Origin of the sequence: Lentzea xinjiangensis, from assembly GCF_900110955.1 — a bacterium.
GTDB lineage: Bacteria > Actinomycetota > Actinomycetes > Mycobacteriales > Pseudonocardiaceae > Lentzea > Lentzea xinjiangensis.
Genome location: NZ_FOFR01000033.1, coordinates 1 through 57671, shown reverse-complemented (window position 1 = coordinate 57671; position 57671 = coordinate 1). Strand labels below are relative to the sequence as shown.

The 57671-nt window shown below is 68.9% G+C and carries 27 protein-coding genes and 5 pseudogenes (1 of these 32 running past the window's edge); 19 read left to right on the top strand and 13 right to left on the bottom strand.

Translation table 11 applies throughout. The annotated features are described in order from the left end of the window. A protein-coding gene (locus tag BMW88_RS39025; protein ID WP_089961692.1) for a thioesterase II family protein crosses the window boundary here: on the top strand, nt 1-79 show its end. The gene continues 692 nt to the left of window position 1, outside the view; 79 of the gene's 771 nt are visible here — the last part of the coding sequence; the start codon falls outside the window, past its left edge; it ends in the stop codon at nt 77-79. A 283-nt stretch (nt 80-362) separates the two neighbouring features. On the opposite strand, the gene BMW88_RS39020 is transcribed toward BMW88_RS39025, so the two are convergent. After that, nucleotides 363-563: a hypothetical protein gene (locus BMW88_RS39020; protein WP_089961690.1), complete on the bottom strand. Its 201-nt coding sequence runs from the start codon at nt 561-563 to the stop codon at nt 363-365. A gap of 41 nt (nt 564-604) precedes the next feature. On the opposite strand from BMW88_RS39020, the pseudogene BMW88_RS39015 reads away from it, so the two are divergent. Beyond that, nucleotides 605-1187, top strand: a pseudogene (locus tag BMW88_RS39015) (XdhC family protein); the annotation flags it as partial. Between the two features lie 478 nt (nt 1188-1665). Here BMW88_RS39015 and BMW88_RS39010 read toward each other — a convergent pair. Further along, nucleotides 1666-9147 carry a type I polyketide synthase gene (locus tag BMW88_RS39010; RefSeq protein ID WP_143116475.1) on the bottom strand — a complete coding sequence of 2494 codons (7482 nt, stop codon included), beginning with the start codon at nt 9145-9147 and terminating at the stop codon, nt 1666-1668. Nucleotides 9148-9520: 373 nt separating this feature from the next. Between BMW88_RS39010 and BMW88_RS39005 the strand changes: the two genes are divergently transcribed. The 3 genes and pseudogenes from BMW88_RS39005 (at nt 9521) to BMW88_RS38995 (ending at nt 20846) form a co-directional block, all read left to right on the top strand. Beyond that, nucleotides 9521-14671 carry a type I polyketide synthase gene (locus tag BMW88_RS39005; protein ID WP_089961682.1) on the top strand — a complete coding sequence of 1717 codons (5151 nt, stop codon included), beginning with the start codon at nt 9521-9523 and terminating at the stop codon, nt 14669-14671. An 89-nt stretch (nt 14672-14760) separates the two neighbouring features. Next, nucleotides 14761-19932: pseudogene (locus tag BMW88_RS39000) on the top strand (SDR family NAD(P)-dependent oxidoreductase); the annotation flags it as partial. Further along, a complete protein-coding gene (locus BMW88_RS38995) occupies nt 19929-20846 on the top strand; it encodes an ACP S-malonyltransferase (protein WP_089961677.1) in 918 nt (305 codons plus the stop codon). The pseudogene BMW88_RS39000 and the gene BMW88_RS38995, both read left to right, overlap by 4 nt. A 10-nt stretch (nt 20847-20856) precedes the next feature. Here the strand turns inward: BMW88_RS38995 and BMW88_RS38990 are convergent, their stop codons facing one another. The 5 genes from BMW88_RS38990 to BMW88_RS38975 form a co-directional block, all read right to left on the bottom strand. Next, nucleotides 20857-21636: an IclR family transcriptional regulator gene (locus tag BMW88_RS38990; RefSeq protein WP_281249517.1), complete on the bottom strand. Its 780-nt coding sequence runs from the start codon at nt 21634-21636 to the stop codon at nt 20857-20859. A gap of 125 nt (nt 21637-21761) precedes the next feature. Continuing rightward, entirely contained in the window at nt 21762-22460 is a 699-nt protein-coding gene (locus BMW88_RS38985) for a helix-turn-helix domain-containing protein (RefSeq protein WP_177221644.1), read from the bottom strand. 129 nt (nt 22461-22589) lie between these two features. Next, on the bottom strand, nt 22590-25487 hold the full coding sequence (locus tag BMW88_RS38980; RefSeq protein ID WP_089961670.1) for a helix-turn-helix transcriptional regulator: 2898 nt from the start codon (nt 25485-25487) through the stop codon (nt 22590-22592). A 596-nt stretch (nt 25488-26083) separates the two neighbouring features. Further along, nucleotides 26084-26248, bottom strand: coding sequence for a hypothetical protein (locus BMW88_RS42555; RefSeq protein WP_177221642.1), 165 nt, complete (start codon nt 26246-26248; stop codon nt 26084-26086). A gap of 571 nt (nt 26249-26819) precedes the next feature. Continuing rightward, nucleotides 26820-29714 (bottom strand): helix-turn-helix transcriptional regulator, encoded by a 2895-nt coding sequence (locus BMW88_RS38975; protein WP_089961667.1) that lies wholly within the window; start codon nt 29712-29714, stop codon nt 26820-26822. Nucleotides 29715-31135: 1421 nt separating this feature from the next. Here BMW88_RS38975 and BMW88_RS38970 point away from each other — a divergent pair. Further along, a complete protein-coding gene (locus BMW88_RS38970) occupies nt 31136-36340 on the top strand; it encodes a type I polyketide synthase (RefSeq protein ID WP_089961664.1) in 5205 nt (1734 codons plus the stop codon). Between the two features lie 265 nt (nt 36341-36605). Here BMW88_RS38970 and BMW88_RS44590 read toward each other — a convergent pair. The 3 pseudogenes from BMW88_RS44590 to BMW88_RS43850 all read right to left on the bottom strand — a co-directional run. Continuing rightward, nucleotides 36606-36764 (bottom strand): annotated as a pseudogene (locus BMW88_RS44590) (aldo/keto reductase); the annotation flags it as partial. Between the two features lie 13 nt (nt 36765-36777). Then, nucleotides 36778-37095, bottom strand: a pseudogene (locus BMW88_RS44585) (aromatic amino acid lyase); the annotation flags it as partial. A 263-nt stretch (nt 37096-37358) separates the two neighbouring features. After that, nucleotides 37359-37652, bottom strand: a pseudogene (locus BMW88_RS43850) (aromatic amino acid lyase); the annotation flags it as partial. 985 nt (nt 37653-38637) lie between these two features. Here BMW88_RS43850 and BMW88_RS38955 point away from each other — a divergent pair. From BMW88_RS38955 to BMW88_RS38920, 9 genes are all read left to right on the top strand, one after another. Further along, nucleotides 38638-40149, top strand: a complete 1512-nt coding sequence (locus BMW88_RS38955; protein ID WP_177221640.1) for an HAL/PAL/TAL family ammonia-lyase — start codon at nt 38638-38640, stop codon at nt 40147-40149. Then, on the top strand, nt 40146-40913 hold the full coding sequence (locus BMW88_RS38950) for an L-tyrosine 3-hydroxylase (RefSeq protein ID WP_089961661.1): 768 nt from the start codon (nt 40146-40148) through the stop codon (nt 40911-40913). Before BMW88_RS38955 ends, BMW88_RS38950 begins: the two co-directional genes overlap by 4 nt. Next, the gene (locus tag BMW88_RS38945) at nt 40910-41596 is read left to right on the top strand and encodes an O-methyltransferase (RefSeq protein ID WP_089961659.1); all 687 of its coding nucleotides are present in this window, start codon (nt 40910-40912) and stop codon (nt 41594-41596) included. Before BMW88_RS38950 ends, BMW88_RS38945 begins: the two co-directional genes overlap by 4 nt. Continuing rightward, the gene (locus tag BMW88_RS44245) at nt 41593-41718 is read left to right on the top strand and encodes a hypothetical protein (protein ID WP_281249516.1); all 126 of its coding nucleotides are present in this window, start codon (nt 41593-41595) and stop codon (nt 41716-41718) included. Before BMW88_RS38945 ends, BMW88_RS44245 begins: the two co-directional genes overlap by 4 nt. Beyond that, complete coding sequence (locus BMW88_RS38940; RefSeq protein WP_089961656.1) at nt 41715-43976, top strand: SDR family NAD(P)-dependent oxidoreductase; 2262 nt, start codon at nt 41715-41717, stop codon at nt 43974-43976. Before BMW88_RS44245 ends, BMW88_RS38940 begins: the two co-directional genes overlap by 4 nt. Next, complete coding sequence (locus BMW88_RS38935; protein WP_089961653.1) at nt 43973-45007, top strand: alcohol dehydrogenase catalytic domain-containing protein; 1035 nt, start codon at nt 43973-43975, stop codon at nt 45005-45007. The genes BMW88_RS38940 and BMW88_RS38935 overlap by 4 nt, the downstream gene beginning before the upstream one ends. A 112-nt stretch (nt 45008-45119) precedes the next feature. Further along, nucleotides 45120-46022, top strand: coding sequence for a nuclear transport factor 2 family protein (locus BMW88_RS38930; RefSeq protein WP_177221639.1), 903 nt, complete (start codon nt 45120-45122; stop codon nt 46020-46022). A 258-nt stretch (nt 46023-46280) separates the two neighbouring features. Beyond that, a complete protein-coding gene (locus tag BMW88_RS41480; protein ID WP_143116474.1) occupies nt 46281-46700 on the top strand; it encodes a hypothetical protein in 420 nt (139 codons plus the stop codon). Next, nucleotides 46609-48090 (top strand): multicopper oxidase family protein, encoded by a 1482-nt coding sequence (locus BMW88_RS38920; protein ID WP_177221638.1) that lies wholly within the window; start codon nt 46609-46611, stop codon nt 48088-48090. The genes BMW88_RS41480 and BMW88_RS38920 overlap by 92 nt, the downstream gene beginning before the upstream one ends. 633 nt (nt 48091-48723) lie before the next feature. Here the strand turns inward: BMW88_RS38920 and BMW88_RS38910 are convergent. The 3 genes from BMW88_RS38910 to BMW88_RS38900 form a co-directional block, all read right to left on the bottom strand. Continuing rightward, nucleotides 48724-49908, bottom strand: a complete 1185-nt coding sequence (locus tag BMW88_RS38910) for a hypothetical protein (RefSeq protein WP_089961640.1) — start codon at nt 49906-49908, stop codon at nt 48724-48726. A gap of 109 nt (nt 49909-50017) precedes the next feature. Further along, nucleotides 50018-51358: a glycosyltransferase gene (locus BMW88_RS38905; protein WP_143116472.1), complete on the bottom strand. Its 1341-nt coding sequence runs from the start codon at nt 51356-51358 to the stop codon at nt 50018-50020. A gap of 340 nt (nt 51359-51698) precedes the next feature. Then, nucleotides 51699-52010: a hypothetical protein gene (locus BMW88_RS38900; RefSeq protein WP_089961633.1), complete on the bottom strand. Its 312-nt coding sequence runs from the start codon at nt 52008-52010 to the stop codon at nt 51699-51701. A gap of 1199 nt (nt 52011-53209) precedes the next feature. On the opposite strand from BMW88_RS38900, the gene BMW88_RS38890 reads away from it, so the two are divergent. The 4 genes from BMW88_RS38890 (at nt 53210) to BMW88_RS38875 (ending at nt 57311) form a co-directional block, all read left to right on the top strand. Continuing rightward, complete coding sequence (locus tag BMW88_RS38890) at nt 53210-54043, top strand: IclR family transcriptional regulator (protein ID WP_089961627.1); 834 nt, start codon at nt 53210-53212, stop codon at nt 54041-54043. A gap of 756 nt (nt 54044-54799) precedes the next feature. Beyond that, nucleotides 54800-55648: a polysaccharide deacetylase family protein gene (locus BMW88_RS38885; RefSeq protein WP_245778364.1), complete on the top strand. Its 849-nt coding sequence runs from the start codon at nt 54800-54802 to the stop codon at nt 55646-55648. Continuing rightward, the gene (locus BMW88_RS38880) at nt 55645-56298 is read left to right on the top strand and encodes a GNAT family protein (RefSeq protein ID WP_143116471.1); all 654 of its coding nucleotides are present in this window, start codon (nt 55645-55647) and stop codon (nt 56296-56298) included. Before BMW88_RS38885 ends, BMW88_RS38880 begins: the two co-directional genes overlap by 4 nt. Further along, on the top strand, nt 56295-57311 hold the full coding sequence (locus BMW88_RS38875; RefSeq protein WP_089961619.1) for an LLM class F420-dependent oxidoreductase: 1017 nt from the start codon (nt 56295-56297) through the stop codon (nt 57309-57311). Before BMW88_RS38880 ends, BMW88_RS38875 begins: the two co-directional genes overlap by 4 nt. The last annotated feature ends 360 nt before the right edge of the window (nt 57312-57671 follow it).

Sequence of the window (57671 nt, the reverse complement as noted above, 5' to 3'; positions counted from 1 at the left end):
CCAGTGGGGGACGGTCGCGGACCTCGTGCGGCGCGAACTCCGCGGCAGCGCCGGGCTTCGCCGCGCCCGAGACCGCTGACCGGCCGATCCGCGGTGGCGGCTGAGCGCCGGTCTACCCCCGGATCGGTTCGAGGCGACCTCGTCGATGCGGTTCTGCGCGCTGAAGAGCTGACCGTCCCTGGCCAGCCGAGCACCTGCCGTGACCATGAACAGCCGAAGACCCAGGTACGCGTGCACCTCGCTCTTCCACAGCGCCGAACCGGCGATGCAGTCACGTCCGTCCTCGAGCTCGAACCCGTACGCGCGTGAGTTGATGTCCGCGTACACCAGCAGCTGTTCGTCGGTCGTCACCCGCTCGAACGTCAGCTCCGGGTGAGAAGGCTCCGGGATCGGCAGCAGGTCTCCCGCCATTCCGGTACCGGGAAACGCGTACTCGAACCCGCCGCGGCGGCCAGCAGATCGAAGTCGGCACCCTCCACCAGGTCCTCGAACACCCACAGGAAACAGGCGTTCTTCTTCGTGCGCATGACGTCCGCGGCTTCGGCGAAGCGCCGCTCTCGCATGCCGTGGCACGGACGTGATCCGCTGAATCGACTGTCTCACCGGCGAGCCTGTGGAAGTGCTGGTCGAGGTGACCTCCCCGGCACCCCGAATGCTGATCTTCGGCGCGCTCGACTTCGCCGCAGCACTCAGCGAGGTGGGAAGATTCCTCGGCTACCGGGTCACCGTCTGCGACCCGAGGCCCGCCTTCGCCACCCGAAAACGGTTCCCGTCCGCGGAGGTGGTCGTCGACTGGCCGCACCGCTACTTGGAGGGCACTGAAACGGACGAACGTACAGTCGTGCGTTCTGACCCACGACCCCGAATTCGACATTCCAGTGCTGACCCTTGCCCGGCGGATGCCGCTGGCGTACGTCGGGGCAATGGGTTCGCGTCGCATCCATGCGGAGCGCATCTTGTTGTTGCGCGACGCCGGCGTCACACCTGATCAACTCGATCGGTTGCGGTCACCCCTCGGACTCGACCTGGGCGCACACACGCCGGAGGAGACGGCGTCGTCCATCGCTGCTGAAGTCACGGCTCACCACACTTCCGCGACGGGACGCCCGCTGACCGAACTCAGCGGCTCTGTTCATGCCCGTTCTGCGAACGGATCACGAGAAGTGTGCGTGAGTCCGAACGCATGAGCAGCTCCGGGCTCAGTAGGTACGTTGGACAGATGCCACGGCGTCACCAGCGGCCTGTGGTGCGGCGCGATCTGTCGCAACAACGGTTCGTGCTCCGGCCGAGCCCTGGCGGCGCCAAAACGAAAGCTGTGCCGCCCGGGAAGTTATCGCTGCTCTGAGCGGTGAGGTTCTCCCATCCGCGAGCATGCCTGGGTGATCGGTTCACCGGTGTGCACCAGGGCCGCGACCAGCTACCGCCAGACGTTCGAGAACCCCAGATCGGCGCATGATCTTGACGGCTCCGGCTGTCGACCCGCCCGCAAGCGGATCCCAGGTGGGATGATCAGCGAGTGCCGATATGCAGCTTGACCTGCAGTGATGACTTTTCGAGCGGTACAGGTGATTGTCCGGCCGAACACGACTGGGCGTGCAGGCAAGGCCTGCATGCCCAGTCGTGTCCGTAGTTCGCGAACAGTCAGGCCCCGTCGCGAGGAGGTGGTCACAGACCACCGGGCTCCTCTTCGGACACTCGGCCGTTCGCGGAGGAGTCGAACCGCAGCTCACCGTCGATGAGGTCGAAGAGCTCCTCATCGGTGGCGCCGTCGAGTTCGATGCCCGGCGAGGCGGGCTCCCGCCCGCCGAGACGGGCGAGCAACCCCTGCAGGTGCTCGATCACATCCGGCAGCAGATCGGGATCGGCGGTCATCGCCGGCTCGAGCCGGTTCAGGACAGCCAGGACGTCCTCGTCCTCACCGCGCAGTTCCTCGTGCAGGTGACGGGCGAGCGCCTCGGCGTTCGGGTGCTCGAACACGAGAGTCCTGGACAGCGTCAGGCCGGTCGCCGCGGCGAGCCTGGTGCGCAGCTCGACCGACATGAGCGAGTCGAAGCCGAGATCGCGCAGCGCCTGGTCGGACGGGATCGCCTGTGGGTCGTTCTGACCCCGGACGGCCGCGGCCTCGCTCTTCACCAGATCCAGCAGGCGACCGCGGCGCTTGTCCGCGGGCAGGGCCGCCAGTTCTTGTCGCAGAGTCACATCACCGGCGGAGTCCACTTCGGACGTGACCACGAACTCGTCGAAGAGGCGGCGTTCGCGCGCGGAGGAGAACAGCGACGCGAACTTGTCGCGGTCGAGGTCCGCGACGGTCAACGCCGACTCATCGGCGGAGAGCGCCTCGTGCAAGGCTTGCAGCGCCAGTTCCGGTGCCAGCGCGCGCATGCCGGAACGGCCGAGCTTGGTCGCGAGCGTGTCGTCCGCGCCCATGCCGTCGCCGGCCCACATGCCCCATGCGACCGAGGTCGCACGATGTCCCTGCGAGCGCAGGCGATCGGCCAGTGCGTCGAGACAGGCGTTGGCCGCGGCGTACGCGCCCTGGCCGTTGCCGCCCCACACTCCCGCGGCGGAGGAGAACAGGACCGCCTCCTCGATCTGACCGGTGACGAGCAGGTCCTCCACCACCTGAGCGCCGGCGACCTTGGCAGCGAGCACGGTGGCGAGGTCCGACTCGGACGTCTCGGTCAGCGGCTGGGTCACGTTCACCCCGGCCGCGTGCACCACGGTGCGCACCGGGTGTCCTTCAGCCGCGAGTGAGAAGATCAGCTCCTTGACCGCGGTGCTGTCGGTGACGTCGCACGCTGCGGACGTCAGACGGACGCCCTGCGCGGCGAGGTCCGCGTGCAACGCTTCCTGCGCCGCACCTCGCCTGCTGGCCAGCACGACGTGCTCGGCACCTTCAGCCGCCAGCCAACGGGTCAGGTGTGCGCCGAGAGCACCGGTGCCGCCGGTGATGAGGACGGTGCCTTCTGGACGCCACCGGCGGGCGGGATCCTGGCGCAGCTGCGGAGCGGGAACGACCCGTCGTACCAGTACGTCCGCATCGCGCACCGCGAACTGGTCCTCGCCGGCCGGTCCGGCCAGCACGGCGAGCAGGCGGTCGACCGCACCGGCACCGGGGGTGGCGGGCAGGTCTACGAGACCGCCCCAGGACTCGGGCTGTTCCAGCGCCGCCACCTGGCCCAGGCCCCACACCTGTGCCTGCACGGGGTTGCGCACCGGGTCGTCTGCCGAGGTGCCCATCGCCTGCTCGGTGAGGAGCCAGAGAGGAGCGTGCAGGTCGCCGACCGCGTTGAGGAGCGTCAACGTCGAGCTGAGGCCGGTGGAGACACCCGACTCCTGGTGCTCGGCCAGGCCGAGCAGGGAGATGGTCCCGTCGACGCGACCGATCGCACGCAGCCGTGCGGCGAGGTCGTGGTGGTCGTCGACGAGCAGTTGGTGGACCCTCGCGCCGCAGGCGATCAACCCGGCGGCCAGCGCGCGCACCCAGGCCTGGCCGTGGCCGAGGTGAGCCACGAGCAGCCAGGTACCCGCGGGCCGGGCGGGGGAGACGGCGGGAAGGGAGTTCCAGGCGACCCGGTAGCGCCAGTCCCGCGTGGCAGGAACGGCAGCGCTCTGCTGGACCGCCTCCGCCCAGTAGCGCTCGCGCTGGAAGGGATACGTCGGCAAGTCGATCGACGGCGTCCGCGCAACGCCGCACACGCGCGCCCAGTCCACTTCGAGCCCGCGAACGTGAGCGACGGCGAGCGCTGCGACGACCGTGCGGGCTTCCGGGCGTCCGCGGCGCAGCAGTGGCGCGAACAGGCACTCGTCCGCCGACGCCAGGCCTGCGGAGCCGAGCGCGGTGAGCACCGCGTCAGGGCCCAGCTCCAGGAACGTGCGAACGCCCTCGGCGGCCAGAGTCGTGACGGCGTCGTGGAAGCGCACCGCGTTCGCGGCGTGCCGCACCCAGTACTCCGCCGAGCGCAGATCGTCCTCGGTGATCAGTTGACCGGTCACCGTGGACACGATCGGGACGCGTGCGGGGGAGTAGGTCAGTTCGCTTGCGACGCGCCGGAACTCGTCGAGCATCGGCGTCATCAGCGGGGAGTGGAACGCGTGGCTCACGGCAAGGCGCTTCGTCGAACCGAAGTGCCGCGCCACGGCGAGAACCGCGTCCTCGGCGCCGGACAGCACCAGGGACTCGGGGCCGTTGATCGCCGCGATCGCCACGTCGCCGTCGAGCAGGGGAGCGACGTCCGCCTCCGCGGCTCGCACCGCGACCATGACGCCGCCGGTGGGTAGCGCCTGCATGAGCCGGCCGCGTGCGGTGACCAGACGACAGGCGTCCGGCAGGGACAGCACTCCGGCGACGTGCGCCACCGCGATCTCACCGATCGAGTGGCCGGCGAGGAAGTCGGGGGTCACGCCCCAGTCGTCCAGCAGGCGGTGGAGCGCGACTTCGACGGCGAACAGGGCCGGCTGTGCGAACTCCGTCTGGTTCAACCGGTCCGGGTCCTCCGCGATGATCCGCGGCAGTTCCGGGTCGAGGTGCGCGAAGCACTCCTTCAGCGCATCGGCGAACACCGGGTACGCCTCGGCCAGTGCGACGCCCATGCCGATCCGCTGACTTCCCTGTCCGGAGAACAGGAACGCGGTGCTACCGGTGGTGGTGTGACCGCGCACCACGTCGTCGGCCGGCTGGCCGGAGCCGAGCGCGGTCAGCGCCGACAGGAGCTCGGTCGTGCCCTCGCCCAGAACGACAGCGCGTTCCCGCAGGGCCGTCCTGTTGTGTGCGAGCGCCGCGCCGATGACGGCGGGGGAGAGGTCGGTCCGGCGGCTCGCGAACTCGTGCAGCTGTGTCGCCTGGGCCTGCAGCGCGGCCGGGGTCGCGGCCGACACCGGCCAGGCGGTGATCGCCGGAGCGTCCACAACGGACACCGCGGGTGCGGCGTCTGCTTCTTCGATGATGACGTGGGCGTTGGTGCCGCTGATGCCGAACGCCGAAACAGCCGCACGGCGCGGCGATGCGCCAGCGGGCCACGACTTCGCCTCGTCGAGGAGTCGCAGGGCACCGGAGGACCAGTCGACGTGTCCCGTCGATTCCGATGCGTGCAGCGTCTGGGGAAGCACGCCGTTCCGCATGGCCAGCACCATCTTGATCATGCCCGCGACACCGGCCGCCGCCTGGGCGTGGCCGATGTTCGACTTCAGCGACCCCAGCCACACCGGGTTCTCGGCCGACCGGGCACCGCCGTAGGTCTCCAGCAACGCCTGCGCCTCGATGGGGTCGCCCAGCACCGTGCCGGTGCCGTGGGCCTCCACCACGTCGACGTCGCTCGCGGAGAGCCCGGCAGCGGACAGCGCCTCCCGGACGACCTCGACCTGCGCGCGGCCGTTGGGCGCGGTGAGACCGTTGCTGGCGCCGTCGGAGTTGATGGCGCTACCGCGGAGCACGGCGAGCACCGGGTGCCCGTTGCGTCGCGCCTCAGAGAGCCGCTCCAACAGCAGCAGGCCGGCACCTTCACCCCACGCGGTGCCGTCGGCGTTCGCGGAGAACGGCTTGCAACGGCCGTCCGGGGCGAGTCCACCCTGCTTCTCGAACTCCACGAACATGCCGGGGGTGGCCATGACCGTCGCACCACCGGCGAGGGCGAGTGTGCACTCGCCGGCCTGGATCGACCGCGCGGCCGTGTGCACGGCCACCAGCGAGGAGGAGCACGCGGTGTCCAGGGTGATGGCAGGACCTCTTAGCCCGAAGGTGTAGGAGATGCGGCCCGAGGCCACGCTCGCGGCGCCACCGGTCAGCAGGTGACCGGCCAGCTCCTCGGACGGGGCGTGCATGCGCGGCCCGTAGTCCTGCGCCATCATCCCGGCGAAGACGCCGGTCCGGCTGCCGCGCAACGACGACGCGTCGAGGCCGGCCCGTTCGAAGACCTCCCACGCCAGTTCCAGCAGCAGTCGCTGCTGGGGATCCATCGCGGTGGCCTCACGGGGCGAGATGCCGAACAGCTCGGCGTCGAAGTTGCCCGCACCGTGCAGAAAACCGCCGCGGGCCGTGGCGATCCGCACCGGGTGGTCCAGGTTCCAGCCGCGGTCGTCCGGGAGCTCGCTCGTCAGGTCGGCTCCCTCGATCAGCAGCTGCCACAGCTGTTCCGGGGAGTCGGCACCGGGTAGCCGGCAGGCCATCGCGACGATGGCGACCGGGTCGTCGTCCTGGGCCTTCGCGGTGACGGGTGCCGTCGTGGCGGGAGCGCTGTCGCCGCTCAGCCGGACGCGCAGGGCGTCGGCCAGCTGGGACGGACTCGGGTGGTCGTAGACCGCTCCGGAAGGCAGCTTCGCGCCGGTGGCGTCGTTGAGCCGGCCGCGGAGTTCGACGGCCATGCGCGAGTCCAGACCCATTTCCTTGAAGGTCAGGTCCGGGTCGACGGCGGCGGCGTCCGCATGGCCGAGAACGATCGCGGTATGCGCCTGGACGAGCCTGAGCAGCTGTCGTCCGTTCGTCGAGGGCTTCTCGGGAACGACCTCGTCGTGCTCCACCATGACCGTCGCGGGTGCTGACGGCGCCGGGCGGTCACCGGAGTTCTGGAGCCAGAACGGACGTCGCTGGAACGGGTAGGTGGGCAACCGAAGCCTGGCCCCCGAGGGGAGTGCCTGCTGCCAGTCGACCGCGATTCCGTTGGTGTGCAACGAAGCTGCGGAGCTGAGCACGCGCACCCAGCCCCCGTCGTCGCGGCGGAGGGTCTCGGCGACGACCGGCTCGGCGCCGACCGCCTCTGCTGTCTCCGCCACCGCACCGGTGAGGACCGGGTGCGGGCTGATCTCCACGAAGACCGAGTGGCCTTCGTCGAGCAAGGTCGCGACGGTGGGAGCCAGCAGAACGGGCCGGCGCAGGTTGTCGTACCAGTAGCCGGCGTCCAGCGCACGCGAGACCAGCTCCCCGGTGACGGTGGAGTAGAACGCGATCCGCGGTTCGCGAGCAGTGATGTCACTCAGGTCGTGCAGCAGCTGCTCCCGCACTGCTTCCACTGCGGCGCAGTGAGATGCGTAGTCGACGTCGATCCGGCGCGCCCGGTCGCCTTCGTGACGGCACGCCGCCACGAAGGCCTCGACGTCCTCGATGGGGCCGCACACGACGGTGGAGGTCGGGCTGTTGAGCGCGGCGACCTCGAGCCGTTCGGTGAGTCGTGAGCGGACCTCAGCCTCGGGCAGCGCCACCACGGCCATCGTGCCGGTACCGGCGAGCACCGTGAGAGCGTGGGACCGCAGAGCGACGATCTTCGCCGCGTCCTCGAGTGTCAGAGCACCCGCCACGCAGGCAGCGGCGATCTCGCCCTGGGAGTGGCCCACGACCGCGTCGGGACACACGCCGAGGGACTGCCAGAGTGCGGCGAGCGACACCATGACCGCGAAGAGCGCCGGTTGGACCACGTCGACGCGGTCGAGTCCTTCTCCGTCCCGCAGGACGTCGTGCAGCGACCAGTCCGTGAACGGCGCCAGCGCCCGCGCGCACTCGTCGATCCTGGCGCGGAACACGGGCGAGGACTCCAGGAGTGCGGCCGCCATGCCGCCCCACTGGGACCCCTGGCCGGGGAAGACGAAGACCGTCCTGCCGGGCGTGCGGGCCTGTCCCTCGACCGTCCGCCCGTCGGGCAGCCCGTCCGCGACCGAGTGCAGCGACCGCAGCAGGTCCTCACGGGTGGCGGCGATCGTGACGGCGCGGTTCCGGAAGGACGTGCGGGTGGTGGCGGCGGCGCGGGCGATGTCGGCGAGGCTGACGTCCGGCGTGGCGTCGAGGAAGGAGGCGAGCTGGGAGGCCTGGACGCGCAGGGCTTGCTCCGTCCGGCCCGACAGCAGGACCGGGACGGCGTCGATCTGCTCGTCGGACTGTCCGGGCGGAGCGGGCGTGGGGGCCGAGGCGAGAACGACGTGGCAGTTCGTCCCGCCCATGCCGAACGAGCTGACGCCGGCGAGGCGTGCGTCGGCTTCCGGCCAGAGTTCCGTGGTGGTGACCACCCGCAGGCCGAGTTCGGTGAGCGGGATGGCCGGGTTGGGGCGGTCGTGGTTGAGGCTGGGCGGGATCACCCCGTGCTCCAGGCTCAGCGCGGTCTTGATGAGACCGAGGATGCCGCCGGCGCCTTCGAGGTGACCGATGTTGGTCTTGACGGAGCCGACGAGCAGAGGTTCGGCCCCGGCGCGGACCGCGCCCAGCGCCGTCGCCTCCAGCGGGTCACCGACCGGGGTGCCCGAGCCGTGCAGCTCGACGTACTGGAGGCCGGTGGGCGCCACGCCGGCGTCGGCACAGGCCGCGCGCACGACCTCGGCCTGGGCTTCGGCACTGGGCACCGTGAGGCCGTCGGTGGAGCCGTCGTTGTTGACCGCGCCGCCCAAGAGCACGCAGTGCACCAGGTCGCCGTCCGCGAGCGCACGCTCCAGCGGCTTCAGCACCACCACACCAGCGCCCTCACCACGCACGAAGCCGTTGGCGCGTTCATCGAAGGTGAAGCACCGTCCGTCGTCGGACAGCCCGCCGAACCGCGACGCGGTGACGGCACCGGCGCGCAGCAGGTTCAGGTTCACCCCGGCGGCGATGGCGAGTTCGGACTCTCCGGCGCGCACGCTGGTGGCGGCCAGGTGCACCGCGACCAGGGAGGAGGACTGGGCGGTGTCGACCGTCATGCTGGGACCGCGCAGGCCCAGCGTGTAGGAGACGCGGTTGGCGATGACGGCGCGCTGGGTTCCGGTCATGGTGGTGCCGGAAATGGTGCTCTCGTCAGTGTGGCTGAGGATCGCGTAGTCGTCCCGGAGCGCGCCGACGAACACACCGACGTTCCTGCCGGCCAGCGTCGCGGGCACGATGCCCGCGTCCTCCAGCGCCGTCCAGGAGAGCTCGAGGACCAAGCGCTGCTGGGGATCCATCGCGGCGGCCTCACGCGGCGAGATGCCGAAGAACTCGGCGTCGAAACCCGCGACGTCGTCCACGAAGCCGCCGAACCGCGCGTTCTGCGGCGCGGTTCCGGTGTCCCAGCGATCTGACGGCACGGCGGAGATGGCGTCCTCACCGGACCGGAGCAGCCGCCAGAAGTCCTGGAGATCGCGAGCGCCGGGTGCTCGGCACGCCATCCCCACAACGGCGATGGGTTCGCGCGGGTAGAGCTGACCGGCGTTCATCAATTGACCCCCGTGGATCTGTGGGCAGCGGTGTGAATCGATGAAAGACCACAGTGCGCCGCAATGGCGAACGACTGTTCCGGTTTTCGGAACTTCTGCGTCACTCGGCTGCTGAACTGAGATTCCGCTGTGTCGGGCGTCTCACCGCAGGTGTACCGGAAAACGGAACGCGCGCTTCGGGCGGAGAGCTTGGAGCTTCTAACTTCCTTGAGGCACACCCCTGCCGAGTCACTGCGGAATGTGATGCCGCTCAAATCGATCGGAAGCGCCCCTCGCGAGCGCAGCCGCAGTGACGCCGGGACCGCGGACCTCGTCCTCTCGGACCCGTTCGGGTTTGACGAAGCGCAGTTCGAGCAGAAGAAAGTGACATCCGATGACCGACGAGAACAAGCTCCGCGAGTACCTCAAGCGAGCGACGACCAACCTCCGGCAGGCGCGCGAACAGCTCAAGGCCGCCGAGGACCGCAACCACGAGCCCATCGCGATCATCGGCATGGCCTGCCGCTACCCCGGTGACGTCGCGAGCCCGGAGGCCCTGTGGGACCTCGTGCGCGAGGGCCGTGACGCGATCAGCGAGTTCCCCTCCGACCGCGGGTGGGACGTCGGCTACGACCCGGACGGCCAGACGCCCGGCACGACCAGCACCCGCAGCGGTGGCTTCCTGGCCGACGCGGCCGGCTTCGACGCCGACTTCTTCGGCATCAGCCCCCGCGAGGCCCTCGGGATGGACCCCCAGCAGAGGCTGCTGGTCGAGGTCACCTGGGAGGCGCTCGAACGGTCGGGACTCGTTCCCCAGGAGCTGCGCGGCAGCGAGACCGGCGTGTTCGTGGGCGCGGTGCACAACGACTACGAGTCGCTGCTCCGAGGGGTGCAGGAGACCGAGGGGTATCTGCTCACCGGCAACGCCACCAGCGTCGCGTCCGGTCGCATCGCCTACACGCTCGGCCTGCGCGGTCCGGCCCTCACGATCGACACCGCCTGTTCCTCGTCCCTGGTCGCCATCCACGAGGCCGCGAACTCCCTGCGCTCCGGTGAGTGCGGGCTCGCACTGGCCGGTGGCGCCACGGTGATCTCCACGCCGGGCACCTTCGTCGAGTTCAGCCGGCAGCGCGGCCTCGCGGCCGACGGCCGGTGCAAGTCCTTCGCCGCAGCCGCCGACGGCACCGGGTGGAGCGAGGGCGTCGGAGTCGTGGTGCTGGAGCGGCTCAGCGACGCCATCGCCAACGGCCACTTCGTGCACGCGGTCGTCCGCGGTTCCGCGATCAACTCCGACGGCGCCAGCAACGGTCTCACCGCGCCCAGCGGTCCCGCCCAGGAAGCGGTGATCCGCCAGGCGTGCGCGAACGCCAGGCTGACCACGGCGGACGTGGACGTGGTGGAAGCGCACGGCACGGGCACCACGCTCGGTGACCCGATCGAGGCGCGCGCCCTCGCAGCCACCTACGGCAAGCGCCGCGAGCATCCGCTGTGGCTGGGCTCGCTCAAGTCCAACATCGGCCACTCGCAGGCCGCCGCGGGCGTCGGTGGCGTCATCAAGATGGTGCAGGCACTGCGCAACAGCGAGCTTCCCCGCACGCTGCACGTCGACCGGCCGACGCCGGACGTCGACTGGTCGGGGGTCTCGTTGCTGACCGGCAACGTGTCCTGGCCCCGGACGGACCAGCCCCGGCGCGCAGGCGTGTCGTCCTTCGGCATCAGCGGCACCAACGCCCACCTGATCCTCGAAGAGGCGCCCGAGCAGACGCCGTCCACCACGGAGACGACGCTTCCCGCCGTGCCGTTCGTCCTGTCGGCCAAGACCGACGAAGCGCTCCGGGCGCAGGCGGACGAGCTGCGCGCGTTCCTGACCGGCCACCCCGAGACCGGGCTCACCGACATCGCCGCCGCGCTGGCCACCACGCGAACGCACTTCGCCCGCCGGGCAGGCTTCGCGGCCGCAACCAGCGAGGAGGCCGTGGACAAACTGGCACGCCTCGTGCCGGCCGGCCGTGACGGCAAGCTCGCGTTCCTGTTCTCCGGACAGGGTTCTCAGCGCCTGGGCATGGGCGCCGGCCTCTACGAGAGGTTCCCCGTCTTCGCCAAGGCGCTCGACGAGGTCTGCGGGCAGCTCGACGTCGACGTCAAGGCCGTGATGTTCGGCGACGACGCCGAAATGCTGAACCGGACCGGCTTCACCCAGCCCGCGCTCTTCGCGTTCGAGACCGCCCTCCACCGGCTGCTCGAAGACTTCGGCGTGGTCCCCGACCACGTCATGGGCCACTCGATCGGCGAGATCACCGCTGCCCACGTGGCCGGCGTGCTGTCGCTGACCGACGCCTGCAAGCTCGTATCCGCTCGTGCGCGGCTCATGCAGGCCCTGCCCACCGGCGGTGCGATGCTCGCCGTGCAGGCCGGCGAGGACGACATCGATCTGACCGGTCTGGAGGACCAGGTCTCGATCGCCGCGATCAACGGTGAGCGCTCGGTCGTGCTCTCCGGTGCCGAGGACGCGGTGGCACGCCTGGAGGAGAAGTACCGCGCCGACGGCCGCCGGATGACCCGGCTGAAGGTCAGTCATGCCTTCCACTCGCCGCTGATGGACCCGGTGCTCGACGAGTTCGCGAACGTCGTGCGCTCCATCGAGCACTCCGCTCCGGTCATCCCGCTGGTCTCGAACGTCACCGGCCGTCCCGTCACGGCCGCGGACCTGGCGGACCCGCGCTACTGGGTCGGCCACGCCCGCGGCGCCGTGCGGTTCCACGACGGCGTCCGGCAGCTCGCCGACGACGGTGTCACGACCTTCGTGGAGATCGGTCCGAGCGCCGTGCTGATGCCGCTTGCCGCAGCCGCCACGGGCGGCACCGTCATCGCCACCGGCATGCCGGGGCACACCGAGGACGTCAGCGTGATCGCGGCGCTGGCCCAGATCCACGCGAACGGCCACGACGTGGCGTGGGACCGGCTCTTCCCGGCGCGTTCCGCAGCGCCGCAGGGCCTTCCCGTCTACCAGTTCCAGCACCAGCGCTTCTGGCCCGCCGCGCAGGCACCCGCCGGTGCGGCCACCACCTTCGGCCAGGACGCGTCCGACCACCCGCTGGTGCGCAGCATCGTCGAGCTGCCGGACGGCACGACCGTGTTCACCGGTGTGCTGGCCATCGACATCCCGAACTGGTTGCCGGACCACTGCGTGCACGGCAAGCCGATCCTGCCCGGCACCACGTTCGTCGACATGACCCTGTGGGCCGCGCGTCAGCTCGGGTACAACCGCATCGACGAGATCAACCACCACGTGTTCGTCTCCGGCGAGCCGGGCCGCGTCCGCCAGCTGCGGCTGGTGGTCGAGCCCGCCGACGAGGCCGGTCTGCGCGCCTTCACCGTCCACTCCCGGTTCACCGACGAAGCGCACGGTGAGTGGATCCACCACGCCACGGGTGCTCTCGCGGCCGACGCCGCGACCCCGAGGCCGATCGACGTGGAGTGGCCGCCGACCGCCGCCGAGGTCATCCCGATCGAGGGCTTCTACGAGCGGCTGGCCGAGGCCGGACTCGGGTACGGGCCGTACTTCACCGGCATCAGGGCCGGCTGGCAGGGCGATGGCGTCCGGTACGCCGAGGTCTCCCTGCACGACGGCGCCGACCTGAGCACCTACGGCATCCACCCCGCGTTGCTCGACGCCACGCTGCAGCTCGCCGCGGTCGGCTCCGAGCCGGGCTCCGAGCACCAGGTGCGCGTTCCGTTCGCCTGGTCCGGCGTCACGCTGCACACCACTGGCGTCAACTCGGTGCGCGTCCGGCTGACCCAGCAGGGCACGGACACCATGGCCATCGACATCACCGATCCCGAGGGCAACCCGGTCGCGACGGTCGACTCGATCACCCTGCGCCCAGTGTCGTCGGAGCAGCTTCGGGCGTCCACCTCCACCCGAGGCGGCCTGCTGCACCAGCTCGACTGGCAGCCCGTGCCGACCGGCACCGCCGGTGACGTCCCGCCGGTGGTGCGGATCAGCACGACGGGCACCGATCCCGTCGCTGAGACGCACGAGGTGCTGCACCACGCACTGCGCACCGTGCAGGAGACAGACGGCTCAATCGTCCTGCACACCACCGATGCGGTGTTCTCCGAGCAGATCGACGTCGCGGCGGCTTCGGTGTGGGGCCTGATCAGGTCCGCCCAGTCGGAGCACCCCGGCCGCTTCGTGCTGGTCGACGGTGCCGACGACGAGGCGTTCCAGCGGGTGCTTCCCGCCGCGGTCGCCACCGGCGAGCCGCAGCTGGCGGTGCGCGACGGACGAGTTCACGTGCCCCGGCTGACCAACGCCCACCCCGGTACCGGCCGGACGGTCCTCGACCCCGAGGGCACCGTCCTCATCACCGGTGGCTCCGGCGGCCTCGGGCGTCTGCTGGCCCGCCACCTCGTGGTGCGGCACGACGCCCGGCACCTGCTCCTGCTGAGCAGGCGCGGCGAGGCCGCGGACGGTGCGGCCGAGCTGAAGGCCCAGCTCGCCGAACTCGGTGCCACCGCGACCTTCGCGGCCTGCGACGCCGCCGACCGTGACGCGCTGGCCGGTGTGCTGGCCGCGATCCCGGCGGAACACCCGCTCACCGCGGTAGTGCACGCGGCGGGCGTCGTCGACGACGGTGTCGTCAGCGACCTGACGCCCGAGCGCGTCGACGCCGTGCTGCGTCCCAAGGTCGACGCCGCCTGGCACCTGCACGAGCTGACCAAGGGCAGCGACCTGCGCTCGTTCGTGCTGTTCTCCTCGGCGTCCGGCCTGCTCGGCCTGCCGGGACAGGCGGCGTACGCGGCGGCGAACACGTTCCTCGACGCGTTGGCGCACCTGCGTCACGGGGCAGGACTGCCCGCGACGTCGTTGGCCTGGGGACCGTGGGCCGGCACGGAGCAGGACGGCGGCATGGCCGCCCGGCTGAGCGACGTCGACCGGAACCGGTTGCTGCGCCTCGGTGTCGTGCCGATCAGCGGCGAGGAAGGGCTGGGGCTGTTCGACGACGCCGTCGCCTCGGACGCCGCGGTCCTGGTGCCGGCCCGGTTCTCGGTGCCGCAGGACGGAACGGCGGCCCCGGTGCTGCGCGGCTTCGTCCGCACCAGGCCGGCGAAGGCGGCCAAGCCGGTGGCGGTTGACCGCGCCGATCTGGCCGCGACCCTGGCAGCGGCTCCCGCCGAGGACCGCGTCGACATCGTGCTGGCGGTGGTTCGCGAGCACGTCAGTGCCGTGCTCGGCCACACGACGCCGGGCTCGGTGGAACCGCAGCGCGGCTTCATGGAGATCGGGTTCGACTCGCTCACCGCGCTGGAACTGCGCAACCGCCTCAACTCCGCGACGAAGCTGAAGCTGCCCGCCACGGCCCTCTTCGACTACTCGTCGCCGAAGGCGCTGGCGGAGCACCTGGTCGGCACGCTGTGCGCCGACCTCACCGAGCCGGTCGTGGAAGAAGCGGCCGCGGCGAGTTCCCTGGCCGACGACCTCGAGTCGTCCACCGACGACGAACTGCTGGCATTCCTCGACCGCGAATTCGGAGTCTCCTGATGAGCAACGACGACAAGCTCCGGTCCGCGGTCAAGAAGCTGGCCGTCGACCTGTTCGAGACGAGGGAGGAACTCCGCGCGGTCAAGAACCGTGCGGAGGAACCGATCGCCATCGTCGGCATGGCGTGCCGCTACGCCGGTGGCGTCCGGTCTCCCGAGGACCTCTGGCAGGCCCTCATGGACGAGCGCGACGCCACCAGCGAGTTCCCCGAGGACCGCGGCTGGGACCTCGAGTCGCTGTACGACCCGGATCCCTCTAAGTCCGGTCACAGCTACACCCGGCGAGGTGGCTTCCTCGACGGCGTCGCCGACTTCGACGCACCGTTCTTCGGCATCGCGCCGAAGGAGGCGCTGGCGATGGATCCCCAGCAGCGGCTGCTGCTGGAGACCTCCTGGGAGGCGCTGGAGCACGGCGGCCTGGACCCGCGTGCGTTGCGCGGCAGTGAGGTCGGCGTGTTCGTGGGCGAGATGTACCACGACTACGGGCCGCCGTCGCACCTCGCGCCGTCCAACGTCGAAGGTCAGCTCACGATCGGCATCGCGGGCAGCGTCGCCTCCGGGCGCATCTCCTACCTGCTCGGCTTCGAGGGGCCGACGTTCACCGTCGACACCGCGTGCTCGTCCTCGCTCGTGACGCTGCACCTGGCCGCCAAGGCGTTGCGGTCGGGCGAGTGCTCGATGGCGCTCGCCGGTGGCGTGACCGTGATGGCCACGCCGGGCTCGTTCACCGAGTTCAGCCGGCAGCGCGCGCTGTCACCGGATGGCCGCTGCAAGCCGTTCTCGGCTGACGCGGACGGTGTGGCGTGGGGCGAAGGTGCGGGAATGCTCCTGCTCGAACGACTCTCCGACGCGCAGGCGAACGGGCACCCGGTGCTCGCGGTGGTCCGCGGTTCCGCGATGAACTCCGACGGCGCCAGCAGCGGGCTCACCGCACCGAGCGGTCCCGCCCAGCAGCGGGTCATCCGGTCGGCCCTGGCGTCCGCCGGGCTGACCAGCGACCAGATCGACGCGGTGGAGGCGCACGGCACCGGCACGCCGCTGGGCGACTCCATCGAGGTCCAGGCGCTCGACGCGGTGTACGGAGGCGACCGGGACAGGCCGATGTGGCTCGGGTCGCTGAAGTCCAACTTCGGCCACACCCAGGCCGCGGCCGGGGTGGCAGGCGTGATCAAGACGGTGCAGGCCATGCGCCACGGCGTGCTGCCCCGCACCCTGCACATCAGCAAGCCCACCCCGCTCATCGACTGGTCCACCAGTCCGGTGCGCCTGGTCACCGAGGCGACCGCGTGGCCGCGCGGCGACGAACCCCGCCGCGCCGGTGTGTCGGCGTTCGCGATCAGCGGCGCCAACGCACACGTCGTGTTGGAGGAGGCACCGGCTGCCGATCCGGTGCCGCCGTTCGAGCGCGTGTCGACACCCTGGGTCCTGTCCGCGGAAACCGCTGAGGCACTCCGACTTCAGGCCGCGCGTCTGCGCGAACACCTGATGCGCCATCCCGAGCTGCACCCAGGCGATGTGGCCGTGTCGCTGGCGAGGCGAACGCGGTTCAAGCACCGTGCGCTCGTGCGGGGCGGGCAGCTCGCCGGCCTGGACGCCGTCGCGGCGGGGGAGGAGGCCGGGGTCACCACTGGCGTCGCCGGATCCGCTCCGCTGCAGTTCTCCTTCTCCGGCGAGGCGCCTTCCGTGATCGGACGCGACCTCTACGACGCGCATCCTGTGTTCGCGCAGGTGTTCGACGAGGTCTGCCAGGCGTTCGGTCGGCCGCGGGAGGAGCTCCTGCGGGCGACCGGACCCGCCGGGCTGTTCGCGTTGCAGGTGGCGCAGTTCCGGCTGGTCCGCTCCTGGGGAGTGAAGCCGGACATGGTGCACGGCGAAGGCGCCGGCGAGCTCGTCGCCGCGCACGTGGCCGGTCTCCTGTCCCTGCCGGACGCCGTGCGGCACGTCACCGCCCTGAGCAAGGGCGAGAGCCTGTCCTACGAGCGGCCTCGGTTCCCACTGGCGCGCGATGTCACCAGCGCCGCGGGGTGGACGGCCACAGCCGAGGACCCGGCCGCCACCCGGTTGGAACTCGGAGCGGCCTGCTCCACCCGCGAAAGCCTGATCTCGGCTCTGGGGGCGCTCGTCGTGGCGGGTGCCGAAGTCGACCTGGTCGCTGCGTTCGCCGGCTCGGGAACCACGGTTCCGTTGCCCACCTACGCTTTCCAGCGGCGCCGCTACTGGATCGACAGCAGCGCGGCCACCAACGCCGCGTCCCAGACCTCGATCGTCGACCTCGCGACCGGTGGCACCGTGCACACCAGTCACGTGTCGCCCGCGCGCCAGGGCTGGCTCGCCGACCACGAGGTGGGCGGTGAGGTCGTGGTGCCCGGCACCGCGTTGCTGGACATGGTCCTGCGGACGGGAGCCGAGCGGATCGAGGAGATCGTCTTCACCGCTCCCGTCGTCGCACCGGCAGAGGTGCAGATGCACCTGTCCACAGTGGACGATCGCGGCGAGAGCTCTGTCGTGCTGTTCGCGCGGGCTTCCGAGAAGTCGCCGTGGACCGAGCACGCCCGCGCCAGGGTGACGACGCCAGCCGAGGCTCCCACCACGCTGGCCGAATGGCCCCCTGCCGGTGCCGAGCCGGTCGAGATCGCGGAGCTGCACGACCGGCTGGCCGATCGCGGCCTGGTCTACGGTCCTGCCTTCCGCGGCCTCGAAAAGTTGTGGCGCAAGGATGACGAGCTGTTCCTGGACGTGCGCCTGCCCGTTGCCGCGGGGGAGCACGTGCTGCACCCGGCGCTGCTCGACGCGGCGCTGCACCCACTTGCCGTCGGCTACCTGCTGGCGGACACCACGGGCACGCGGTTGCCGTTCGCGTGGAGGGGGGCGCAGGTGCACACCCGTGGGGCCACGGGGCTGCGCGTGCGGATGACGAAGACCGGTGCCGATGCGGTGTCGGTGTCCGCCTGGGACACCAGGGGCAAGCCCGTGTTCACGGCGGACGAGTTGGTCGCGCGGCCGGTCAGCCTCGCGGCGAACGACGTGCTGCACCAGGTCGAGTGGGTCCCGGCGACCCCGGTCCCCGCGGCCTCCTTCGTGCGACTGGACGACGTCGTGTCACCCGCCGCGGAGGGCAGTTCCGTGCCCGGCCGAGTGCGTTCGGCGCTGGAAGAGATCAGTGCTTTCACACGGCGGTGGCTGAACGAGAACGACGACCCGCTGGTCCTGGTGAGCAGCGAGGTCGAGAGCGACCCGGTGCGGAGCGCGGTCTGGGGCCTGTTGCGGTCCGTGCAGACCGAGCACCCCGGCCGGATCCAGTTGGTCGACACCGACGGGGACGTCGTGCTCGCCGACGACCGCCAGGTCGTGGTGAGGAACGGCCGGCCGTTCGTCCCGCAGCTCCGCAAGGCGGCGGCCAGTCCGGTGCCGGCGTGGCGGGGTGGCACCCTGCTGGTCACCGGTGCCGGTGGCGTCGTCGGCTCCACGCTGGCTCGGCACGCTGTCCGGAACCACGGGGTCGACCGGCTCGTGCTGGTCAGCCGTCGCGGTGCGGAGTCACCCGAGATGCGGGCGATCGCCGCGGAACTGCGCGATCTGGGCGCCTCCGTGGCCGTCGAGGCCTGTGACGCCGGTGATCGCGACCAGGTCGCCGTGCTGCTCAAGGGCATCTCGGACCTGCGCGGTGTCGTGCACGCGGCCGGAACGACGTCCGACGCGGTGTTCGAGCGTCTCACCGCGGAGGACTTCGAACGGGTGCTGTCCTCGAAGGTGGACGCGGTGTCCGCCCTCGACGAGTTGACCCGCGACCACGACCTGGACTGGTTCGTCGTCTGCTCCTCCGCAGCGGGCTGGTGGGGGACCGCCGGCCAGGCGAACTACGCCGCGGCCAACGCGTGCGTGGACGCCCTCGTCCGCCGCAGGCGCACGGCCGGACTGCCGGGCATCTCGCTCGCGTGGGGGCTGTGGGCAGAGCAGGGGGCGCTCGGTGCTCATCTGAACGACGTGGATCTGCGACGTCTCGCCCGCAGCGGTGTGCTCCCGTTGGCGACCGAGGACGCTCTGTCGGCCTTCGACAACGCGCTGGGGTCCGCTGAGGCGGTTCTCCTGCCGGTGCGGCTGGCTCCGGCCGGTGCGTCCGCGCGGCCCGCCAGCGAGTCCACTTCGGCCCGTGCCCGCGTCACCACGAGCGAGCCCAGGTTGAGCGGTCTTGGCGACGGCGACCTCATCGCGGCGATCACGGACATGGTCGCCGATGCGCTCGGCCACCGCGTCGAGGACGTGTCGCCGGACGTCGCCTTGCTCCAGATGGGCTTGAACTCGCTCACCGCGCTGGAACTGAGGAACGAGCTGGAGCGGGCCTCCGGCATCTCGATCCCGTTGACGACTCTCTTCGACCACCCGACGCCGCAGAGCCTGGCCAAGTACCTGCGCACCCGGTGCGAGGCGACTTCGACCGTCACCGCCTCCACGCTGGCTCCGACGTCGATGGCGGGCAAAACCGTCCTGATCACCGGTGCGACCGGTGGCCTGGGCCGGTTGTTCGCCGAGACGATGGCGTCCGCCGGCGCGAACCTCGTGCTGACCGGGCGGAACGGCGCGGCACTGGCCGAGGTCGTGGAGTCCGCGCGGCTGCTGGGTGCCGAGGTCGTCCACGACACCGCGGACATCATGGACGAGGCCGGTGTGGCCTCCGTGGTGCGCCGGGCCGTCGAGACGTTCGGCTCGGTGGACGTGCTGGTCAACAACGCCGGTGTCGCAGGCCCGGTGGGGCCGTTGTGGGAGACCGACGAGGACGAGTGGTGGCGCGCCATGGAGGTCAACCTGCGCGGCACCCTGAAGGTCTGCCGTTCCGTGCTGCCCGGCATGGTCGAGCGGGGTGCGGGCCGCATCGTCAACATCGTCAGCTCCGCGGGCAGGCACCGCTGGCCGAGCGCGTCGTCGTACTCGGTGTCGAAGGCCGCCGTGATCAAGGTGGCGGACAACCTGGGCCCGGAGCTGCTCGGCACCGGTGTGTCGGTGTTCAGCTACCACCCCGGCCTGGTCGACCTGGGCATCACGAAGCAGGCCATGGACCTCGGGCCCACCGGTGACAGGTGGGGCGACCAGATGCGCGACTGGCTGAGCGAGCAGCGCGACCAGGGGCGGTTCGCCTCACCAGAGCGTGCTGCGGAGATGCTGGTGTTGCTGACTTCCGGTACGGCGGATGCGTTGTCGGGCCGCTATCTGACGCCTGAAGACGACATCGAGTCCATGCTGCGGCAGCAAGGTGGGACCTCATGAACCAGCCGGTGTTCCTCTTCCCCGGCCACGGCGGCTACCTGCCCGGTGGACTGCGCGAGTTCACGGACGACTTCGCGGGGCTCCCGTCGGTGCTGGAGCGGATCAACGCCGCCTCCAGCGCCGCGGGCGGGCCCGGTATCGCCGACCTGCTCACCGACCGCACAGCGCCGACGCTGCGAAGCCTCGTGGACGACGATCCGGGCAGGCTCCACCTGGCGATGTTCGCGACCGAGATGTGCGTGCACGACATCTACACCCGCTGCTGGGGTCTGTCGCCGGCGTTGCTGATGGGCCACGGTTTCGGCGAGTTCGCCGCTCTCGTCGCAGCCGGATGCCTGTCGCTGGAGGACGGCGTCCGCCTGGTCGTCGCACGGGACGAGGCGTTGCGGAAGTCCGGTGCGCCCAAAGGCGGCATGGTCGAGCTGCGCACCGGGCGACAGCGTGCCGGCCTCCTGCTCGAGGGGCTGGCCGGCCACGGCGGCGTGCTCGCGGTCGACAACGGCGCGGACCAGGTCGTCGTGTCAGGTCCGTCCGAAACGTTGCGGCGTTTGAAAGATCTTGCCGCCGCGACGAACGTCGAAGCGACCGAGCTGCACGTGCCCTACCCGTTCCACAACGCGATGCTGGACGAGGCCGCCTCGCTGTTCGCCGCGGTGGTCGACACGGTCACCTGTCACGCGCCGCGAACTCCCGTCCACTCACCGGTGCTGGGACGGCGAGTCGAACGGCCGGCGGACGTCCGCGCGGTCCTCGCCCGGCACCTGGTGAGTCCGGTTGGATTCCTCGATGCCCTGCGGACGTTGTCAGCACAGGGACACCACATCTATGTGGAGTGCGGGGCGAAGGCCGTGCTGACGAACCTGGTGCGTTCCGCTCAGGCCGAAGAACCACGTGTCCTGACCGGTGTGGCCTGACGCGCGGTGCTCAGCTCGCTCCTCGATCACTCGTCATGCCGGTGAGTCGCGTGCTGGCCAAGGCGGCCGCCATGGTGGCGACCCTGCGCAGCGCGATGGTCGTACGCGGGAGGTCGAGCTGTCCGGGGCAGGCGACGCCGATCGCCACGTAGGGCATCTGGCCGCCGATGCGCACCGGCACGGCCATCGCAGAACCACCGTGCGCCGCGTCCTTGGTCACGATCGCCATGTCGCGCTTGCGCACGGTGCGCAGGTCGAGCATCAGCTGCTCCGGTCGGGCGTTTGCCGTCGCGGCGAACTCGCCGATGCGCTCGGGGAGGTCGGGCCTGAACGCGAGCAGGGCGCGTCCGGTGGCCGTGCTCGCGGCCGGGTGCGGCAGCGGCTGGCGTTGCACGTACTCGGTCAGGTCATGGCGGTAGAGCAGCTCGACGTAGCGAACCTGGGTCCCGCTGAGGACGCCCAGGGCGACGACGCCGCGGGTGCGGTCCTGCAACTCGATCAGGAGGGGGTTGAAGAGGCGGCGCAGTCGTTCGGCCCTCGCTTGATCGCTGTGCTGGGTGATGTCGAAGAGGTGGTCACCGAGCACGAAGCCGCCCTCGGAGGGGGTCACGAGGTTCAGGTCGGCCAGCACACCGAGCACGCGGTGGACAGACGACTTGGGCTGTCCACAACGCCGGGCGAGGTCGGACAGCGACATCGCACAATCGGCGCCGGCGAGCTCCTCGATCAACGCGAGAGCCTTGCGCAGAGGACCACCTGGTGCGTTCCGGGTCTCTGACAGCGGATCCACTAACACGGCTCCCTTCGATTGGGCACTGCGGGAATGCTCCGTTCGGCACACCGCCGTCGTCCGGCCTGAAACGGGCGTTCACCCGTTCGCCGGCCTGCCGGAGAGGTGCGGCTGCGGCGAGCGGATCAGTTTGCCCGCACCAGATCAGCGAGTACGGATGCGGTCGAACGAGAGCAGCGCAGCAGGGCGGAACGCATGGTGCGGACGGTGCGTTTGAGGGCGGCGACGGTGAAGTCCACGTTGAGCGTCTTCGCCGGTCCCCAGACACCGATCGCCATGCGGGGGAGGCGGTGGTCGGCGGCCAGGGAAGCAGCGATGCAGATCACGCCGTCGTACAGCTCGCCGTTCGCGACCGCGACGGCGTCCGGGTTGCGGGATCGCAGGGCGCGGCCTATCGCGGTGCAGTGCACGGGAAGCATCGTGGGCACACGTTGCCCGAGACGCAGGTGTCGCATGTCGTACTGCACGTCGATCTGGCGGACGTGCGGTCCTGACAGGATTCCAGTGCTGACGACACCGCCCGTAATCTCCCTCAGATCGAGGATGTGCGGAGTCAGCGTGGTCTTCAGCACGCGGTCGACCCGTGCCCGCGCACTGTCGTCGATCAGGTCGAACAGGCCGTCGCCGAGCTCGTACCCGCCCGACGTGCGCCGGACGAGGCCCGACCCGGTCAACGCGTCCATCATCCGGTGCAGGGAGGACTTCGGCAGACCGGACGCGCGCGCCAGTTCTGCGAGAGTCCTTCCCCCCGACCCGGACAACAGCTCGATCAGCTCGAAAGCCTTCTTGACCGGGCGGCCGTGCACGACCTCCGCACTGGACAAAGGGTTTCCTCCTGCGGCACGTGGCTTGCCGGCATGCTGAGCGGCCGGTGGCAAGGACCACTGTGCGCCAGGACGAGGCACCGGACACTGCGGAGAACCGCAGTGCCCGGTGTGCTCTGCCCGACAGGGTCACGTCCGCGGGACGTAACCCGCGAGCGCGGCGGACAGCTGAGTTCGGCGGCGCACGCCGAGCTTGCGGTAGATGTTCGTGAGGTGGAACTCGATCGTGCGACGGGAGACGTTCAACTTGTGCGCGATCTCGTCGTTCGAGTTCCCTTCGAGTACCAGGCCGGCCACGCGGTACTCGTGTGGTGTCAGGGAGAGCACGTTGGTCCGGGGATCGGACGGCACGACCTTCGTCGGTTCCGAGGACTGCGGGACTGGGGCTTCCTGCGGGATGCCGGTCGCCATGCCCGCGAGTCGTTCCCCCGGCTCCACGACGACCCCGCACTGGTCGCCGAGCATCCTCGCCTCTGTGAGGTGTCGCCCCGCGGCGTCGTGCTGTCCCTTCTCCCATCGCGTGATGGCGAGTTCCAGCAGTACTTGTGCGTGCAGCATCCGCGCCGGCGACTTCCTCAGCAGTGCATCGGCCTCGGTCAGCCACTGAGCGGCGGCCGCACCACCGGTCACGATGCCCACGGTCAGCAGCGCGCGGCCGATGACGGTCGGCGCGCCCCACCCGCGTGCCAGTTCGAGCTCCTGCAGCGCCAGATCGAGCGCGGGCTGACGTTGTCCGAGCCGGAGCCTGGCCAGCGCCGCGTGAGACCGCCAGGGACGCACAGCCGGACTGCCCATGCCCCAGGACTCCAGGCGCTCACCACATTCGAGATGGTCGGCGAGAGCTCCTTCGGCGTCGCCGCGCTCCATGCGCAACTCGCCCCTGGCGTGCAGGAGGACGGTGTGCTGCCAGGTCTGCGGCAGTGCCTCGGACCTGCCGAGCAGCAGGAGCGCCTGCTCCGCGGCGTCGGTGGCGCCGAGCACCAGCTGTGCGCGGACGAGCGCCTCGACGGCGTAGACGTTGCCGAAGTGGTCCGGAGGCAGTCTTGCCTTCCGCGCCGCCGACAGGGCGAGCCTGGCGTCCGCGACGGCCGCGGTGAACGACCCGCAGTGGTAATGCGCCCGGGAGCGAACGGTGTGACCGAGCAGTTCGATCAACGACAGTCCTTCCCGGTGTGCTTCGAGCACGATCTCGTTGCAGTAGCGCATCACGAGTTCGAGGTCGTCGGTGCGTATGAGGGAGTTGAGCACCCCGACGAGTCGCTGCGGATGTTGCAGGATGGTGGCTGCGCCGGCCGACATCGCCGCGAGGGCCGCCTTTCGGCACAACGGCAGGTCCACTCCCCGGTTGCCGGCATCCTCGGCGATCAACGCCGCCAGTCTGCGGCCGCGCGGGTCGCCACGGCGCCACTCCTGCTCGTCGAACTGATGGAGATCCACGTCCTGAGCTCGGGGATCTCGAGACGGGACGGTGAGTTTCCTCAGGAGGTGCAACATGTCGATCGCCGCGGGAATCTTCGGCCCGATCTGGGCCGTGGTCCGGCGGAGTATCTCGTCGGCCTTCTCGTACGCGCCGTCGAGGTACAGGATCTGGGAAAGCTTGCACACGACCGCGAGGACCCTCTCCGGGTCGTCCAGTTCGCTCAAGCCCTCCTCGAGATGCACCATCGCCGTCCGGGGATCGAAGTAGGCCTCCGCGCATCCGAGCCGCAGCACCAGATCCCGCCGTTGCACGGCCGAGAGATCTTCCTGCAGTGCCCTGTCCAGAAGCTTGGCTCCTGACCGCGGGTCGCCCTCGGTGATCAACGTGTCGGCCGCGGTCCGCAACGTGTCCACCGCCCAGGAGCCCAGACGCGAGGACGTTCGCAGAACATGACGCGCGATGAGGGGAGAAGGTGCTCGCGTCTGGTACAGGAACTGTGCGGCTTCGGCATGCAGCTCCTCCTGTTCGCCGTAGCCGACCGCGCTCTCGATCGCGTCCTTGAGCACCGAGTGCGCGAACGTGAGCTTGCCTTCCGGCGCGAGCACACCCATCCCCTCGAGCTGTCGCACCTGCTCGGCGGCCGCGCCGCTGTTCATGTCGGTGACGGCGGCCAGGAGCTCCAGGTCGGGCGGTGCCACGACCGCGATCACCTTGGCGATCTCGACCAGTTCGCGTGACTGGCGGTTGAGCCGCGCGAGCACGGACCGGCCGAGTTCCCCGGGATCGGGAGTGATCAGGTTGTCCGCGGCTTGGTCGTCCGGCGCGACTGACTGTTCCCGCATCAGGGTCAGGATCTGGGTTGACACCATGGGGCAGCCGTTGGTCGCCTGGAGGAGCGCTTCTGTGAACCTCTCCTGTGGCACACGTCCGAGCACCTGCTCGGTGAGAGTCGCAACGTCCCGCGTCGTGAGAACGCCGAGCTTCACGCGCTCCGAGTAGATCTCGAGCTCGGCGACGAGGATCGGATCGGTCGGCCGGACGCCGGACGTGCGGCCCAGCAGAATCGTGATCGGAAGCTTGACAACGCGGTGGACGAGGTAGTTGAGCCATCGCAGGGAGGGCACGTCCGTCCATTGCAGGTCATCGATGACGAGGCAGAGGGGTGCCCGTTGCGCGAGACCGGCCGTGATGCGGTAGACGCCGCGGATCGCCTGGTGGACGTGGATCTCCTCGAAGTTGTCCACCTCGTCGCCGAAACGCCCGGCGATGACGTTGTGGCCGTGCGGCGCGGCTTCATGGTCCCCGTCGGGGGCCAGCTCCTGATGCAGGTGCTCGAAGAGCTGCTGGACGACGGCGAAAGGCATCTCCCGCTCCATCGGCGACGCCGTGGCCCGGCAGACCACGAACCCGCGTTCGCGTGCCATCGTGCACGCGGCCTCCAGCAGCGTCGTCTTGCCGATGCCGGTGGCTCCTTCGAACAGGATCGCGGAGGGTCTCGCGGCCTCGGCTGATTCGAAGGCCTCAGTGATCCGTTTCAACTCGGCGCCGCGGCCAACGAGGGTGTCCCGGCTGTGGAGATTCCGGCGTTGACTTGCGTTGGCGTCCATTTTGAGTGCTCCGTAATTGTCGGGCTAGGCCATTCGGGTATCGATTTGATGCGTCCAGGCCGCCCTTTTAATTCCACGGCACGGGTACCCGTGCGATGACACCTGCGAACCGTCGAAATAGGTGGACTTGTCCCATGCTGATTCCGCAGGTGGCGTCGGTTAAGTTCGATCCATCTTCGTCAAAGTGGTGCCGGGATGGAAGTTACGACGAGGTTCGTCACACTTGCGACATGGACAATTCCAGGGGAGGTGGACTCATCGATGTCGTCGTTCGGGTCCATAAGAAAGGCGTTGTGCTACTCCATCGGTGGTGTGCGGTTGCGGGATTTGATGTGCAGTTGATGAAAGTGAGAGACGAATCTCGATCTCGCTCGCTCAGCTCGCCGTTCATGGATCGCGGCATCGAACCTGACGGTGCGGAGTTCACGGGAGGCGGTTCTGGCGGCTTGGTCGAGGCGTCGGGTGATCGCATCCGGCTCAGCCGGTCGGTAAGTCTGGCAACGGAGATGGCTCCCACCAAGATCCGGCCCGGCCCGCACACCGGTGCGGTGACGCCGGGAGGCAGGGAACCACTCGCCGCGGTCGAAGGCGATCCCTTACCTCTGCACGTCCACGAGCTCTCTGCCGTGCACGCGTTCGGCGCCTCGCGCCACGGTGCCGCAGCGCACGGACAGCTGGACGGCTTCACGGGTGGCATCGCAGAGGTCGGCGAGGATCGGCAGCAAGCGCTCCCGCGCATCACCGCGCAGAGTGGTCGGCATTGCGCCGGAAAGCGCCTCGACTCGGAGCTGCTCGGCGATCAGTGCTCTCTGCCATCGTCTCCCGACAATTTTCAACGATGGGGAGATTTCAGGGCCGTGTGTGACTGCGGAGTCCGCAAGGTCAGGCTGCCATTGCGACACGCCGGCCTCATCAGGCCCGCGACCAGCGACCACCAGGCATCCAACAGCACCTCGCAGCGGCACATGACCTCGAGAGCCTTCGCCGTCGACCACTGCGCACCCCGTAAACCAGTACAGGTATGCCGCGTGAACTGCGGCGATGACTTTTCGAGCGGCACAGGGTCGGCGGTGACGACCAGCAGGCCGTCGTGCTCGCGGATGTTCAGCCGGGTGCCCGCATTCCAGCCCAGCGCGGCCGTGATGCTAGGACGGCGATCAGGGGGAGAGGCTGTTCTCTCCGATGCGTCACGCCGGGTTCCGGAAGCACGTCGGCTCTCCGAGCCGGGGAATTGCGCCTGTGGACGCACATGTCGGGCTCGTGGGCCGCGCTGTGACACGTTCCGGGCACTGCGGAGAAGCGCAGTGCCCGGTGTGCCCGCTTCCCGGGACGTCACCTCCGCGGGATGAAGCCCGCCAGTGCGGAGGACAGCTGGGTTCGCCGACGCACGCCCAGCTTGCGGTAGATGTTCGTGAGGTGGAACTCGACGGTGCGCCGCGAGACGTTCAGCTTGTGCCCGATTTCGTCGTTCGAGTTCCCTTCGAGCACCAAAGTGGCGACGCGGCACTCGTGCGGTGTCAGCGCGAGCGCGCTGAGTCGAGGGGCAGGTGGCGCGACGTGCGTCGGTTCGACGGAGTGCTGGACCGGTGTGCGTGGTCTGCCGTCGGAGGTCGAGCCGGCGAGCCGCTCTCTCGGTTCCACGACGACGCCGCACTGCTCGCCCAGTGCCTTCGCTTCCGCGACGTGTTGCCGGGCGGCGTCGCGTTGGCCTTTCTCCCACCGTGTGGCCGCGAGTTCCAGCAGTGCCTGTGCGTGCAGCATTCGCGCGGGCGACCGGCGCAGCACCGAGTCGGCCTCGGTCAGCCACGGGGCAGCGGCGGCGGCGCCGCCGGTCACGATGCCCACGGTCAGCAGGGCACGACCGATCACGGTCGGCGCACCCCACTCCCGCGCCAGCTTCAGCTCCTGCAACGCCAGGTCGAGGGCAGGCTTTGTTTGTCCGAGCCGGAAGTGCGCCAGCGCCGCGAAGGACCGCCAGGGGCGCACGGCCGGACTGCGCCGGCCCCAGGCCAGGAACCGCTCACCGCACTCGAGCTGGTCGGCGAGCGCTCCCTCGCACTCACCGAGCTCCATGCGCAGAGCGCCCCTGGCGTGCAGAAGAGCGGTGTGGTGCCAACTCCGTGGCAGTTCTCTGGACCTGCCGAACGGCTGAAGCGCGTTCTCCGCTGCGTCGAGGTCCCCGAGCGCCAGCTGAGCGCGAACCCAGGCGTCGACGGCGTAGACGTGTCCCAAGTGGTCAGGGGGGAGCTTCGCGGTTCGCGCCGCGGACAACGCGAGTTCCGCGTCCGCGGCCGCCTCCGCGTAGAACCCTTGGTGGTGGTGCGCCCGCGACCGGAGCGAGTGACCGAGCAGGGCGATCAACGTCAGCCTTTGCCGATGAGCTTCGAGCAGGATCTCGTCGCAGTGGCGCACCGCGAGCACCGCCTCATCGGCGCGGATGAGGGCGTTGAGCACTCCGAACATTCGTTGCGGGTGCTGCAGCACGGCGGTCGCACCGCCGGACAGCGCCGCGAGCGCGGCCTTGCGGCACTGCGCCAGGTCGACGCCCTGGTTGCTGGTGTCTTCGGCGATCAGTCCCGCCAGCCGGCGGCCGTGCTCGTCACCGCGGCGCCACTCCTGCTCGTCGAACTGGCGCAAGTCCACCTGCACGGCCCTCGGGTCACGGGACGGCACGGTGATCCGTTCCAACAGGCGCACCACGTCGACAGCTGCGGGGATCTTCGGCCCGATCTCGGCCATGGTCCGGTGCAGCACCTCGCTCGCGCTGTCGTACGCACCGTCGAAGTAGAGGATCTCCGCGAGCTGACAAGCGGCCGCGAGGATCTCCTCCGGATCGTCCAGCCCGATCATCCCCTCCTCGAGGTGCACCACGGCCATCCGCGGGTCGAAGTAGGTCTCGGCCAGGCCGAGCCGCAGCAGCAGGTCCTTCCTCCGCTTGACGGAGAGCTCCTCGTCAAGAGCCCTGGTGAGGAGCTGTGCCCCGAAGCGGGCATCGCCCTCGGCGATCACGGTGTCGGCGGTGGCGCGCAGGGCCTGCACCGCCCAAGCCCCCAGCTGGGAGGGCGTTCGCAGGACATGGCGTGCCACGAGAAAAGCGGGTGCCCGCGTGTGGTGCAGGAAGCGCGCGGCCTTGGCGTGCAGTTCCTCGCGCTCCCGGTATCCGATCGCGCTCTCGATCGTGTTCTTGATCACCCGGTGCGCGAACGTCAGTTTGCCCTCCGGTGTGAGCACCCCCATCCCTTCCAACTGCTGCACTCGATCGGCGGCCTCGCCGTTGTTGATGTCCATGACGGCGGTCAGGAGGGGCAGGTCCGCCGGCTCCACGACCGCGATCGCCTTGGCGAGCTCGACGAGTTCGGGTGACTGGCGGTTGAGCCGTGCGAGCAGCGACTGGCCGAGTTTCTCGCATTCGGGGCGGAGCAAGTCGTTCGCGACGTTCTCGTCCGGCGGTACCGATCGCTCCCGCATCACACCCAGGATGTGACGCGTCACCGTGGGGCAGCCGCCGGTGGCGTCGATGAAGGCCTGGGCGAACTCCACGTCCGGCGTTCGCCCGAGCATTCGCTCGGTGAGCTGCACGACGTTCTGCGCGGTGAAGAACGCGAGCCTCATGCGCTCGGAGTAGATCTCCAGCTCCGCGATCAGCAGGGAATCGGTCGGCCGGATCCCGGGTGTGCGGGTCATCAGCATCACGATCGGGAGCTTGACGACGCGATGGACGAGGTAGTTCAGCCAGCGCAGCGACGGCACGTCCGTCCACTGCACGTCGTCGATGACCAGGCAGAGCGGTGCGCACTGTGCGATCTCGGCCGTGAGGCGGTAAAGATCCCGAATTGCTCGGTGGACCTTGAGCTCGTCGAAGGCGTCCACCTCGGCGGTGAGGTGCCCGGCGATGAGGTCGTGCTCGTGCGGTGTGGCTTCGCCGTTCCGGCAGTGGGGCAGTTCGTCGCGCAGGCGGTCGAAGAGCTGCTGGACGACGGCGAAGGGCATTTCCCGCTCCATCAGCGAGGCGTTCGCACGCCAGACCACGAACCCCCGCTCGTGGGCGAGTTCGCACGCCACGTCCAGGAGGGCGGTCTTGCCGATACCGGGTGTGCCCTCCACCACGAGCGTGGAGGGTGTCGCGCCCTTCGCCGATTCGAGAGCCTCGACGATGCGCTCCAACTCCGCACCGCGGCCCACAAGGGCGGCACTGCTGCCTGGATGTTGGTAGGCGTCCGCGACCATTTATGCGCTCCGTAGTTGTCGACTAAGCCATTCGGGTGGTCGTTGTCTCAATTCGGCTCATATCGGCTTCCTATCGATTCCACGTTACGAGTACCCATCCGGTCAAGTTCTCGACCTCTTGCGATGAAAACACTTGTTGGAGCTGGGTCTGCAGGTGGGAAGGGGGTGGGTGTCCGTTCAGGCCGCTGACAACGTCGCACCTGGGTGTAAGTCACGCAGAGATTTGTCACACATCACCGTGAAGTGCCCCCGTCGGGCAAGGAACGGGCATGGATTCGCATGGGTCCATACAAACGGCGTCGCGGGGTACGATCGGTGAACAGGGTATGCACCGTCAACATTGTTTCCTATGATGTGTCTAGGACTTGGCCGCTGCTCGTTGATTGGTGTGGACGTGACAGCGAAGGCGCTTCGGCAGCCTGATCGGCCGGTCGGTCGCGGCATGAAGTGGTCGGCGGGTGTGACCACCGACGGGGCGGGTCTGCCCTGCGGACAACCGTAGTGTCTTGATCGGCGATCGGCGATCTGCGTCACACCTTTGTGGTGGGTGAGCTGCCCCTTTCGCCTCCGGGGTGCCGACGTGGCTGTGTCGTTGGCGCTGGTGAGCGCCTGCGGCCTCTTGGTGACCGCCGCGCCGGCCGGGTGTCGGTGACTGAACTGCGGACCTCCGCAGTTCAGTCGGCGTGGAGCTGTTTAGCCTCGTTAACGTCCCAGTCGGAAGGTCGCACCTCCCGAGGAATTGTCGGTGGACGACGCGTGGGTGTCGTCCACGCGGATGCGGCGAAGACTGCAGGCCGGTCAGTCCTCGCCATTTCCGTTGCGCCAGGCGAAACGTGGTCGCGGCGATGACGCAGCAGTGTGGTCGAGGCGGAGGAGAACTGCCGTCGTGCAGAGTGTCGTTGACGTGCGAGTGCTGATCCGGCCCAGGATCGGCCTGGCCGGTGTGGACGAAGTCACCACCTCGGCTCCAGGAGCTTATCCGATGCGACGAAAATCGAGTTCGAATCGGCTTCACCGGTAGTACCCACCGAATTCACCGGCGCGGTGAAGGGGCGGCGTGCGCACCACCGACATTCTGTCGGCAAAGCGATGTTCCGGCTTCGTCCGGAGCCGGCCCTGACCATCTCCGAAACCCGTTTTCCCGCTCCACCGCAAGGATCATCATCGTGTCTTGTCCGTCCTCCGAGCCGATCTTCCTGCCTAGGAGGCGGTGAGCGCGGACGGCCGGGTCCTCATCCGCATCTCCGGTTGCGAGACGTCCGACGTCGGCGACACCAGCTGAGCGTGACGGCCCCGATCGCCGCGGTCGGGGCCGCGCTCGTCCTCATCGCCCAGCCGCATCCGCGCTGCGGCCGGCTCCCGGGTCCGGCGGGGAGATCTCGTGACAACTGGACGGCCTGACCGAAATCTGTGAGGTAGCAATGACGCGTTTGAACGTTGGCAACCCCGGCAACGACGTCGCCGTCGTGGGTTTGGGCATGAGGCTGGCCGGTGGGATCTGCGAACCGGCGGACTTCTGGTCCCGCTTGATCGCGGCACGCAGTGAGGTCGGGAACCTTCCCCGCGATCGGTGGTCGTCGTACCCGGCGCACGGTCCCGCTGCCGTCGCCGCGGTGAACCGGGCAGTCAGCCGCGCCGCCTACCTGGAGAACGCCGCGGACTTCGACGCCGAGTTCTTCGGCGTCACACCCAAAGAAGCTGTCCTGATGGACCCGCAGCAGCGCCTGGTGCTGGAAGTGGTGTGGGAAGCACTCGAACACGCCGGAATTCCGCCCCTGTCGCTCGCCGGCAGCAACTCCGCCGTGCTGATCGGCGTGGGTGGCGGTGAGTACGGGCAGATGCTGCTGAACGATCCCGAGAGGATCGGTCCGTGGAGCAGCATCGGCGGGGCTTACTGCGCCGTCGCGAACCGGGTGTCGTACTTCCTCGACCTGCGCGGTCCGAGCCTGGCGCTGGACTCCGCGTGCTCGTCCTCGCTCGCGGCGATCCACTTCGGACGGCAGGCGCTGCTCTCGGGGGAGTGCGACGTCGTGATCGCGGGCGGGGTGAACCTGATCGCCGCACCCGCGCAGACCCTGTCGCTGGGGGCGTCGGGAGCGTTGTCGGCCGACGGCAGGAGCAAGCCGTTCTCGGCTTCGGCCAACGGGTACGGCCGAGGCGAGGGTGCGGGTGTCGTGGTGCTCAAGAGGCTGGACCACGCCCGGCGCGACGGAGACAACGTCCTGGCCGTCGTCCGTGCGAGCGCGGTCCGGCAGGACGGCCGCACCAACGGGATCATGGCGCCCAACGGCATCGCGCAGCAGGAGATGCTCCGATCCGTGTACGAGACGGCCGGCATCGATCCGTCCGATGTGGACTATCTGGAAGCGCACGGCACCGGTACGCCGCTCGGTGATCCGACGGAGGCGGCCGCGGCCGCGGCCGTCCTCGGAGCCGGCCGGACGCCGGACTCGCCTCTACTCATCGGATCGGTGAAGGGCAACGTGGGGCACCTCGAAGCGGGTGCCGGAGTGGTCGGCATCATCAAGACGGTGCTGGCCATGCGCGCCGGTGTCCTGCCGCCCACGGTGGGAGCGCGCGACGGCGTCAATGCGGAAGTCGAGGCAGAGCAGTCGATCAAGGTGGTGGCCGAGCCGACCGCCTGGCCCGAGGTCCCCGGCAAGCCGAAGCTGGCCGGCGTGTCGAGCTTCGGGTACGGGGGCACCATCGCGCACGTCTGCCTGGCGGAAGGTGACCCGCTGCAGCCGGACGGCGAGCGAGGCGTCACCGACGACCCGTCCCTGCTCGTGCTGTCCGCTGCCACCCGGGAAGCGCTCGCGCCGACGGTGAGCAGGCTCGCGGACGCGCTGGAGGCGGGTGATCAGGACGTCAGTGCGGTGGCGGCCACGCTGACGCTGCACAGGTCGCACCTGCCGTGGCGGACCGCCGTGCTCGCCGCCGATCGCGGCGAGGCGGTCGATCGCCTCCGTGCGTGGTCCGCGACCGGAAAGGTGCCGGGAGTCGTGCACGGCCGGGCGACCGACCAGGCTGCGGGGCCGGTGTTCGTCTTCTCCGGGCACGGTTCGCAGTGGGCGGGCATGGGACGTGAGCTGCTCCGCTCGAGCAAGCCGTTCGCGGCCCTGTGCGAGCGGCTCGACCCGATCTTCCGCGAAGAGGCCGGGTACTCGCTGATCAACGAACTCGAAGAGGGGGACTGCACCCGGACGGACCGCATCCAGGCGACTTTGTTCGCCATGCACCTGGGTCTTGCCGAGGTGTGGCGGTCCTGGGGCGTCGAACCGGTGGCGGCACTCGGTCACTCGATGGGTGAGATCGCCGCGGCGGTGACCGCGGGTGTGTGGAGCGCGGAAGACGGCGCCCGATTCGCCTGCCGCCGCGCGAACCTGCTCAAGACCGTGGCGGGCAGGGGTGCCATGGTCCTGCTCGACGTGCCGTTCGACGAGCTGGAGGATCGTCTCGCGGGCACGCCCGGTCTGACAGCGGCGATCGAACCGGCCCGCGGGTGGTCCGTGCTGGCGGGCGACGTGGCAGCGGTGCAGGAGTACGCGGCCGTGCTGGCCGACGAGGGCCGCGTGGTTCGCCGAGTGGCCTCCGACGTCGCCTTTCACAGCTCGCACATGGACGAACTCCTCGACGACCTCGGCGCCGCTGTGCAGGGGCTGTCGATCGGCGCACCGTCTTTGAGGCTGTACGGCACGATTCTTGACGACCCGCGTTCCGACGCACGGCGGGATGCCGGCTACTGGCAGCAGAACCTCAGACGCCCGGTGCGGTTCGCGGCAGGTGTGGAAGCCGCGGTCCACGATGGACACCACCACTTCCTGGAGATCTCGCCGCACCCCGTCGTCGTCCACAACATCGCCCAGATCGCGGAATCGCTGTCCGTGCCGGCGGTCACCACGGCGCACTCGTTGCGTCGTGAGCAGCCGGTGCTCGCGGAGATGACCGAACAGCTGGGCAGGCTGCACTGCGCCGGAGTCCGGGTCGACTGGCGGGCCCACTGGCCCCGCTCGGTAGCGGTCGCGTTGCCGCGCACGGCGTGGCAGCACAACCGGTACTGGCTTCCCGAGGCACCGGCGGACCGGGGCGCAGGAGGTCACGACCCGGGGTCCTTCACCTTGCTCGGTTCCCGGCTGACGGCGGCCACCACGCCGCCCTCGGCCGTGTGGCAGACGAACCTCTCGCCCGAGACTAGGCCGTACGACGCTCCGCACACCGTGCACGGCGTGGACATCGTTCCTGCCTCCGTGCTGTTCTGCACGCTCGCCGACGCGATGACGGGCGAAGCAGACAGGCCGCGTCATCTCCGCGACGTCGTCCTGCGCACACCTCTGCCGGCCGAGCAGAACCGCGCCGTTCAGGTCGTGTGCCAGGACGGCAGGGCGGTGCTCTCCTCCCGCCTGGAGGAGGCGTCCGAGGAGACGACCTGGACCACGCACACCTCCGCTCGCGACGGCGGAGCCGGCACGCTGAGCGCCGACTCGGCCGAGGTGGTCGAAGACTCGGTGCTCCCGAAGCTCCCCAGTGGAGCTGATGGGGTGCTCGAGCTGCTGCGGCCCCTCGGGGTGTCCGGTCTGGCCTTCGACTGGCAGGTGGACCACCTCCGCCACGATGACGACGTGGTGCACGCGACCGTGTCGACGCCTGGTCGTGCATCCCACTGGGCGGTGATCCTCGATGCCGCCACCACCTTGTCCTCGCTACCGCTCGCCCGGCAGGGCATCCACCGCATGCCCGCTTCCGTCGAGTCGGTCGAGTGGACCGGTCCTGCCCTGTCCTCGGCCCACCTGGTCGCCCGCCTGCGCAGCGGCACCGCCGACACCATCGACCTGGACCTGCGAGGGGCCGACGGGCAGTCGGCTGCCAGAGTCACCGGACTCCGGTTCGGCGTTCTCGACGCGGACCAGACGTTGCTCGCCGACCCGAGGATCTTCCTGCACGGGCTGTCCTGGCAGCCACTGGAAGTCCAGGCCGTCGAGACACCTGCGGCCACGGTCACGCTGGTCTCGACCGAACCCTCGGTGGCCGCGGAACGGCTCGCGGAGCACCTCGTGCGGGCCGGCCTGAAGTGCACCCTCGTCAAAGCCGCACAGGACATCTCGCTGCCCGCGGGCGACGAACCACACCACGTGGTGTACCTGGCCCCGTTCTCCGCACCGGGACACGAGTACGACGCGACCGTCCACCACCTGGCCGATCTCGCCCGCGTGACCCAGGCCGTGGTCGAGGCTGACCGGCTGGGAACCAGGTTGTGGGTCCTCACCCGGGAAGCGTTGGCCTGCAACATTTCTTCTGGTCTCACGCATCGACCCCTATGGGGAGCCGCACGGGTGATCGCCTCCGAACATCCGGAGTTGCGCGGTGGCGTGCTGGATCTGGAGGGAGGTGACGACGACGCCGCGTTCGAGCTGGTGGCGCGAGTCCTCCACGAACCCCCGGCGGAGGACTGGCTGGTCATCCAGAACGGCGGGCTGCTCGCTGGTCGCATCGTGCCCCGCCCGGACCGGGCTCACACCCCGCCGGTGCCCCTGCGACCTGACGCCACCTACGTGGTGACCGGCGGTCTTGGGGCACTCGGCCTGGAGGCGGCGCGGCACCTCTCCTCACGGGGCGCTCGCCGGCTGGTCCTGACCAGCCGGCGGGGACTGCCTCCACGGTCCACTTGGAACGAAGGGCACGACGCCGCTACCCGGCACGCGATCGGTGTTGTCGAGGAGCTCGAGAGCCAGGGGGTGAGCGTTCTCCCGCTGGCCCTCGACGTGACCGACGCCGACGCCGCACGAGCAGTGCTGACGCCCGACTTCCTGCGCATGCCGCCCATCAGGGGCGTGGTCCACACGGCCGGAGCTGTGCACGGTCGCCTGGTGGACGACTTGGACGAGGAGTCGATTCGGGAGACGCTGCACGCCAAGGTGCTCGGGGCGTTGGTACTGCATGAGCTGTTCCCGCCGGGCAGCATCGACGAGATGGTGCTGTTCTCCTCTACCGCGCCGCTGGTCGTGTTGCCCGGCTGCACCGCCTACGCCGCGGCCAACTCGTTCCTGGACGGCCTGGCCGCACACCGGCGGCACCGAGGCGGGAACACGACCTCGATCGCCTGGACGGTCTGGCGTGACACGGGCATGGGCAAGCTCACCGCTGACGGACTTCAAAGCATGGTGGCCCAAGGCTTCGGCGACATCACCCCGTCCGAGGCGCTGCGCGTGTGGAACTGCCTGCACACCACGGACGACGGCTACGCGCTGGTGGTCAGGCCGACCACGCCGCCGCCAGGAGGACGCCGCGCGCTGTTCGAACACGTTCGTGATCCCCAGAACGGCGGGTCGGGCGGGGGAGGGCCGACGACGGAGCCGGTCACCCTCCTGCGTGAACTGCCTGCGGACGAGGTGTTGGACGCGGCGATGGCCGTGATCCAACGCGTGGTGGCGGCGGAAACCGGTGTGCCGGAGCACCGGATCGAACCCGAACGACCGTTTTCGGACATCGGCCTGGACTCGGTCATGGGCATCGCCATTCGGGGAAAGCTGCAGCAGAGCACCGGAATCGAGCTACCCGCCGGCATCCTCTGGACCCACCCCACGCCGGCGGCTCTGACGCGCTACCTCGCCACGATGGCGGCGCGTTGAATTCCCAGTACTCGCACCACGAGCGCTGAAAACCGCGGAACCTGTTCGTCGTCCGGTTCAGGCGGCGCTCGTGCTGGAGTGGCGCACCGACGTGGCAGTGGCCGAGATGTGGACCACCCTGAGGGATTCTGCTGAATCCCTCGGGGTAGGAGGATGTCCGAGACTCGCTGCCGTGCCGGACCCAGGACGGCGTCGTGGGCGCCGCTCCCGTGCGCGACCGGTTGACGCCAGTGGCGAAGCGTGGGGTGTGGTGCTCGGTGAGCTGGACCTGTTCCGCGGAACTCAGCTCGAGGTCGAGGGCGGCGATCGCGTCGGTGAGGTGGTGTGGCTTGGTCACTCCCAGGATCGGCGCGGTGATGCCGGGCTGCCCCGCCACCCACGCCAGAGCCACCTGGGCGCGAGTGACACCGCGGAATTCCGCGATTCTGGGTGGCGGTCATCGAGAGCAGGTCTCCCGCGAACGTGACGGGCTGGCCGAAGAAGTTGCCGCCGTGAGCCACCACGTCGTCGTCCGGGAAGAACAGGGGGTTGTCGCTGACACCGTTGAGATCGCGGTCCACCACGTCGGCCGCCCGGTTGAGAGCCGACAGCGCCGCGCCCATGAGGTGCGGCACGCACCGGATGCTGTAGGGCTCCTGCAGGGGCCGGTCGCCGGTCGGCCTCGTCCCCTCCGGGTGCGCTCGAAGTGTGGCGCCGACGGCCGCGGCGGCCGTACGCGTTGAGCAGCTGGGGGACCAGGAAGGCCGGTTCGGCACCCGGCAGGTCGGCCAGCGCCGCGGTGAGCAGCACCCCGATCTGGTGGGACAGCCGCAGTGACGCCACGGCGAGCCCGGCCGCGGCGCTCGTGACCGAGGTGCCGTTGACCATCGACAGACCGTCTCAGCCTGTCAGGTTCAGGGGGCGCAGGCCGGCCGCGACCAGCGCGTCGGCGGCGTCCATCCTCGTGCCACCTCAAGCCCGGCACGACGGGGGTGAAGTCGGTCTCGAGCGCGGCGCAGAGCGCGTCGAGCGCTGACGGCGAGATGCCGGAGACGCCGCGCGCCAGCGACCAGGTGCGCACGAGCATCGTCGCGCGCACGACCCCGGGCGGCAGCTCACGCCCCTGCCCGGCGGCGAGGTGCTGCAGGGCGTTGTCGCTCTGCGCGGCCTGGTTCTCGCTGCCGTCGAAGGTGACCAGGGGGCCGAACCCCGTCGTCGCGCCGTAACCTGTTTGCCACCCGACAGCGTGTCCTGCACGAACTGGAAGCCGCGCGCACGCGCTGGTCGAAGTCGTCGTCCCGGGCGATGGCGATGTGGCGCGACGACGCTTCAAGCATGTCCGTTGTGAGCATCTTGCCGGTGTCCAGAACTGTCTTCTCTGCTGCCTGAGTCATGGCCCCTCCGCTGTTCTGGGGGTGTGGATCGGCCCGCGTCGCCTCGTGTACCGGGACTTCAAGAAGCGAACGGGTGCGTGCCCGCGTCGTTCCACTCACCGGAACGGCCCCGCTCTTGGAGCCGTTCCAGCTCTCGGAACACTTGTGGCATCTGAGTTCCCGCCTGCTGCACACTCCGGCGGGCAACCACAAGTCCACAAGGAACGAGGCCGCGACCAAGCGGTCGGCGGCAGGGGACCGAGCAGGTCCAGCACCAGGTAGCTGCCCACCACGCCTGGACCGCTGTGCGGTCGACCGCGCCGGGAACGCGGAGATGCGACCGAACTGTGGACCCGCAGTAGCGCTGCGGACATCCAGAGTCACACCAGACGCACCGTTCCTAGGCTCACCTGAAGAATCAGCCGAGTGGAACAGGACTGACGAGATGATCGAGGACCTGGCAAGCAGGCCCGTCGTGACTCCCCGTCACGCCGCTCGTGACAGTCGCTTGTGGACGGTGGGTTCGCCTCAAGTGCTTGCGGCCGTGGGGTGGACGACCTTCGTCAGCGCCGTGAGCCGATCGGGTGCAGATCGCCGTCATCGTTCCGACAGGGGGAACGCTCGGTTGTGCGACGGCTTCACCGCTGCATACTTGCGGCGAAAATTGTTACGCGGACAGGTCGAGGTCGCGTTCCGAGATGGGACGGACGCCGGCAACTGGTGGCGGATCTCCGGTCCACCTGGCGGGTGCGGTCGCAGATCAGTCGGTGCGCCGGCTGGTCGGGGGCCGCAGGTCGGCCGCGATGTCCGGGCCGGACGGTTGTCCGTCGGCTCGCTGCCGGCAGTCCGAACTCCGGTGAACAGCGCGGCCACTTCGGACGGACCGCCGACCTGGCTGATGACGAGCTTCAAATCCACTTCGGCCGAATTAGGGGCGATGACACGATGAGCCCGATCGATTCCACGACCACCACCCTCGATCTCTCGGCTCCCGTGGAGTTGACCCACTTGGAGGCCGCAGCCCGGCCGATCCGGATCTCGTTGTCCGCAAGCGTCGTCGCGGACATCGAGCGCGGGCGGGGCTTCGTCGAGGCGACGCTGGCGCGGTGTGAACGCCCGGTGTACGGCGCCACCACGGGGTTCGGCCCCCTGGTCGTCTTCGACGGCCGGGAAAGCAGCACCGCGCAGTGCGACAACGTGCTGCAGCACCTCACCGTCGGCCAGGGGCCCGACCTGCCGATCCCCGTCGCCCGCGCGTCGGTGCTCGTGCGCGCACGGTCCCTGGCCCGGGGCTTGTCCGGTGCATCTCTGTCCACAGTGGATGCTCTGGGCCGGATGCTCGCCACCGGCTTCGCTCCCGTCATCCCGACCTGGGGCTCGGTCGGAGCCAGCGGGGACCTGGTTCCCCTGGCGCACGCCGTCCAGAGCCTGCGCGGACACGGGTACGCCTACTTCGACGGCGACCGGATGCCCGCCACCGACGCCCTGCGCGCGGCGGGCCTGACCCCGCTCGAGCTGGACGGCCGGGACGCGCTGGCGCTGGTCAACGGTACGTCGGTGACGACGGCGGCCGCCGGTCTCGCCGTGCTTTCGGCGCAACGCTCCCTGAAAGCCGCGGTCGCGCTGACGGCGGCACTGGCCGACCTGCTCGGTGCGGCGCCCGCGTTCCTGGCGCCGTCCCTGCTCGAGGCGTTCGGTCACCCCGAGGCCGCAGCGGTCGGCCGTGAGCTGTCGTGGTGGCTCGAAGGAACCACGCCGGTGGCGGGGCGGCCACTGCAGGAGCCCTACAGCATCCGGTGCACGCCGCAGCTGCTCGGCGCAGCCCGGTCGGCGGCCGGGTGGTCGGCCCGGACCGTCGCCGACGACCTTCGCGGGGTCAGCGACAACCCCCTGTTCTTCCCGGACGAGGACCTCGTCGCGCACGGCGGGAACTTCTTCGGCCAGCCCGCCGCCTTCGCCGCCGACCTGCTGTCCTCGGCGATGACCCAGGTCGGCAACCTCGCCGAGCGGCAGATCGACCTGCTGGTGGACCCCGGCCGCAACGGCGGGAGGCCCCCGATGCTCGCGGCCGAGCCGGGCAAGCAGCACGCGATCCAGGGCTTGCAGGTGCTGGCGACGTCGGTCGTCGTGGCGATGCGCCGGGCGTGCACGCCCGCGGCGATGCAGAGCATTCCCACCAACCTGCACAACCAGGACGTCGTCCCGTTCGGCACTCAAGCCGCGCTGACCGCCTACGAGCAGGCTCGTCTCCTGCGGCTGCTGCACGGATGCCTTGGCGTCGCGGTACGCCAGGCCGCCCACATCGGCGATCGCGAACCAACCGCGCCTCACTGCGCGGCCCTGGTCGCGGCGCTGGCCGAGCGGGTCGCGCCGATCACCCACGACCGCCCGCTCGACGAGGACATCCGCGTGGCTGCCGATGTGCTGGACGAGTACGTCGCGGAGGTGGTGTCGTGAGCGTTTCGCCGCTGCCCCGACTCACCGTTCCGCTACCGCAGAACCCGCTCGACCCGTGTGCGTGGCACACCGGTGACATCGACGAACCCGTCGGCCCGCCGCCGCTCGACAGCGAGACCGACATCGCCTGGTACCGCTGGTTGCTCGGGCACCACGGCGCCTTCTGCGTGTGGCGGCTGCTTTCGGCCGCGCTCGGCCGCGGCGCCTTCGACGAGGCCGCGGTCCTGCACGACGCCTACTCGGCGTTGCTGCTCTACTCGGGCAGCTGCCGCCCCGAGGTCTACCGCTCGGTCATCCGGCCCCGGATGGCGGCGCGGCACCCGGCGATGAGCGGGACGTGGGCGCGCGACCACCGCCACGCCGCCGCGCTGCTCGCCGAAGCTCGGCCGGCACCTGGGTCGGCGCTGAAGACGGCGGTGAAGTTCAACCGCCTCGTGCACATGACGGTGGCCGCCCGGCTCGTGCCGGTCGGCGGGTCGCTCCTGCGCGACGCCGGGAGGGACGTCCAACTGGCGCCCACCGAGGACGAGCAGGCGCTGCTCGACGACTTCTTCCTCGTCGACCGGGCCCCGGTCTGCACGCACGTCTTCACCGCGGCTCTGCGGGCGCGGGTGGCGGCGATGCTGGCGGACCTCGCGGCGCGGCCGGTGCACGCGACCTACGACCGCGACGCGGTCAACCACTTCCAGACCGACCTGTCGATGCACATCGGCCGCCTCGTCCCGATCGCCGAGGCGGCTCTCGCGGACGGAGCCAACGCATGACGACAACAGCGGAACAGCCCGACAAGGCGGTGCTGCTCACCCCGCAGGTTCTCGACTACGTCCGGGGTCAGCTCCCACCGTTCACCGAGGTCCAGCGCGACCTGATCGACGCCACGCTCGCCCTCGGCGAGGTGGCCGAAATGCAGGTGCCTCCGGAACAGGGTGCGCTGCTCACGTTGCTGGCCCGGCTGACCGGCGCCCGCGTCGCGGTGGAAGTGGGAACGTTCACCGGGTACTCGACGCTGGCGCTGGCCGAGGGTGTGGGTCCGACCGGTCGGGTGATCACCTGTGACGTGACCGACCGCTGGGCCGGCATCGCCACCGCCGCCTGGACCAGGGCCGGTGTCGCCGAGCGGGTGGAACCACTGCTCGGGCCCGCCGCCGAAACCCTGCGCGGCCTTCCCGAGGAGCCGTTCATCGACCTGGCCTTCCTCGACGCCGACAAGGTCGGCTACCTCACCTACTGGGAAGAACTCCTGCCCCGGCTGCGCCCCAACGGCTTGATCGTGGCCGACAACGTGCTCTACGCCGGCGAGGCGGCTTCCCCCGACGCGGAAGGCAACGCCCGAGCCATCCGCGAGTTCAACGAACACGTGCGCAACGACGACCGCGTCGAGTCGGTGTTGCTGACGGTCGCGGACGGGCTCAGCCTGGCCCGCAAGAAGAGCCTGGGGGAGCGGTGAGGGTTGCGCAGCTGATCGACCCGTCGCCGCTGTTCGAGCGCACCGTGCTGCTCGGCGACGTCGGTGCGGGCTTCGCGGCGATGGCCGGACGGGAAGCCGCCGAAGTGCTGGTGCGCCCGTGACAGTGGCCTGGGAGGTACCCGCCGACGCGCACCTCGGTGACTACGTCCTGCGGCCGGACGCCACGGACGAGGACCGGGTCGCGGTGGTGGACCACTCGCGGGGAGGGCGCGTCGAATGGACGTACGGACGGCTGCGCACGGCCGTAGCCGGGCTCGCGGCCTGGTTGCGCCGGTCGGGGGTCGGCGATGACGACACCGTGGTGGTGCTGGCCGAGAACAGCGGCGAGTTCGTGGTGGCCTACCACGGAATCCTCGCGGCCGGTGCGGTGGTGCTCGCGCTCGACCCGCGGGACACCGCTGAGCGGTGGCGCACCGCGATCGACGGAGTCAGTGCGAAGGCACTGATCGCGGAAACGGCCCTCGGGCCGCCGGAGGTTGCGGTGCCGACCGTCTGCGTCGGCCCCCGTACACCGAGCGGCACGTCGTGGGACGAGGCGGTGGCCACGCCACCGCGGCCGCTGTCTCCGCGCGGGGGTGACCGGACGGCGGTGCTGATGAGCTCCAGCGGCACGCAGGGCGCGCCGAAGCTCGTGCCGGTGTCGCACCGCAACCTGACCGCCAACCTCGGGCAGATCGCCCACCTGCACCGGGTGCGTGGCGACGACGTCGTCCTGTCGGTGCCGCCGCTGCGGCACATCTACGGAATGCAGATGGCGATGAATCCGGCGCTGCGGGCGGGCGCCACCCTGGTCATCGGCGCGACCCCGTTCTCGGCCGCCGACTTCACCCGCGACGTCACCGAGTACGGCGTGTCGCTGGCGTACCTGGTGCCGAGCGTGGTGACCGAGCTCGGCGCGGCCGGGGAGCCGCTGCCGTCGCTGCGGCTGGTCGTCTCCGGTGGTGCGCCGCTGCCCTCGGTGGACGCAGACCGCTGCGCCGCGGCCCTCGGTGTCCCGGTGGTGCAGGGCTTCGGGATGACCGAGGCGGGATGCGTGAGCTTCAGCCCGGACGGCGTCGAGGTCCCGCCCGGCTCCACCGGCGTGCTCGTCCCGGGCACGGAAGTGCGGTTCACCGGCGGGGACGAGGCGGAGTCGGGCGAGTTGTGGCTGCGTGGACCGCAGATCGCCCGCGCGGCGGCGGACGCGGACGGCTGGCTGCGCACCGGCGACCTGGTGAGCCGGGACGTGCACGGCTTCCTGCGGATCACCGGCCGGGCGAAGACGCTGATCAAGTACAAGGGACACCAGGTTTCGCCGGTCGAGCTGGAAGAGGTGGTCACCGGCCACCCCGCGGTGGCCGAAGCCTGCGTCGCGGGCGTGCCCGACCCGGTCGCCGGGGAAATCCCGAAGGCTTATGTCGTGCTGGCCGAGCCGGTCCCCCTCGCGGAGATCACCGCCTACGTCGCTGACCGCGTCGCACCGCACAAACGGGTGCGGGCCATCGAGCGGGTGCGGGCGATCCCGCGTTCCTCGACGGGCAAGCGGGTACGGCCCCCGGCGCTGCGGGTACTGGTTACCGGCGGCGGCCGCGGGCTGGGACGGACGTTCGCGGAGGCACTGGCCGCCGCCGGGCTGTCCGTCGCAGTCGCCGGCCGCGACCGGAGCAACTTGGCGGAGACCGTCGACGGAATCCGGCGAGCCGGTGGATCCGCGACCTGGGTGCGCCTCGACGTGACGGACGAAGATTCGGTGGCTCGCGGAGTCGAGCAGGCCGTCGCCGAATTGGGTGGCCTCGACGTGCTGGTGAACAACGCGGGTGTTCCCGGCCCGATCGGTCCGTTGTGGACTGTGAATGAGGCGGAGTGGCGCCGGGTGTTCGAAGTCGGGCTCTTCGGATCGGTGCGGGTGACGCGGGCGGTGCTGCCCACGCTCACCGGACGCGTGGTGAACGTGGTGAGCCAGGCGGGCACGGTCGGCTGGCCGCACGCCAGCGCCTACGCGGCCACCAAGGCGGGGTTGATCTCGGTGACCGCGAGTCTGGCCGGCGAGCTGGCCGGATCCGCGCGGGTGGCGGTGGCGTTCGACCCGGGCCTCGTCGACGCCGGAATGACCCGGTCCCACCTGGATCGCGGCCGGACGGGGAACCGCTGGGAAGACGACATCCTGGCGTGGACGGTGAAGGCCCGGCAGTCCGGGCGCTTCACGGCGGTCGAGGACTCGGCGGCCGCGCTGGTCGGCATCGTCACGGGCGCAGCGGACCACTCGGCCGGCCGGTGCGTCCGGACGGAGGACGTGCTGCCGCGAGTCCGGCTTTCCGCGTCCGTCGGACCGGGAGGGCCGGATTCGATCAGATCGGGCCGACGAGAGGTGTCCTCATGAAGGCTGCAATCTTGCACGGAAAGCACGAGTTGACCGTGGAAACGGTTCCCGACGCGGTGCTCCAAGCACCCGGTGACGCGGTCGTCCGCGTTGTCGTCGCCGGGATCTGCGGCACGGATCTGCACGGCTACAACGGACTTCCGGGTCCGGTCACCGGCCCTCGCTGCGGTCACGAATTCGTCGGCGTGGTCGAAGACATCGGCAACGAGGTCTCCACGCTCCGCCCCGGGACGATGGTCGTCGCGCCGTTCAACTTCGCAGACGGAACCTGCTCCGCGTGTCAGGCCGGTGTGCACAATGCCTGCGCCGCGGGCGGTATGTTCGGTGTGGACGGTGACGGCGCACAGGCCGAAGCGGTCCGCGTACCCTTCGCCGACGCCAACCTGGTGGCGGTGCCGGTGGACCAGAACGACGAACGGCTGTCCTCGCTCCTCGCCCTCACCGACACGATGGCGACCGGCTTCCACGCCGTCCGGACGGGCGGGGTCGAGCCGGGCTCGTCGGTCGCCATCCTCGGTGACGGGCCGGTCGGGATCTGCGCCGCCCTCGCGGCCCGGGAAGCGGGCGCCGGACGGATCATCCTCGTGGGCAGGCACGAAACGCGGTTGAGCAAAGGTCGCGACTTCGGTGCGACCGACACCTTCCGTGCTCGAGGACCCGAAAGCGCCGCCGAGTCCATCGATTTCGTTCACGCCGCCACCCAGGGGCTCGGCGCCGACGTGGTGGTGGAGTGCGGTGGCGGTCCCCAGACGCAGAACACGGCTTTCGCGCTGTGCCGGGCCGGCGGCACCGTTTGCGTCATGGGCAGCCCGCCGCTCGGCGACGTGACCCCGGTCTTCCTCCGCGGCATCACCCTCACCGGCGGGCTCACGCCGGTCCGCGCCTACCTTCCCGAACTCGTCGAACGGGTACTGGCCGGCACGCTCGATCCCGGTTCGATCTTCGACAGGGCGGTGACCCTGGACGGCATCGTGTCCGGCTACGAGGAGATGGCCGCGCGCACGGCCACCAAGGTGCTCGTGCGGCTCTAGCACGCCGAGAGCTGCCGTCTGTCAAGCACAGCCACATTTTCGACAATCGCAGAAATCGAGGAGTCAGATGCCAAAAAGGACTTACCGATCCCGAACCCGCTCACGTGTGGTCGTGCCGATCATCCTCTCCGTCACGATGACCGCCGCCGTCAGCCCGGCCGTCACCGCCGCACCGGCCCACCAGCAGGGCGCGTTCGAGTCGATCGCCTCCCCGAAGGAAAGGGTGAACAGGGCGATCGTCCTCGGCTTCTACACCGCGCTGAACCGCGGGAACTTCGGACACCTCGACAATGTGGTGCGCCCCGACCTCATCCAGCACTACCCCGCGATCGCCGACGGCCGGGCCGCGTTCCGCGCGTACCACGCGGGCCTGCGGAACCAGAATCCGGACCTCCGCTACACCGTGAAGCGGACCATCGCCCAGAACGACCTGGTCGTGACACACAGCCACTTCGTCGGAAAGGCCGGCGACGCGGGTGTCGCCAAGATTAATCTCTTCCGCCTCGACAAGGGCAAGATCGCCGAGCACTGGGAAGTCAACGAGGCCGTCCGGCCACCGGGCACGGGCAACGACATGTTCTCCACGCTCAGCTCGCCCAGGATCTCCAAGTCGCTGCCGTTCGCCACGGACGCCGAAAGCGAACACGTCGCCCGAGCCGCCTTCGTCGAGATCGTCAACCAGCCCGATGACGAACTCCGCCTCCAGGCACTGGACCGCTACATCGGGGACAACCCCTACTACCAGCACTTCCCGAACGTCCCGAACGGGTCCGGAGCGCTGCAGCAGTTCATCCACGACGCGTTCGCCGCGCAGCCGGACTACCGCGCGAACGTGAAGACCGTCGTCGCCGAGGGCGATCTGGTCGCGGTCTTCGTCCACCTGGAGAACCTCTTCGACATGAAGAACGGCGTCGGCGCCGACCTGTACCGCGTCCGAGACGGAAAACTGCTGGAACACTGGGTGGTCATCGAGCCCACTCCGCCGACATCGGCCAACCCGAACACGATGTACTGATCCGAAGGATGCGGGCGGGAAGGTGGCTCTGTGCAAGAAAAGGTCGCAGTCCGGCCCGCGTCCCCGTCGTCACCGGGCGGTTCCTGGCCCACGACTCCACTGGTCCTGCTCGCGATCGCCCTCGCGGCGGTCATGGCCTGGCAGATCCGGGACTGGTCGTCCTATTTGGACGTGAGACCGCGGTCGCTGTCGCTCCTTCCAGCCGATGCCGGACACCACGCGGGAGCAGATGGGACGCTCACCCCACCCCCTGCGATCGTGGCGTCCGCCGTCCCCAACTTCGCCGGCATCACAATGCTCGCCGCGCACGCGACCATGGCGAGCGTGCTGCTCGCCATGGTCACCACCCGGCGGTGGGCGGTGGCGGGGCGCATCACCGCTGTGCTGGTCTTCGCGGCGATGTCGGCCGTCCTCAGCGCCTCGGCGACGATCCCTCTGGCAGGGCTGACCGTCGGCAACGCGATTTCACCAGGTAACACGATGTCCGCGGCGATCACCGTGTTGCAGTACTCGTTCGTACTCTCCCTGCTGGCCGCGGTCGTCCTGCACCTGCGGACCGCCTCCCGAATCCCCGAAGGTGATCGACGTGCTGAACAGAAGAGATGCGATCAAACTCGGTTCCGTCGTCGGCGCGGCCCTGATCTTTCCGACGAAACAACTGGCATCCGCGTTCTCTGACGACCCGCCGGAGGTGCTGCCGTTCTCGCTGCCGTTGTCGATCCCCCCGGTGCTGAAGCCCACGCGAAGCACGGCGGACACCGATTTCTACGACATGCGGATCGCGGAGACCGAACTGGAGGTCCTCCCCGGCATCCGGACCAGGACACTCACCTTCAATGGGGGTTTTCCCGGCCCCACCATCCGCGCCCAGCGTGGTCGCGCCGTGGTGATCAAGCAGCTCAACGGCCTGCCCGGCCCTGCCACGGTGCATCTGCACGGCGCTGACGTCCCGGCGTCGAGTGACGGGCATCCGATGGACCCGATCGCACCCGGCCAGTCCAGGGTGTACCGGTATCCGAACGACCAGCGGGCCGCCACGCTCTGGTACCACGACCACACGCATCATCTCGAAGGCGAACGGGTCTACCGCGGCCTTTCCGGCGCGTATCTGCTGTCGGATCCCGTGGACGCGGTACTTCCGTTGCCCAGTGGCGAATTCGACGTCCCCCTGATGCTCAGGGACGCGAAGTTCGACAGCAAGGGCCAGCTCGTCTTCGTACCTGACGACTTCCTGAACCGGCCGACGGTTCTCGTCAACGGGCGGCCACAGCCCTACTTCGAGGTCAAGCGGAAGCTGTACCGCCTCAGGTTGATCAACGGCTCGAACCTGGAGATGTTCAAGTTCCGGCTCTCCACCGGAGCGCCCTTCCTGCAAATCGCGTCCGACGGCGGCTTCCTGCGCGTGCCCGCCGTACGGCAGGAGATCGACGTCTGGCCGGCGGAGCGTGCCGAGGTCCTGGTGGACTTCCGGTCGGTTCCGCCGGGCACCGCCATCGCGCTGCAGAACGTCGCGGCCCTCTCCGAGAACAAGCGGGACATCCTGCAGTTCCGGGTCGGCGACAAGGGTTCGTGGTCCAAGCCGGAGATCGCCATCCCCAGCTGGTCCCGTACACGGATTCCGTTGGTGCGGAGAGAGATTCCGGGATGGCCGGCGAACAACCCGCTGCGAGGAAGGGCCACGAAAACCCGGCGATTCGTCCTGCGGCTCGACCTCGCGAGCGGCCAGTTCGTCATCAACGACAAAGGATTCGACCCGAATCGTGTGGACGCGACGATCGAGCACGGCTCGACCGAGATCTGGGAGATCGTGAACGACGACGCCGCTCTCGGCATCCAGCACACGGTGCACCTGCATCTCGTGCAGTTCAGAGTCCTCGACCGGAACGGCAAGCCCGAGCCCGCCTACGACTCGTACCCGAAGGACACCGTCCGCCTGTTCCCCGGAGACGTCGTCCGCATCCAGGCCACGTTCGACTCCCACCTCGGCCGCTATCCGTTCCACTGTCATTTCCTCGACCACGCGACCCACTCGATGATGGGCCAGTTCGAAGTCGTGCCACGCCGATGAGGAGGCCGGCCGCGGGGCTGACACGTTGGTGACCGTGTGTGGCCGTGATCATGGATGAGGCCTCCGGGTGCGGTGGTGACCGAGAAGTCAGTCATCACCGCACCCGGAGGCCTCGATGGAACACACCAACGCCCGCCGGATCGTGCACGAACGCCTGGTCCTGGGTTCACGGATCGCCGCTGCCAGACCGGTTGCGCAGAGGGGAACTCGGTGTCGCGGCAGGGCGCGCATCGCTGGGGTGCGCCGACTCCGTGAGCAGGGCCCAGCGGGCTTGGCCGATCGATCGAGCCGACCGCACCGCAAACCGTTCCACACATCTGCCGAACTGGACGGACGGGTCGCGGCGCCGCGAACAGAGCCGCGCTGTGGCCCTGCCCGCACCGCTGTACCCGCCCGCAGGGTCTCACCCGTACCGGCACGGCACGCCGCGGTCGACGACCACGTGCTCTGCGCAGCCGCCTGGTTCGCTGGGCAGGGCGTGCCGCGCGTTCACCGTGTCCACGGCACCTGCACCGCTGCAGTGGCTTGAACACCACAACACGGAACGCGGTCACACCGCACTCGACAGCGACCTACCGATCAGCCGCGCTCAGTCACCAGTGACTCCGAGCAAGCTGAACCGAGCGAGAAGGCTCAGTTCAGCTTGTCCGGATTGTTGCGTCCAAGGGACTCGTGCGCGGAGACGAACTCGCTCGCGCATTGGGCGACCGCGCAACCGACTTCGCCGGACAGCAACACCGCAGCGATGATCTCGGCGAGCTTGGCCACCTTGCCGGTGCCGACGCAGCCGACCATGCCGAGGGTGGCCTGAAAGGCCGGCAGACCCGTTCCGCCACCGACCGTTCCCACGATGAGCGTGGGCAGCGTCAGGGAGATCTCCAAGTCGCCACTGCTTGTCACGCGGGAGTCCACGATTCCTTTCGCGCACTCACCCAGGTACGCCATGTCCTGCCCGAACGCCTGGAACAGGCTTGCCATGCCGTTGACGACGTGGATGTTGAGCGACGAGCTGCCGTGCAGTGCCAGCGTGCTCCGGTAAGCCTGGATGTATCGATCCAGCCGCCGGACATCCGTTCGCCCTCGAGAAGCTACGACGTCTGCCGAGAGTATTGCCCGCGCGGTCACCGCCTTGCCTTTCAGGCGTGCCGGAATGGGTTTCTTGTCCTCCGGGTACGGCAGGAACTCTTCCAGTTTGATGCCGCTGTGTTGAACGATGTGCTCCGACACCGCGGCTATCCCTTTGCTTGCCATGTTGCTGCCCATTGCGTCACCGGTGGTGAATTCGACTGAAACCAGTACGGTGCAGCCGACGTGTTCGTAGGTGAGCCGCTGCGCACGCAGATGACCGCTGGTGCTCTCCGCCTGGGCGAGAAGCACCTGCTCCTGGGCTCGGCACCACATCACCAGGTCTTGCGCTTCGCGGAGGGTCTCCACTCGGTAGTGGATGCCCCGCAGGAAGCGGTCGGCCGTCACGACGACTTCGCAGCCTCCCGACGCCTTGAGCATTTTCGCACCGCGGCTGTACGAGGCCACCAAGGTGCCCTCCAGCGTCGCCATGGGAACCACGAACTCGCCCACGGCGTGTTGTCCGTTCACCAGGACGGGGCCGCAAAGCCCGAGAGGTACGGGTACCGCACCGACGAAGTTCTCGACATTGCCCACCACGTCGCTTCCTGTGAGCGTTGTCTCCAATGCCGTGATCAGCTTCTTGTCGTCAGAAAGCAATTCCGCTAGCAAGTTCCGCCGCTGACGCTCGCTGGTGCGCGAAATGTGCATCTTCACATGCCGTTCTGCTGAGAGTTGGGAGAGGCGCTTCATCTGAGTTGCGGGAAGGTCGCGGTGCTCGGCGAACTCGGCCGCCGAGCACCGCTGGGGCGGTTCTTACCTGTTGCACCAGTTCCGCGAGCACGCTTCCCGAGACCGCACTTCAGGAGTGGAGAAGGTCGCCGATCGCGCCGGTTCCCTGCGATGCCGGTGTTTTGCAAGCCGTTTCGACGATGTCGGTGATGGTGCGAAGCGCGTCGTACTCCGCGTACTCGGCTTGCAGCCGTCGCGCGGCGGCGCGGTAGGTGTCATCACGCAGCACCTCGCGTACCGCGTCACCGATGTCGGAGGCGCGCGGCCTGCCCGTCGCGAGGTTGATGGCCGCGCCGGTCCACGCGGCGTGTGCGGTGGAGTCCTTCTTCTCTTCGGTCTCGCCCGCCAGAACGAGTGGCACACCACGGCTGAGAGCCATCTGCATCCCGCCGAATCCGCCGTTGCTGACGAACACGTCAACATGCGGGAGCAGTTGCGTGTACGGGATGTACTCGGCGGCACGCACGTTGTCCGGGAGATCACCGAGGTCGCTCACCGGCCGGCCGCCGGTGGTGGCGATCACCAGGCAGTCCTGGCCTGCCAGAGCCTCGATCGTGGGCAGCATCAGTTCGGAGTAGTCGTCATTGCTGACCGTCCCCTGCGAAACGAGAACCACGTTCTCGGCGTTGAGCACGTCATCCCACCAATGCGGCAGTGGCACGTCCTGGTGGTCCTCCTCCCAAGGCACGCCCACGAAGCGAACCGAACTCGGGAGGTCGCTGCGCGGGTACTCCATGGCGGGGATGGACAGGTGCAGGCATTCATCGGCTACCACGACCTGGGCGTCGAAGTAAGAGGGCAGTGTGCCGGTGCCACCGCAGTCGCGGACCAGTTGCTCGGCGAGGCGTTGCGCGGAGGAGAACGCCGCGCGTACCTCCGCGTTGAGCCGAGCGTTGCGTTCCCGTCCGCTTGGCGACGCGTCAGGCAGCAGACCCATGCCGAAAGGTGCCGTGTCCACGCTGTACAGCGGAAGTACGGTGACACCGAGACCGATCGCCCGCGCGGGTCGGATGCCCGGCGCGCCCAGCTGGATCGGCCACAGCCCGTTGAAGTACATCTCGTGCAGCACGACCGTGGGCGTGTCCGGTTGTTGCGCCAGTACTTCCTGGATCGCCTCGTGCTGCTCCCGCATGGGCTTGGCCAGTACCTCGGTGAGGTAGACGGCGATCTGCTCGACCCCGGGCGCGACCGAGGTGAGCTGCGGGAAGGACTGGTACACGTTCGGGCCGTCGTAGTCGGCGTGCCCCTTGAGCGGATGGAAGGCGGCGCCCGTGCTGAGGACCGCGTCGCGCAGATTGGTACCGGTGACGAAGGTGACGTCATACCCCTTGGCCACCAGGTGTGCGGCGATGGGGCGCAGCGGGTTCACATGCCCCGGAAAGGGAATCGCTGCCATGACCACGCGCGTCATACCTTGACCTCCAGAGGTGCATTGTGAAGAGAAGATCGATCGCCAATATTTCAGTGAGATTGGAAATACGCGTCCGTTCGAACTCCAACGCGCGACTCGGTCAGGCCTCAGCGCTCATTGCGCTCGGGCAACGAGAAACGCGAGCTCCAGCAGCTGGGGTTCAGCGTTCACCGGTGGCGAAGTGGCGGTCGCGGGTCATGAACGACAGGCTTGACAGGCTGTTGGAGAGACGCGGTCTGGGCGTCCACATCGTTGTGAGGCGCAGGTGACTGGAGTGCGGTGGGGTGGACCGAGTGCAGGCGCAGGCCTCATAGCGGGAGCAGCACCAGCCGTGTTTCGCTCAAGCCGGGACGCTCACGGGCGCCTCCCCGCGGGCAGCTCGCACGAGTTTCACCAGCACGGATTTGACGCTGCATTCAAGGTAGGTGTGGCGCCACTCTGCTCCGAGCGTCAGCAGGGAGTCCAGGAACGCGACTGTACGCACGAGGTGACATGCCAGCACTTCGCGGACATCCGCCAGCCGCACGACCAGTTGACTCAGCAAAGGTGAGTGGACCGGGATGCTTGGCGCGGCACAAGTGACCGCGTCCACCACGGCGGAGAACCGGGCTGCCGCCTCGTCGAGCGGAGCGTGGTGGAACGGGTAGGACACGTGCCACCAGGACAGCGGGCGTCAGGCCGCAGCAACGGGTGTAGAAGTCGTACAGGCAGATCTCGGTTGCGAAGACCGCCAAGTGGAGTCTGCCGGGATTGTCTTCGACCAGGCTTTGGAGCGTCGGGGCTGTGCGGTCGGTGAGCAACTCGGCTACCTCAGGTCCGTCCGCGGCCGTGGACGCTGCGTTGATCTGCTCCAGTACGGCGGGCAGCCCCGCGAAGTCGTCTGCGAACTCGTGCAGGCCACCCGGAAGATAACCGCCGTGGCCGGCGAAGAGGAATACCGGGTCGGCGCTTTGCTGGTTCACAAAACTCCCTCGTGAGTGTGCTGTGTTCGAATATTGCTGTCGCGCCGGTGGGGAACAAGGCGTCATTCCGCCCTGTGGAACGGCATGGTCGTCGCACTGCAGGTCGGTGATCAGTCGGTGGCGGGTGCGGCCTTGTTTCGGGAATCTTCGAACGGCTGGGCGGGAACACGTCCCGAACTGCCGTGACCAGAAGATGATCTTTGTGCACGGTGGGCCGATGCCCGGCTCGTGTCAAGGCGTGCACGACGCAGGGGAACGTCGACAACGGCCACCGTGCCAGCACCGCCGAGAGATCCCAGTCCGATCGGTGATGCTCGCCGCCGGTAGGGCCGGGTGCGATGGAAAACCGCGGTGCCGGCGGTGGTGAGGTTCAGGGCGCTGCCGTGCTGTTTCAATTGCGTGCGAAGATTGTTCTGGGTCGCGCGCCGGATTGCTGAGTACGGCGACCCGGTTAGGCTGCGATGAGGTGGCCAGGAGTCGGAACACCTTTCGGACCACGTCCAGCAGTGAGCTCTTCTCCGTGTCGACCGGTGCTCTCCACCGGCGCGATCGAAAATCACGACTGAGATCCCTGATGACGCGGCTTCGTCGGGTTCGCGCCTCCGCCCGATCAGCGCAAAGCGTTGTGAAAATTGAAGCGAGCGGGACTGCGTCATTCAGTTTCCCGGAAATCGTGGCTGCACCGCAGATTGATCTGATCCTCGCTGTCCTGGGCGCTAGCGGCGTCACCCATCCGGGTGACGCCGCTCCTGGGTCTGTCACGGCGATTGCGGAAAACCGCACTGTGGAACTCGGTCCGATGATTGCGGAGTTCCACAGGTTCGTCGTAACCAGATTCCATACCGTCGTGACTGCTCCTCCGCAGGTCGCGTCGAGGAGGTGATGAAGGGTGGTGGCGGTGTTGTCGATCAGCACGTCCTGCACGGGTTCGCAGCCCGGAGGCGATACCCGCCAGTCGGACGGAGACACCGTGGCGGGCAAGGCTGCTGCGGCGAAGGTGCTCGCCGTTTTGGAAGCCTTCAGTCTCTGTCAGGGCGAGGTCGGCGTTGCCGAGCTGGCGCGGAAGGCGGGTCTGCCGAAGACGACGACACATCGGATGTTGGGCTTTCTGTGTGATGAGGGTTTCGTCAAGACCGCTGCCGGGCGCTACGAGTTGACGGTCAAGGTTGCGGGTTTGTCGTCCTCCGGCACAGACGTCGAGCCTGGGGTCTACGACCGCGTCCTCCCTTATCTGACCGACCTTCACGAAACGGTCAAACACCCGGTTCTGCTGGTCGTGCGTGCGGGAGGCGTCGCGCGTGTCGTCAAGCGGGTGTGCGGCAGCCGAACTGCGGGGTTCGCGACCCACCTCGGCGACACGCTGCCTCTGCACTGCACGGCTGCGGGCAAGCTGCTCCTGGCACACGCGTGGACCCAGGAAGAACAAGATCTTGAGCTTCACCGCTACACCGAGTTCACCATCACGGACAGGGGCCGGCTCCGGCGGGAAGTGGTATCGGCGCAGGCCAGTGGCATTGCGGCGGACATCAACGAATGGCGGCTCGGGGTGACGAGCCTGGCTGTCGCACTGCGCGATTCCGGAGCCGCGCCGCCGGTCGTGATCACAGTGGTCGGTCCCTCCGTCAGGTTTGACGTGCGAGCGGTGGCTCCACAACTCCGGCGGCTCGCGCACCATGCCGCACTGGGTATGCGGGATTCACAACTTCGATCTGTCGCGACGTGACGGTGCTGGTGTTCATGTGTGGGATTCGTCTTTCGAACCACCTGTGCGATCAGGCGGAACCTCGTAACGACGTTGATACGCTTATCCATTCGGCGTCTTGCTTCGAGTGCTTCTCTGCAGAGGCTTGAGACCCGACCGAGAAGCAATTGCATGATGTTCGTTTTGCCGATTACCTCCACGTTGTGCGGCCGTGGACGTCACGCCCGCACTTGGCTCGGACCTGGCGAGAAAAGTATTCTTGACACGCCGGTGTCATCAGTGCATTGGTGTACAACCCGCCGTGCTGCCAGATGTGTTCCTGCGCCCGTGCCTCGGCTTCTAGCGTGTCGGCGGAGATTGCCGCGCAAGCCAGCTGGGCGAATGTCGCGAAGCGAGTTCCGCACGCTGGAACGATTCATTGGCGCTCATCGCTGCTCAAACTAGAGTAGGAGATCTGAGTGCGGAAAAGAAAGTTGATCGAAGCATCCTTTTGGGCTCCGAAAATGGCCTGTGGATGAGCGTAAAAAAGCTTGATGGAGTTGCTCGTGGAATCGAGGCTGCGTGGCGCTGTCGAGGGGGTGGAGTTTGCCTGCTCCGCTCATCGCGTCAATGGGACTGATCAGTCCGGCCGAGCACTGGATTGCGTATGGCCGCTCCGGCGGACGAAAGTCTTGGAACTCGTAGTTGCTCTTGCAGCCTGATCGGGAAAGGTTCTGAAAAATGCTAAATCCGGGTTCTTCGCCTTGGGGGTGGTCGGAGTCGCAATGGCGATCCGTGGTGGACGAGACGAACGCGGGTATCCGGCTGGCCCCGGAGAGTTGGCCGCAGAACGCAAGCGTGGCCGTCGCGATCTCGGTCGACGTCGACAACGAGACGCTTCCCCTTTCCCGCGGTGAGACGGGACCTGGTCTTCTGTCGCAAGGCCAGTACGGTGCGCGCGTCGGCCTGCCTCGAGTTCTCGAGACCCTCCGCCGGCATTCCGCACCTGCGACGTTCTTCTACCCGGTCGTCTCCACCGCGCTCGATCCCGCTGGGCTGGCGGCGGTCCGAGCTGACGGGCACGAGATCGGGCTGCACGGCTGGATCCACGAGAAGTGCGGCGAGCTGACTGCGGACCAGGAGCGGGAGCTGGCTCTGCGCAGCGCGGACGGGCTGCAGGCGGCAACCGGTGTCAGGCCGGTGGGTCTGCGTACGCCGTATTGGGACTTCACCGTGCACACGCTGCCGATCATCAGGGAACTCGGACTCGAATACGACTCCTCCCTGATGGCCGACGACCAGCCCTACGAGCTCCTGCACCGGGGTGAGGCGACCGGGGTGACCGAGATTCCGGTGTCCTGGATCCGGGATGACGCCCCTTACTTTCCTGACGACGCTTTGGGAAAGCAGGTCTTGGCGCCGCGTGAAGTGCTGCGGATCTGGCAGGACGAGTTCGACGCGGCCTACGCCGAAGGTGGCTTGTTCACCCTCGCGCTCCATCCGCACATCATCGGGCACCGTTCACGTGTCAAGGTGCTGGACGAGCTGCTGGCGCACATCGCCGCCCATGCCGGAGTCTGGTGGGCCACTCATGCGGAGATCGCGCGACACGCGGCGGCGCACCGGACTCCTGCGGTGAAGAAATGATCATCCCGACCCCTTGTCGCGAATCGAGAGGACCCACCACCGTGCCGATGATCAACACGGTTCACGAAGACCAGACCGAATCCCTGGTCGACGTCTACACCCGAGCCTTCTACGACGACCCCGTGTTTTCCTGGATCTTCCCCGACCCGGAACGCCGCACGGACGCCAATCGGCACTTCTTCACCGTGATCGTAAAATCGACGTTCGCTGGTGGCGGACTCGCGCTCCAGGTCGACGACTTCAGCGCCGTCTCGTTGTTCTACCCGCCGTCTGTCCTGCCCACGGCGGAGGACCACGCCGACATCATCAGGCAGCTGACGGAACGGCTGGGTGACCAGGCTGAGCGGGCGGTGGCTTTCATGAACCTGCTCAACGACAACCATCCACGAGATGTACCGCCGCACCTCTACGGCACTTTCCTCTCGACGGTCCCAGGGCGGCAGGGCAAAGGGCTCGGGACCAGGCTCAAGAAGGCTCAGTTCGCCCTCGCTGACGGTGCGGACGCGGGCGTGTACGGCGAAGCCAGCTGCCTGCGCAACCTGGCGTTGTACGAGCGGCTCGGGCAGGTGCGGCTGGGCGAGCCGATCACCTTGCGAGGCGGTCCTTCGCTGTATCCGATCTGGCGCCCGCAGGCTAGCAAGCGCACATGAGCCGGTGGGGCATCACCATTCCTTTGCCAGGGGTCCCTCTCGCGCAACACCGGAGGATCGTCGAGGAGCTTGCGGACCTCGGGTACACCGACATCTGGACGTCCGAGAAGGCGGGCACCGACGCCTTCACGCCACTGGCGCTGGCCTCTCAGTGGGCGGAGCAGCTGCGGCTGGGCACCGCGGTGGCATCCGTGTACACCCGTGGTCCGGCGCTCCTGGCGATGAACGCGGCGACGCTCGCGGGACTGGCCCCCGGCCGGTTCGTGTTGGGAATCGGCGCGTCATCGCAGGTGATCGTGCAGCGGTGGAACGCAGGAGAGTACGCGACCCCTCTCCGCAGGGTCCGGGACACGCTGCTGTTCCTGCGGTCCGCGTTGGGCGGCGAGAAGGTGACCGAGACGTACGAGACGTTCTCCGTCAGCGGTTTCCGCTTGGAGTACGCGGTCGATCCGCCGCCACCCATCGCGCTCGCCGCCCTGAGGCCGGAAATGCTGCGGTTGGCCGCGAAGGAAGCCGATGGTGTGATAACCAACTGGCTCGCTCCTGGTGACGTGCGCCAAATACGGGAAGTAGTCGGCCAGAGCGTCGAACTGGTCGCCCGGGTCTTCGTCTGTCCCACCGCGGACGGGGCGCTTGCGCGTCGGCTCGGCCGGCGACTCATCGCGGAGTACCTGACTGTGCCCGCCTATGCCGCGTTCCAGAATTGGCTTGGCCGCGGAGAGGTGCTCAAGCCGATGCACGACGCCTGGAACCGTGGTGACCGGTGCGAGGCGCTCGAGATGATTCCCGACGAGGTGGTGGACGACCTCATCGTGCACGGCGCGCCCGAAGCCTGCCGCGATCGGATCCAGTCCTATGTGGACAATGGCCTGTCGACACCGATCATCGCGTTGGTCCCGACCGGCGACGACCCTGTCGGCCACGTCAGGAGCCTAGGACCGCCTGGTATCGCAACGGCAGTGAGGTGTGAGGTTTCCCCGGAAGCTCGGAGACATCCGAGCATGGCCCGATAGGACCTGAGGGGAGTCGTCCGTGGCGGCGCCGAAGAAGTACGCCGACGAGCTGAGGGCTCGTGCGGTCCTGCCGTGTCGGGAGTTGGATCCGAAGCCGGTGATCCGTCGGCGGGCGGAGCAGCTCGGGGTGCATCACGAAACAGTGCGCGATGTGCCTGCCTCCAAAAGAACCGGATGAGCGATGTGGTGCATTTCTCCTGCTGGCGGAACTCGCAGACCTCCAACTGGAAGCTGTAGGTAGGTAGATCCGGGACCTTGCGTGCCCCTAAAGGTTGTCCCGTAACGCCGTCTCGGCGCGATCGATGATCTTGGTGTGGAGCGGGTGATCAGTGCGGACCGGCCGGAGTGGGTGCCGGTGTT

Excerpts from the sequence above, each read along its gene's own strand:
- BMW88_RS39020 (WP_089961690.1), bottom strand. The coding sequence starts at position 563 with ATGCGAGAGCGGCGCTTCGCCGAAGCCGCGGACGTCATGCGCACGAAG.
- BMW88_RS38910 (WP_089961640.1), bottom strand. The coding sequence starts at position 49,908 with ATGAAGCGCCTCTCCCAACTCTCAGCAGAACGGCATGTGAAGATGCAC.
- BMW88_RS38995 (WP_089961677.1), top strand. The coding sequence starts at position 19,929 with ATGAACCAGCCGGTGTTCCTCTTCCCCGGCCACGGCGGCTACCTGCCC.
- BMW88_RS38975 (WP_089961667.1), bottom strand. The coding sequence starts at position 29,714 with ATGGTCGCGGACGCCTACCAACATCCAGGCAGCAGTGCCGCCCTTGTG.
- BMW88_RS38905 (WP_143116472.1), bottom strand. The coding sequence starts at position 51,358 with ATGACGCGCGTGGTCATGGCAGCGATTCCCTTTCCGGGGCATGTGAAC.
- BMW88_RS39010 (WP_143116475.1), bottom strand. The coding sequence starts at position 9,147 with ATGAACGCCGGTCAGCTCTACCCGCGCGAACCCATCGCCGTTGTGGGG.
- BMW88_RS42555 (WP_177221642.1), bottom strand. The coding sequence starts at position 26,248 with ATGCCGACCACTCTGCGCGGTGATGCGCGGGAGCGCTTGCTGCCGATC.
- BMW88_RS38970 (WP_089961664.1), top strand. The coding sequence starts at position 31,136 with ATGACGCGTTTGAACGTTGGCAACCCCGGCAACGACGTCGCCGTCGTG.
- BMW88_RS38955 (WP_177221640.1), top strand. The coding sequence starts at position 38,638 with ATGAGCCCGATCGATTCCACGACCACCACCCTCGATCTCTCGGCTCCC.
- BMW88_RS39005 (WP_089961682.1), top strand. The coding sequence starts at position 9,521 with ATGACCGACGAGAACAAGCTCCGCGAGTACCTCAAGCGAGCGACGACC.
- BMW88_RS38980 (WP_089961670.1), bottom strand. The coding sequence starts at position 25,487 with ATGGACGCCAACGCAAGTCAACGCCGGAATCTCCACAGCCGGGACACC.
- BMW88_RS38945 (WP_089961659.1), top strand. The coding sequence starts at position 40,910 with ATGACGACAACAGCGGAACAGCCCGACAAGGCGGTGCTGCTCACCCCG.
- BMW88_RS38935 (WP_089961653.1), top strand. The coding sequence starts at position 43,973 with ATGAAGGCTGCAATCTTGCACGGAAAGCACGAGTTGACCGTGGAAACG.
- BMW88_RS38880 (WP_143116471.1), top strand. The coding sequence starts at position 55,645 with ATGATCATCCCGACCCCTTGTCGCGAATCGAGAGGACCCACCACCGTG.
- BMW88_RS38875 (WP_089961619.1), top strand. The coding sequence starts at position 56,295 with ATGAGCCGGTGGGGCATCACCATTCCTTTGCCAGGGGTCCCTCTCGCG.